Consider the following 48,799-nt stretch of genomic DNA (forward strand, 5'->3'; position numbering starts at 1 on the left):
GCCAGGAGCACGGTCTCGTTGCCGCCGGCCGCGGGGCCTTCAACAGCCTCCGCCTGGAGAAGGGTTATCGGTCGTTCGGCACCGACATGACCTTCGAGCACGACCCGTACGAGGCCGGTCTGGGCTTCGCCGTGAAACTCGACAAGGGTGACTTCATCGGCCGGGACGCGCTGCTCCGTCGCCAGGAGAACCGGACCAGAACCCTTGCCTGCTTGACGATCGACGACCCGGTCGCCGTTGTCATGGGCAAGGAGCCGGTTTTCGTCGACGGTCGCCCGGCCGGGTACGTCACCAGCGCCGCCTACGGCTACACGATCGGCAAGGGCATCGCCTACGCGTGGCTGCCGGCCGACGCCGCCGATCCCGGGACTCCGGTCGAGATCGGCTACTTCGATCGCCGGGTCCGGGCCGTCGTCGCGGCCGAGCCGCTGTTCGACCCGAAGATGACCCGCCTCCGCGGCTGACCGCACCCCGATCCACCGTCTGATTCTTCGCGCAAGGAGCTGTACATGACCGTCACCGAGAACAAGACCCTCCCGGAGAGTTTCCTGCCGACCCTGCCGGGATCCGCCTACTCGGATCCTGAGCTCTTCGCGCGCGAGCAGGAACTCATCTTCGAGCAGCTGTGGTTCTGCGCGGTCCGCTCGGGTGACATCGCGAAGCCGGGGGCCTTCCGGACCGTCCAGATCGGCCGCGAGAGCATCCTGATCACCCGCTCACGCCGGGGCGAGGCGCGCGCGTTCTTCAACATCTGCCGGCACCGCGGCGCCAAGCTCTGCACCGAGGACGCCGGAGAGACCCAGCGCGCCTTCCAATGCCCTTACCACGCGTGGACCTACGACCTCGACGGCAAGCTGGTGGCCGCCCCGAACCTGACCAAGATGCCGGATATCGACCGCGTCGAGTACGGCCTGCGCAAGGTCCACGTCCGCGAATGGCTGGGCTACGTCTGGGTCTGCCTGGCAGACGAAGCGCCGTCGTTCGACGAAACCGTCGTCGGCGCGGTGCGGACCCGCCTCGGCGACGTCGAGTCGCTCGAGCACTACGGCGTGGAGAGTCTCGAACTGGGCCGGCGCATCACGTACGACGTGAAGGCCAACTGGAAGCTCATCATCGAGAACTTCATGGAGTGCTACCACTGCGCCACCATTCACCCGGAGCTCACCGAGGTCCTGCCGGAGTTCGCCGACGGGTTCGCCGCACAGTACTTCGTCGGCCACGGTGCATTGTTCGGCGAGGACGTCAAGGGCTTCACCGTCGACGGCTCGAAGGGTCTCGACCGGATCCCGGGAGTCTCCGAGGACCAGGACCGCCGCTACTACGCCGTCACGATCCGCCCGCAGGTCTTCGTGAACCTGGTGCCGGACCATGTGATCATCCACCGGATGTTCCCGCTCGCCCCCGGCCACACGATCGTCGAGTGCGACTGGCTGTACCTCCCGGACGTCGTTGCTGAGGGCAAAGACCTGACCAAGTCCGTCGAGCTCTTCCACCGGGTCAACCAGCAGGACTTCGACGCCTGCGAGCGTTGCCAGGCCGCCACCGACTCGCGCATCTACGCCGACGGCGGGGTGCTGGTGCCCAGCGAGCACCACATCGCCGAGTTCCACAACTGGGTCCTCGACTCGCTCAAGCCGCGCGCCTGAAGGAGAACCTGATGACGATCAACACAACCGCATCGCCCGAGGCGGTCCTCGACCGTAGCCTGGCGGACTTCGACCCGGAGATCGCCGCCGCCGTCGAGCGCGAACTGCTCCGCCAGCAGACCACGCTGGAGATGATCGCCTCGGAGAACTTCGCGCCACGCGCGGTCATGCAAGCTCAGGGTTCCGTGCTCACCAACAAGTACGCCGAGGGTTACCCGGGCCGCCGGTACTACGGTGGCTGCGAGCACGTGGATGTGGTCGAGCAGCTCGCCATCGACCGGATCAAGGCACTGTTCGGCGCCGAGGCGGCGAACGTCCAGCCGCACTCGGGCGCCCAGGCGAACGCGGCCGCGATGTTCGCGCTGCTCGACCCGGGCGACACCATCCTCGGCCTCGACCTGGCTCACGGCGGGCACCTCACGCATGGCATGCGGATCAACTTCTCCGGCAAGCTCTACAAGGTCGTCCCGTATCAGGTCTCGGCCGACGACTTCCGGATCGACATGACCGAGGTCGAACGGTTGGCCCTCGAGCACCGTCCGAAGCTGATCGTGGCCGGCTGGTCGGCGTACCCGCGGCAGCTCGACTTCGCCGAGTTCCGCCGCATCGCGGACCTGGTAGGCGCGTACCTGATGGTCGACATGGCCCACTTCGCCGGTCTGGTCGCCGTCGGATTGCACCCGAGCCCGGTGCCGTACGCCGATGTCGTCACGACCACCACGCACAAGACGCTCGGCGGCCCGCGCGGCGGCGTCATCCTGAGCACGGCCGAACTGGCGAAGAAGATCAACTCCGCGGTCTTCCCGGGCCAGCAGGGCGGCCCGCTCGAGCACGTGATCGCGGCCAAGGCGGTGGCCTTCAAGATGGCGGCGTCGGCGGAGTTCCGCGATCGCCAGGAGCGCACGCTCGAGGGTGCGCAGCTGATCGCGCGCCGGCTGCTCGATCCCGACGTCACCGACGCCGGCATCTCGGTTCTCACCGGCGGCACCGACGTCCACCTGGTCCTCGTCGACCTGCGCGACTCGGCGCTCGACGGGCAGCAGGCCGAGGACCGCCTGCATGCCATCGGCATCACCGTCAACCGCAACGCGGTACCGTTCGACCCGCGCCCACCGATGGTCTCGTCGGGCCTTCGGATCGGTACGCCGGCGCTGGCGACCCGCGGCTTCGACGGCGCTGCCTTCGAAGAGGTCGCGGACATCATCGCGACCGCGCTGGCCGGCTCCGGCGAGGCGGACCAGCTCGCCCAACTCCGCACCCGGGTCGAGACCCTCGCATCCAAGTTCCCGCTGTACCCGCCACAGGAGGGCTGAATGGCCAAGCTGCTTCCGGAGCATCCCGCCTGGCTGTGGCGGGACCCGAATCCCAAGTCGTCGTACGACGCCGTCGTCGTCGGAGGTGGCGGTCATGGCCTCGCCACGGCGTACTACCTGGCCACCAACCACGGTCTGACCAATATCGCCGTACTGGAGAAGGGGTGGCTCGCGGGCGGCAACATGGCCCGTAACACCACGATCATCCGGTCCAACTACCTGTGGGACGAGAGTGCGGCGATCTACGAGTTCGCGCTCAAGTTGTGGGAGCAGCTGCCGGCCGAGCTGGACTACGACTTCCTGTTCAGCCAGCGCGGTGTGCTGAACCTCGCGCACACGCTCCAAGACGTTCGCGACTCGGTACGGCGGGTGGAGGCGAACCGGCTCAACCGGGTGGACGCCGAGTGGCTGGAGCCCGACGAGGTCGCGAAGGTCTGCTCGATCATCAACGTCTCGCCGGACATGCGCTACCCGGTGCTCGGTGCGACGTTCCAGCCGCGGGCCGGGATCGCCAAGCACGACCACGTTGCCTGGGCCTTCGCCCGGGCCTGCGACTCGATGGGCGTAGACATCATCCAGAACTGCGAGGTCACTGACTTCGTCAAGGACGGCAACCGCGTCGTCGGGGTCGACACCACGCGTGGCCGGATCAACGCCGGCAAAGTCGGCCTGGTGGCGGCGGGACACAGCAGCGTGCTCGCCGAGAAGGCGGGCTTCCGGTTGCCGGTCCAGTCGCACCCGCTACAGGCCTTGGTCTCCGAGCTGTACGAGCCCGTCCATCCGACGGTCGTCATGTCCAACTACGTTCACGTGTACGTGTCCCAGGCGCACAAGGGCGAGCTCGTCATGGGCGCGGGCGTGGATACCTACAACGGGTACGGCCAGCGCGGCTCGTTCCACGTCATCGAACGCCAGATGGCGGCCGCCCTGGAGCTGTTCCCGATCTTCGGCCGGGCGCACTTGTTGCGGACCTGGGGCGGAATCGTGGACGTCTCCCCGGACGCCTCGCCGATCATCGGCCCCACGCCGGTGGACAACCTGTACGTCAACTGCGGCTGGGGCACCGGAGGCTTCAAGGCGACGCCGTCCGCCGGCTGGGTGATGGCCCACACGATGGCCACCGGTGAGCCGCACGAGCTGAACCGGCCGTTCGGCCTCGAGCGGTTCACCACCGGTGCCCTCATCGACGAACACGGCGCGGCCGGCGTCGCCCACTGACCCGAGAAGGAGCACTGCGATGCTGCAGCTGAAGTGCCCGTGGTGCGGACCGCGGGACGAGACCGAGTACCACTACGGCGGCCAGGCACATGTCCCCTATCCCGAGGACCCGAGTGCGCTGACCGACCAGGAGTGGGCGCAGTACCTGTTCTTCCGAGACAACCCGAAGGGCCCGTTCGCCGAGAGGTGGTCGCACACCATCGGCTGCCGGCGGTGGTTCAACGTCATCCGCGACACCCGGACCTACGAGGTCCTGGCCGTCTACACCGCTACCGACCCGCGACCCGATGTCGCATCAGGAGGTCAGGCATGAGCGGCCAGTCCCACCGGCTTCCCAGCGGCGGCAGGATCGATCGAAGCACCGTGCTGACCTTCACGGTCGACGGGGTCGACTACACCGGCCACCCCGGTGACACCGTGGCATCCGCACTGCTCGCCAACGGGCGCATCCGCGTCGGTGACTCGATCTACCGCGGCCGTCCGCGGGGCATCGTCGCGGCCGGTCCCGAGGAGCCGAACGCACTGCTCCAGGTCGGTGGGGAGCAGTCCGAGCCGATGGTGCCGGCGACGATTCGCCGGCTTGTCGAGGGATTCAACGCATCGACGTTGTCCGGGCTCGGCGTACTCGATCCCGATCCCGATCTGGCGACGTACGACAAGAAGTTCGTGCACACCGACGTACTGGTCGTCGGCGGCGGTCCGTCGGGCCTTGCGGCGGCGCTGTCGGCGGCACGCTCCGGAGCGCGGGTCATCCTCCTCGACGAGCAGCCGGAACTCGGCGGTTCGTTGCTCTCGGCAAGCGTTGAGCTGGTGGACGGCAAGCCCGCTGTCGAGTGGGTTGCCGAGGCGGGCACCGTACTCGAGGCCGAGCCGGAGGTGACCGTCCTGACGCGGACACTGGCCTTCGGCTCCTACGACGACAACTACGTCCTCGCGGTCGAAGACCGGTCCGGACCGGCTCCGCAGGGTCCCGGTGTGTCGCGGCAGCGGGTGTGGCACATCCGGGCCGGCCAGGTCGTGCTGGCGACCGGCGCGCACGAGCGGCCGCTGGTCTTCGCGGGCAACGACACCCCGGGAGTGCTCCTGGCGGGCGCGGTCCGGACGTACCTCAACCGGTACGCCGTCGCGCCCGGACGTCGGGTGGTCGTCGCGACGACGAACGACAGCGCCTACGACACGGTCGAGGACCTCGTCTCGGCCGGCGTGGAAGTCGTCGCGGTGCTGGACGCCCGGGTGGGAGACTCCGTGCGGGCGGCCGAGGTCGCGGCGTGCGGAGTGCGAGTCGTTCCGGGCAGCACAGTGGAGCGGGCGGAGGGCGACCCTGTCACCGGTCTCCTCGTGAAGGTCGACGTCGGCAAGCTCGGCGAGGACGACGAGGTCGCGTACTCGGAGACGCTGGACGTCGACGTGCTGGCTGTCTCCGGCGGCTGGAGCCCGGTGGTGCACCTGCACAGCCAGCGTCAGGGCACGCTGCGCTGGGACGACGCGCTGGCAGCCTTCGTACCCGACAGCGCGGTGAAGAACCAACGCGTGGTGGGCTCCGCGCGCGGCACCTTCACGCTCGACGAAGGGCTGCGTGAGGGCGCGGCGGCCGGCGCCGAAGCCGCGACGGCCGCCGGGTTCGCGGTCGCGGCGCTCGACATCGGCGGCGTGGGCCGCCAGGTCACGGCGGGTGAGACCCGGAAGCTCTGGCTGATCGCCGGCATCGACGGTGAACCCGGTGAGTGGGACGAGCACTTCGTCGATCTCCAGCGCGACCAGACGGTCGCGGACGTCTGGCGAGCGACCGGCGCAGGTATGCGCAGCGTCGAGCACGTCAAGCGCTACACCTCGATCGGTACCGGTCAGGACCAGGGCAAGACGTCCGGGATCACCGCGATCGGCGTCATCGCGGAGGCTCTCGGCGCCGTGGAGATCGGCAGCATCGGCACCACGACCTACCGCGCGCCGTACGCTCCGGTCTCGTTCACCGCCCTCGCCGGACGGGAACGCGGAGAGCTGTTCGACCCACGGCGGATCACCCCGATCCACGACAGGCACGTGGCGGCAGGCGCGGAGTTCGAGGTAGTCGGCCAGTGGCTGCGTCCCTGGTACTACCCGCGGCCCGGCGAGGATCTCGACGCCGCGGTCGAGCGCGAATGCCGTGCCGCCCGGACCGGCGTCGGCATGATGGACGCCTCCACTCTCGGCAAGATCGAGATCGAGGGTCCGGATGCGGGCGAGTTCCTCAACCGCGTCTACACCAACGCCTTCAAGAAGCTGCCGGTCGGCTCCGCGCGGTACGGCGTCATGTGCAGAGCCGACGGGATGATCTTCGACGACGGGGTGACCCTGCGGCTCGCCGACGACCGGTACTTCATGACGACCACGACCGGTGGCGCGGCCGCCGTACTGGAGTGGCTCGAGGAGTGGCTGCAGACGGAGTGGCCCGAGCTGAAGGTGTACTGCACGTCGGTGACCGAGCAATGGTCGACCGTGGCCGTCGTGGGACCGAGGTCCCGCGAGGTCGTCGCGCGGGTCGCGCCCGGGCTGGACGTGTCGAACGAGGCGTTCCCCTTCATGACATACCGCGAGACCGTTCTCGCCTCGGGGATCCGCGCCCGCATCTGCCGGATCTCGTTCTCCGGGGAACTCGCCTTCGAGATCAACGTGGCCGGCTGGTACGGCGCGCAGGTGTGGGAGGAGGTCTACGCGGCGGGGCAGGATCTCGGCATCACGCCGTACGGCACGGAGACGATGCACGTCCTGCGCGCCGAGAAGGGGTATCCGATCGTCGGGCAGGACACCGACGGCACGGTGACGCCGCAGGACGCCGGGATGGAGTGGATCGTCTCGAAGCAGAAGCACTTCATCGGGCGGCGCTCGCACGCTCGGGCGGACAGCCAGCGCGCCGATCGCAAGCACCTGGTCGGCCTGCTGCCTGTCGACCGCACCACGCGGCTCCCGGAAGGCAGCCAGGTGGTGGCCGCGGCGGACGGCGTCCTTGACGGCCCGTCTCCCGTCCCGATGCTCGGCCACGTCACGTCCAGCTACCACAGCGCGGCGCTGGAACGTCCGTTCGCGCTCGCCCTGGTCAAGGGCGGACGGGATCGCATCGGAGACGTGCTGGTGTCGCCGGTGGGCGACCGGCTCGTCGAGGTCGAGGTGACCTCGCCTGTGCTCTACGACCCCGAAGGGACGAAGCGAGATGGCTGACCTGACCCTGCTGCGACGCAGCCCGCTGGAGACGCCGTTCGTCAGCATGGCGGGCCTTCGGGTCGATCCGGACTCCGACGGTGCACGAAGTATCGAGGGCGTCCTGGGTGCGGCGTTGCCGCGACAGTGCGGCGTGGTCACCCGAAACGGCGCGCACTCGGTGCTGTGGCTGGGGCCTGACGAATGGCTCTTCGTCTCCGAGGCCGAGACGAGATCGCTCGTCGCCGATCTCCGTGCCGCCACGGTCGACGCGCACGCAGCCGTGGTCGACCTGTCCGCGAACAGAGCGGTCTTCGAGCTCGCCGGGGTCAACGCACGGAAGGTCCTCGAGAAGGGCTGTCCCGTCGACCTGCATCCTCGCGTCCTTGCCGACGACACGGCCGTCTCGACCACGCTCGCCCGCGTTCCTGTTCTGCTCTGGAAGGTCGACGAGACGTTGTTCCGGATCCTGCCGCGGTCCTCGTTCGCGCCGTACGTGGAAAGCTGGCTGCGCGACGCCATGGAGGAATTCGCTCCATGGGACCAGAGCGGCTCCTGATGGCGCTCTCGGCGTTCGACCTCTACTCGATCGGTATCGGTCCTTCGTCGTCGCACACCGTCGGGCCGATGCGCGCCGCGAAGCGGTTCGCATCGACGCTCGCCGACTCCGGGCAGCTGGCCGGCGTCCGTCGTGTCCGGGCGGAGCTTTTCGGCTCCCTCGGCGCGACCGGACACGGTCACGGTTCGCCGAAGGCCGTCGTACTCGGCCTCGAAGGCGAAGACCCGGCGACCACGGACACCGATCGCGCCGACGGCCGGATCGGTGAGATCCGGGAGACCGGCCGATTGCTCCTGAACGGCACGCACCCGGTCGCGTTCGACGTCGACACCGACCTGGTCATGCACCGGCGCAGGAGTCTCCCGGCCCATCCGAACGGGATGACCTTCGCGGCGTTCGACCGCGCCGGCGTACAACTGGACTCCCGGACGTACTACTCGGTCGGCGGCGGCTTCGTCGTCGACGAGGAGGCCACCGGCGCGGACCGGGTCGTTCTGGACGAGACGCTGGTCAAGTTCCCGTTCGGAACGGGTGCGGAACTGCTCGAGATCTGCGCACGCGAACAGCTTTCGATCAGCGACGTCATGCTCGCCAACGAGCAGGCCTGGCGCACCGAGGACGAGATCCGGGCCGGCATGCTGCACCTGTGGTCCGTGATGACCGCGTGCGTCGAACGAGGCTTCCACCGGGACGGCGTCCTTCCCGGCGGCCTCAAGGTACGGCGACGCGCCCCGGGCCTGTACCGCGAGCTCTCGAGCAAGGGGTACGACGACCCGCTACACGTCGTCGACTGGGTGAACCTCTACGCGCTCGCTGTCAACGAGGAGAACGCGGCCGGCGGACGGATCGTCACCGCACCGACCAACGGCGCCGCGGGCATCATTCCGGCCGTTCTGCATTACTACGTGCATTTCGTGCCTGGCGCGGACGACGACGGCATCGTCCGGTTTCTCCTGACCGCGGCCGCAATCGGCATCCTGTTCAAGCTGAACGCGTCGATCTCGGGCGCCGAGGTGGGCTGCCAGGGTGAGGTCGGGTCGGCCTGCTCGATGGCCGCCGGTGGTCTGGCCGAAGTGCTCGGCGGTACGCCGGCCCAGGTCGAGAACGCGGCCGAGGTCGGCATCGAGCACAACCTGGGCCTGACCTGCGACCCGGTCGGCGGCCTGGTGCAGATTCCGTGCATCGAGCGGAACGCGATCGCGTCGATGAAGGCCATCAATGCCGCACGCCTGGGAGTGAACGGCGATGGCGACCACAAGGTGAGCCTGGACAAGGCGATCAAGACGATGCGCGACACCGGCCGGGACATGAAGGTCAAGTACAAGGAGACCGCCCGCGGCGGCCTCGCCGTCAACGTCATCGAGTGCTGAAGCAGGACAAGGTCCGGATCTGCAAGTCCGGCAGGAGACGTCAGGCCGTCGGCTGGAGCGCTATCTCCGGTACCAGCTGTCCCGCAAGCCCGCATTTGGTGGGTGGGCGTCCGAAAGTGTGGGTTGGCCACCGTCATCACGGTCACCAACCGAGCGTCTCGGACGTCCACCCCAATGCCGTTCAGTTAGGCCGGTGTGGGTGTTGTCAAGCGTGTACGTGGTCGACCGGACGGTACCGACGGACAGGACGTGTACGCCGACTGCCCGCGACGCGCCCGGCTGTCCCGCGTGCGGCAGACGGCGTTAGACGGCAGTGGGCGTACACGTCCTGTCGATCGGCACCATCTCGACCCGGCCCGGCGCTCACGCAGCACCGGCACGACGCCGGCGACCGGCACTGAGCGCGGTTCTTGACCTTGGTCTCTTTCCCGCAGACTGAACGCCAGGGGTGTACCCACCAGATGCGGGGTTCGCCCACCGGATCCCGGCCGCAAACCCTGCATCTCGTGGGCGGACCCACCAGATGCTGGGTAGGAAGTGGGCGCCCGGGGATGGCCCCGGGGGATGTGCGCCCCGTGAGGATGAGTGCCCCGGGCGCTCAGGCCCGCCACGCCGGCACGGCACGGTGCGGTGCCGGCGGACGGGACTGAGCTCGGTTCTTGACCTTGGTCTCGGCCCGCTAACTGAACGCATTGACGCCCAACCACCGAACGACTGATGGGCACCCGGCGCTGAGCTCGGGTTGTTGACACGGGTCCTTGGCCGCTGACCGAACGGCATTGGGGTTGACCCCGACGGCACTTCCTAGTGACCGCGGGCGATCCACGCCCCGAGGTCGGGGAGCTCGGCGCCGATCGACGTGTCGTCACCGTGTCCGGTGTGGACGACCGTTTCCTCCGGCAGGGTGAGCAGCTTGTCCCGGATCGAGTCGATGATCGTCGGGAAGTCACTGTACGAGCGCCCTGTCGCCCCCGGCCCGCCCTGGAAGAGGGTGTCGCCGGTGAAGACGACACCCAGCTCCGGGCTGTGGAAGGAGCAGGCGCCCGGCGAGTGACCCGGCGTGTGCAGCGCCCGCAGCGTGACTCCCGCGACCTCGAATTCATTGCCGTCGGCAATCTCCCTGTCCGGGGCGGACTCGTGGACCTGATCCCAGAGGACCCGGTCGGCCGGGTGCAGGTACGAGGGAGCGTCCGTCGCCGCGCACAGCTCGGGTGCCGCGTTGACGTGGTCGTTGTGCGCGTGGGTGAGCAGGACCGCTCGCACGGTGCGGCCGCCGACCGCCGCGACGATCGGCTCGGCCCAATGCGCGGCGTCGATGACGACGCACTCGTAGTCGTCGCCGACAACCCAGACGTTGTTCTTGACGTCCCAGACGCCACCGTCGAGGCTGAAGGAGCCCGCGGTCACCACCCGGGTGATTTCGGCCCCGCTCACAGCTCGACCACCGAACGCAGTACCTCGCCCTTGTGCATCTTCGCGAACGCGTCCTCGACCTCATCGAGAGCGATGGTCTCGGTGATGAACGCGGCCAGCGGGAACCGGCCTTGGTGCGCCAGGTCGACCAGCATCGGGAAGTCACGTGACGGCAGACAGTCCCCGTACCAGGAGGATTTCAGTGCGCCGCCGCGCCCGAAAACCTCCAGGAGCGGCAACTTGAGCTCGCTGTCCGGCGACGGTACGCCGACCAGGACGACGGTGCCGGCCAGGTCACGGGCGTAGAACGCCTGCTCGTAGGTCTCCGGGCGTCCGACCGCATCGACGACCACATCAGCACCGAAGCCGCCGGTCAGGGCGCGGATCGCGTCGACGGCGTTCTCGTCGCGGGAGTTGACCGTGTGGGTCGCTCCGAATTCCTTGGCCCAATCGAGCTTACGGTTGTCGACGTCGACCGCGATGATGGTGGCTGCCCCGGCGAGGGCGGCGCCGGCGATTGCTGCGTTGCCGACACCACCGCAGCCGATCACCGCGATCGAATCGCCCCGCCCGATGCCACCCGTGGTCACCGCGGCCCCGAAACCGGCCATCACGCCGCAGCCGAGCAGTCCGGCCGCGGAAGCTGTCGCGTTCGGGTCGACCTTTGTGCATTGGCCTGCTGCGACCAGTGTCTTCTCGATGAAGGCGCCGATGCCGAGTGCGGGTGACAGCGGCGTACCGTCGCTCAGCGTCATTGCCTGTTCGGCGTTGTGCGTGTTGAAGCAGTACTGCGGCTTTCCCCTGGCGCACGCGCGGCACTGGCCGCACACCGCACGCCAGTTGAGGATCACGAAGTCGCCCGGAGCGACCTCGGTGACACCCTCACCGACCGACTCCACGACGCCGGCGGCCTCGTGGCCGAGCAGGTAGGGAAACTCGTCGCCGATTCCGCCCTCGCGGTAGTGCAGGTCGGTGTGGCAGACGCCGCAGGCCTGGACCGTCACCACGGCCTCACCAGGGCCGGGATCTGGTACGACGATGTCGACGACTTCGACCGGCGCTCCCTTGCGGCGGGCGATGACTCCCTTGACGGTGACGGACATGAGTCTCCTTGGTTCTGGGGGTGGGTGACGGCCTGCTCAGCGGAAGACGACGGTGCGGTTGCGGTCGAGGAGCACTCGGTGCTCGCTGTGCCAGCGGATCGCCCGGGCGAGGACCTGAGCCTCGACGTCGCGGCCCGCGGCGGTCATGTCGGCAGGATCGAGCGAGTGGTCGACGCGGGCGACGTCCTGCTCGATGATCGGGCCTTCGTCGAGGTCCGAGGTCACGTAGTGCGCGGTGGCACCGATCAGCTTCACGCCGCGCGTGTGCGCCTGGTGGTAGGGCTTGGCGCCCTTGAAGCTCGGCAGGAACGAGTGGTGGATGTTGATCGCCCGCCCCTCCAGCTTCCCGCAAAGCTCGTTCGACAGCACCTGCATGTAGCGGGCCAGCACGACGAGATCGACGTCGAGTGAGTCCACCAGTTCGAGCAGGCGCGCCTCGGCCTCCGGCTTGGTCTCCGCAGTGACCGGGACATGGAAGAACGGGATGCCGCTGGCGTCGGCGACGGCCTCGAAGTCCCGGTGGTTCGAGACGATGCCGGGGATCTCGAGGTTGAGCGTGCCGGTGCCGGTGCGGAACAGCAGGTCGTTCAGGCAGTGGCCGAAGCGGGACACCATGATCAGCGTGCGTGTCGGCGTGTGCAGGTCGTGCAACTGCCAGGCCATCGCGAACTGGCTCGCGATCGCGCCGAAGTCCTGACGCAGCGACTCGGCGGTCACCCCTTCCGCGCGGAACTGGACACGCATGAAGAAGGTGTCGGTGAGCCGGTCGTCGAACTGCTGGCTGGCGCTGATGTTCCCGCCCTGGGTCATCACGAAGCGGCTGACCGCGAAGACGATGCCCGGCGCCTCGGGACAGGTCAGGGTGAGGACGTACTCGTGGCCGGCGGCGGGAAGAGGCGCCATGGAACTCTCCTTTGCGTATTACACAACTAGCTGAGCGATACGCAACAGCGTGCCTGGTTGGAACTATCAGGTCAAGAGGGTGCCGGGGTCGATTTCGGCGTCTTTGCGCCGTTCGAGGGTCGCGTCCGGACAACGCGGACAGGCCGGGAGAAGGGCCCTGGGCGGGCCCCTTCTCCCGGCCGGACGGCGGCCGTCAGACGCTCAGCCGACAGGTGTCGGCGAGGTCTCCGGAGTGGAGCCGTTGGCCGGCGCGGACAGCGCCTTGTCGTCCAGCTCCTCGACCGTGGTACTGATCGTGCGGCGACCTGGACGCGGAGCCGGGTCCGGCTCGTTCCGGAGCTCCTTCACCAGCGAGACGGCTGCCCCGATCATCACGAACATGAACGGGAAGGCGGCCAGGATGCACAGCGTCTGGAGAGCCGACAGGCCGCCGGCGAGCAGCAGGATGCCGGCCACAGCGCCGGTCATCACACCCCAGAAGATCGTCACCAGGTTGCGCGGCTCACGACAGCCACGGCACGACAGCATGGCCATCACGAGCGAGGCGGCATCCGCGCCGGAGACGAAGAAGAACGCCACCAGGAGAATGACGACCGATGCCGTGAGCGCGAACCACGGGTACTGACGCAGGAGTTCGAACAGGGCCGTCTCCTGTCCCTGCTCCAGCGCCCCGGCCAGATTGACGCCGCCGAGCTGCAGGTTGATCGAAATGCCGCCCAGGATGGAGAACCAGACGAAGGTGACCAGGCTCGGAGCGAGGACGACGCCGAAGACGAACTCGCGGATCGTACGGCCCCGGGAGATCCGGGCGATGAAGGCGCCGACGAACGGCGTCCACGACATCCACCATGCCCAGTAGAAGATGGTCCAACCGCCGAGCCAGTCCTGCCCGCCGAAGGCGCCGGCCCGGAAGCTCATCGGGACGATCTGGGCGAAGTAGTCACCGACCGACTCCGTGAACGTGCTGAGGACGAAGACCGTCGGTCCCACCACGAAGAGGAAGAACAGCAGGGCGACGGCGAGCACCATGTTCAGATTGGACAGGTACTGGACGCCGCGGTGCACACCGCTGACCGCCGAGACGATGAACGCCAGCGTGAGCAGCGCGATGATGGCGATGGCGATCGGGGTGGACTTCGGCACGTCGTACAGCTGGTTGAGGCCCGAGTTGATCTGCAGCGCGCCGAGGCCGAGGGATGTCGCCGATCCGAACAGGGTCGCGAGGATCGCGAAGGAGTCGATGGCCCGCCCCGCGTTGCCCTCCGAGCGCTTGCCCAGCAGGGGGAAGAACGTCGAGCTGATCAGGTTCGCGCGGCCATGGCGGAACGAGAAGTAGGCCAGCGCCAGGCCGATGACGGCGTACATCGCCCACGGGTGGAAGGCCCAGTGGAAGAACGAGTACTGCATGGCGAGTTCGGCGCCCTTCTGGCTGTTGGGTTCGGCCAGGCCCATCGGTGGCTCACTCAGGTGAGACAGCGGCTCGGCGACGCCGTAGAACATCAGGCCGATGCCCATGCCTGCGCTGAACATCATCGTGATCCAGCTGACCGTCTTGAACTCGGGGCGCTCGTCGTCGCGGCCGAGCCGGATGCGGCCGTAGCGGCTGCAGGCCAGCACGAGCGCGAGGACGACGAAGCCTGCGCTCGCCAGGACGAAGAGCCATCCGAAGCTCTTGATCACCCAGGCCAGCGCATCGCCGGCGACGCCGGCCAGCCCTTTGTTGTCGACGATGCCCCACAGGATGAAGCCCAGGGCCAGGGCGGCCGACGTGGCCAGCACCGGTCTGTCCGCGGGCAGGCGGAGGAAGCGTTCCGCGCGATCCGGCGTGGACTGATTCTCAGGGGTGGTTGACATTGCGAAGAGTCCCTTCAGTGGGGTTCCACGTGCCCGGGTTTTCCCGACTGTAGGACTGGGTTGTGTGATTCGCAACAGTTCGCGCCAAATGAAACTTAGGCGTCACGGCACGACAGATCGGCGCAACAAAGTGACGTCGGCGTGAGCTGCAGTCGAGCGGCCCGGTGCATGAGCACCGTGGAGAAGCGATGAGGTGAGCGGCGGCGACCGGGCGGCCTGGCCGGCGGGGGTGTCTAGCCGAGCCAGCCCATGCGGTGGCTGATGCGGCTGCCGGCCAGCCTGAGGTCGGCTTCGGTGTCCTTGATCCGCGCCCTGTCGTAGCGGAAGGTCGGGCCGGAGGCGCTCATCGCTGCGACGACCGCTCCGGTGTGGTCGCGGATCGGGACGGCTGCGGCGTTCAGGCCGACCTCGAGCTCCTCGAAGGCGGTCGCGAAGCCGTTCTCGCGGATTTCGGCCAACTGGTCGAGCAGTTCCTGTCGTGAGGTCACGGTGTTCTCCGTGAGCCGCGGCTGGCCCGCCCGGTCGAGGATGGAATTGCGCTGCTCGTCGGACATGAATGCGAGCAGGAGCTTCCCGCTGGACGTCGCATGCAAGGGGGTCAGCTGACCGACCCAGTTCTGGCTCGCCACGGCGGCCGAGCCGCGCGCCTGCTGCACGTTCACCGCGTAGTGCTCGCGCACCACCGCGAGGTTGATCGTTTCGTCGAACTGCAGCGCGAGCGCGTCCATGATCGGCTGCGCCTGGTGTACCAGGTCGATGCGGGTCGGGATCGCGCTGGCCAGCCGGAGGATGCCGAAGGCGAGCTGGTACTTCCCGCGCTCGGTGTTCTGTTCGACGAGGTCGCGCTCTTCGAGTGCCGCGAGCAGCCGGAACGCCGTCGACTTGTGTACGCCGATCTCCGCGGCGACCTCGCTGACACCCGCATGACCCTCGCGCGCGAGGATCTCGAGCACGGTGATGGCCCGGTCGACAGACTGCACGCCTCCTTGGCTGTCGCCGCGAGCGCTCCCTCGTCCGGTCGAATTCTGCTCCCCGTTGCTCATAGCGCAACCCTACAGGGGTGAGGGGTCTCAACCCCAGGAGGGCCTGCCTCGATTTCAGGCCGGACCTCGCGCGGCCTCTTGACAGCGGCCGCTGGCGGTTCTCAAACTGTTGCGCATTGCGCGCCTCGTTGTGCTATTCGCATCAAAGGTGGAGAAAATGATCCGAGTCTGTCCCCTCTCCGCACTTCCGCCCGGAGAGGCTCTGCGCGTCGACGCCGAGCCGCCCATCGCCGTGTTCCACACCGACGACGGCGAGGTCTTCGCCGTCGACGACACCTGCACCCACCAGGACGCGTCACTGGCCGACGGCTGGCTCGAGGGCTGCGAGATCGAGTGCCCGCTGCACGCCTCGAAGTTCGATCTGCGGACAGGCGCGGTCGACGCACCGCCGGCCAAGCTGCCGATCCGCACGCACACGGTGCACATCGAGGACGATCACATCTGCGTCGAGTTGTCCGACGCCCAGCCCAACCTGCCGCCGGGCGTCACGTTCGGATCGAAGTCATGAGGGCCGTCACGATCGTCGGCGCGTCGCTCGCCGGTCTGTACACGGCGCAGGCTCTGCGGACGCAGGGGTACGACGGCGAGGTCGTGGTCATCGGCGACGAACGGGCGCGGCCCTACGACCGGCCGCCGCTGTCCAAGGAGTTCCTGGCCGGCAAGATCGAGGCCGACGTACTGACGCTCGAGTCGGCCGACGACGATCTCGACGCGCGCTGGCTGCTCGGATCACCCGCGGTGTCGCTGAACCCGGCGACGCGCGAGGTGGTCCTCGCCGACGGCACCCGAATCGGCAGCGACGCGGTGGTCATTGCGACCGGCGCACGCGCCAGGGCGTTGCCTGGGACCCGGCAGCTGGCCGGCGTGCATTCGCTGCGGACGATCGAGGACGCCGCTGCATTGCGTTCGGAGTTGCTGCCGGGTGCGCGTCTGGTCGTCATCGGTGCCGGCTTCATCGGCGGTGAGGTGGCCGCGACCGCAAAGGCGCTCGGCCTCGACGTGACAGTGGTCGAGGCGATGGCTTCGCCGCTCGCCGGACCACTGGGTACGCAGATGGGTGCCGTGGTGAGCGGGCTGCACGAAGCGAACGGAGTGGCGTTGCGCTGCGGCGTCGGTGTGGAGCGCATCGTCGGCACCGGTCGCGTCGAGGCTGTTCAGCTCGTCGACGGCACGCTGCTACCGGCCGACGTCGTCGTCGTCGGCATCGGCGCGATTCCCAACGTCGAATGGCTGATCCGATCCGGCGTTGCCCTCGGCAACGGGATCGAGTGTGATCACCAGGGTCGCACCGGCATCCCCGGCGTGCTGGCGGTCGGCGACTGCGCAGCGTGGTACGACCAGCGGCTCGGCCGCACGCACCGGGTCGAGCACTGGACCGGCGCCATGGAACGTCCGGCCATCGCCGTCGCGGCCCTGCTCGGCGGGGACGGCTCGAGCACGGACCGCCTGGCCGGCATCCCCTACTTCTGGTCCGACCAGTACGACGTCCGGATCCAGTTCGCCGGGCATGTCATCGAAGCCGACTCGGTCACCGTCGAGGAAGGGGCGGCGGACAGTCACAACCTGCTGGCCGTATACCGCCGCGGCGACGTCCCCGTCGGGGTCCTGGGCATGAACCAGGCACGTCTGTTCGGTCGCTGGCGCCGGCAGCTCAACGCTGCCGTCCCGGTCTGATCGCCTGTCCCACGAGAATCGGAAGGGCGTGCGGTGGCCATCGCAACAAGGATTGACGGACGCAAGGTCGCGGGCGATCTGAAGACACAGCTCGCGGCGCGCATCGCTCTGCTGCGTACGCAGGGGATCCGGCCAGGACTCGGCACGATCCTGGTCGGTGACGACCCGGGGAGCCATGCCTACGTCGCGGGCAAGCACCGCGACTGTGCCGATGTCGGCATCACCTCGATCCGGGTGGAACTTGCGGCGTCGGCGACGCAGGACGAGATCGAGGCCGCGGTCCGGTGGCTCAACGAGGACCCGGCCTGTACCGGGTTCATCGTCCAGCTGCCGTTGCCGCCGCACGTCGACACGCACCGGGTCCTGCAGCTGATCGACCCTGCGAAGGACGCCGACGGCCTGCATCCCACAAACCTCGGCAAGCTGGTGCTCGGGATCCCCGGCCCGCTGCCGTGCACACCGCGGGGAATCATCGAGCTGCTCCGCCGGCACGACGTCGAGATCACCGGGAAGCGGTTCTGTGTGATCGGCTGCGGTCTGACCGTCGGCCGGCCGCTGGGCCTGATGCTCACCCGCCGCAGCGAGCATGCCACGGTCACCCTGTGCCACGAGGCAACCGTCGACATCGCCGCCCATGCGCGTGCTTCGGAGGTGGTCGTCGCGGCGGCCGGCGTGGCACATCTCGTCAGGCCCGACTGGATCAGTCCCGGGGCCACCGTCCTTTCGGTCGGTGTCACCCGAACGGTCGAGGGCATCCTCGGAGACGTCCACCCCGAGGTCGACGCGGTGGCCGGCAAGGTCAGCCCGGCGACGGGCGGCGTCGGCCCGATGACACGCGCCATGCTGTTGATGAACATCGTCGAGATCGCCGAGCGCAACCAGCTCCCCGCCGGCCGCGACCGCCGTACCGAGGTGGTGGCATGAGAGGGCTGCAGGTCGCCGACGCGGCGACGGCTCAGCACACGCACGCGTCGCGGTGCCAGGTCCTCGGCGTCCTGAACGTCACTCCGGACTCGTTCTCCGACGGCGGGCAGCACGACGGTTCGGACGCGGCGATCGCCCGCGGCCTGAAGCTGGTCGAGCAGGGCGCGGATTTCGTCGACGTCGGAGGTGAGTCCACGCGGCCCGGCGCCGTGCGGGTGGACGAGGCCGAGGAACTGCGACGGGTGATCCCCGTGATCGACGCGTTGAGCGGTGCAGGTGTCAGAGTGTCAGTGGACACGATGCGCGCGAGCGTTGCCGAGAGAGCGCTCGAAGCCGGCGCCGAACTGGTCAACGACGTGTCCGGTGGGCTGGCCGATCCCGCAATGCTGCCCCTACTCGCTGATTCCGGAGCTCCCTGCATCTTGATGCACTGGCGCGCGCCTTCGGCGGTCATGGACGCGTTCGCCAGCTACGACTCCGTGGTCGACGACGTCAGTGACGAACTGACGAGGCGAGTGGACGCGGCATCGGCCGCGGGCGTCCGGGGCGAGAACATCGTGCTCGACCCGGGGTTGGGGTTCGCCAAGACCGCCGAGCACAACTGGGCATTGCTTGCCGCTGTACCGGCGCTGTGCGCGCTCGGCTTCCCGATTCTCATCGGCGCCTCCCGCAAGCGGTTCCTGGCTGACTGCGTGAATTACGGCGGACTCGCCCCGGACCGGGCGCTGGATCGCGACGACGCCTCGAGCGCGGTTGCGGCGGTAGCGGCTTCGGCTGGAGCCTGGGGCGTCCGCGTCCATGCGGTCGCCCCGGCGGCCGCGGCTGTCCGGGTTGCAGGGCGCATCGCGACAGCCGGGCACCGATGATGGCTCGACCTACGCGTGCCGACGTACTCCGAGCACTGTTGAGCCGGGTGCGGTACGAGGTTCTCCCGACCGCGGGTGTCGTGGACGAGGTGTGTGCCGGTCTGCCGAGCGGAGCGACGGTCACGGTCACGGCATCGCCGTCGAAGGGGCTGGACGCGACGCTCCAGGTCGCCGAGCGTTTGGCGGAACTGCGGTACGACGTCGTGCCGCATCTTGCCGCGCGGATGATCGACGGACCGGGGCGACTGGCGGAGATCACCAGCAGGTTGCACAGTGCCGGCATCACGAAGGTGTTCGTGCCCGGCGGAGACGCCGACCCGGCCGGCGCCTACGACTGCGCATTGCAGGTGCTGGCGGAGTTGACGCGAACGGGGCATCCGTTCACCGAGATCGGGATCGCCGGATACCCGGAGTCGCACCCGGCCATCAACGACGACCTGACGATCCAGGCCATGTGGGACAAGCGAAGCCATGCCACTCTGCTGGTCAGCAACCTGACGTTCGATCCACACTTGCTGGCGTCCTGGGTACGTCGCGTTCGTACGCGCGGCGTCCAGCTGCCGATTCTCGTCGGCCTGCCCGGGCCGGTCGAACGTGCCCGATTACTGCGCATGGCACCGAAGATCGGGGTCGGCGAGTCCGCCCGGTTCCTGGCGAAGAACGGCGGGCTCTTCGCCAGGATTGCCGCACCCGGTGGATATGACCCGCTCCGACTCCTCGGTCGTGCGGCGCCGACGCTCGGTCGCGAGGACATGCACATCGCCGGTCTGCACCTGTTCACCTTCAACCAGATCGCCGAGACGGAGACGTGGCGCGTGGCTCAGCTGGAGCGCCTGGACGGAGGTCGCGGTCACCTGGTGGCCCGTCCCGTGACCCGAGCGCAGGAATGGGGAGTTCGATGACAACCAGGCCGTCGATGCGCGAAATCGAGACGCGGCTGCTGGCGCGGTGGCCGGAGACGCAGCTCGATCCGTCCCTCGATCGGATCGTCAACGTGATGCGCATGCTGGGCGATCCGCAGCGCAGGTTCCGCAGCGTCCACATCACGGGGACCAACGGCAAGACAAGCACGGCCCGGATGATCGAGGCACTGCTCGCCGCGTCCGGCGAACACACGGGACGGCTCACCAGTCCACACCTGACGAGCATCCGGGAACGCATCGGCATCGCCGAAGAGGTCATCGCTGTGCCTGCGTTCCGGTCGGCCTACAGTGCCGTTGGGAAACAGGCCGAGCTCGTCGACGCGACCATGCCCCATCCGTTGTCGTTCTTCGAGATGACGGTGGCCATGGCCTACCGTGCGTTCGCCGATGCGGCGGTTGACGTCGCCGTGGTCGAGGTCGGCATGGGTGGGCGATGGGACGCGACGAACGTCATCGACGCCGAGGTCGCCGTGGTTCTCCCGGTGGACCTCGATCACACCGACTATCTCGGCCCGACTGCGGCCGCGATCGCCGGCGAGAAGGCCGGCATCATCAAGCCGGGGTCCGTCGCCGTCAGCGCTCGTCAGCCTGCGGAGGTCGCGGAGGTGCTTCGGGCACGTGCTCGCGAAGTGGCTGCGCGACTCGTCGTCGAGGGCGAGGACTTCTGTCTGCTGCGAAGGACGGTCGTCGAGGGCGGCCAGGTCGTTTCGGTACGAGGACTCCACAGCACGTACAGCAACGTGTTCCTGGCGTTGCACGGCCGCCATCAGGCAGAGAACGCTGCTTCCGCCGTCGTCGCGGCGGAAGCAGCGTTGGGGCGGCAACTGGACTTCGGTGTGGTGCAAGCCGTCCTGGGCCGCGTGACGTCGCCGGGTCGCTTCGACGTCCGCCCAGGTGACCCGCCGGTGATTCTGGACGCCGCGCACAATCCCCACGGAGCCCGTGCGCTGGCCGAATCCCTGACCGAACTCGCACCTCGCCGGACCTTTGCCGTCATCGCTGCGATGGCGGACAAGAACGTCGAGGACATCCTGCGCGAACTCGAGCCCGTCGTCGACGTGGCCGTCTGCACCCGGAATTCGAGTCCGCGAAGCCTTCCGCCGACGAGACTCGCCGCGATCGCCCGCCAGGTGTTCGGTGCACAGCGTGTCCATATCGCGTTCAACGTGCCGACGGCCCTCGACAAGGCTCGCGCGCTGGCGGCGTGGTTGCCGGCGCAGCCGTCCGACGCTCTCGTACTGGTCACCGGTTCCGTCGTGACGGTCGGCGATGCCGCGCGGGTGCTACCTGCCCCGGGCCGCACCGGGCTCGCAGAACCACCGGTGGGGAAACCCGTGCCCGGGTGAGCTGTCCCCATCGGTCCGGGGTCGGGTGCCGGAGGCCCCTTCCGGTACCCGACCCCGATCCTGCCTGTCGCACGAGAACGGAGACGAACTTCGGATGGATGCCGTCGACGATCCTCAGGAGAACCTGACAGCCGGTCCGCCGAAGCAGTACGCGGCCGGTCTGCCGGCTGTCGCGCATGCGATTCAGTACTCACTGGAGCAGACGACGGTTCGCCGTACGGCGCTCACCCTGCTCAACCTCAATCAGGCCGAGGGAATTGACTGCCCGGGATGCGCCTGGCCGGAACCGGAGCGCCGGCACCGGAACGAGTACTGCGAGAACGGCGCGAAACACATCAACGACGAGGCGACCACCCGCCGCGTCACCCGCGACTTCTTCGCGCGGCACTCGATCGACGAGCTGGACGGCAAGTCCGACTACTGGCTCAACCAGCAGGGCCGGCTGACCGAACCGATGGTGAAACGTCCCGGAGCCACGCACTACGAGCCGATCGACTGGGATGACGCGTTCAGGGGCATCGCGGACGAGCTCAACGGACTCGGATCGCCCGACGAGGCGCTGTTCTACGTCTCGGGACGGCTCAACAACGAGGCGGCCTTCCTGCTCCAGCTGTTCGCGCGGGCCTTCGGCACGAACAACCTGCCGGACTGCTCGAACATGTGCCACGAGTCCAGCGGTTCGGCGCTCAGCCAGACGCTCGGCATCGGTAAGGGCAGCGTGCAGCTTGAGGACATCTACAACGCCGACCTGGTCTTCGTCGTCGGGCAGAACCCCGGCACCAACCATCCGCGGATGCTCTCGGCGCTGGAACGGACGAAGCGCACCGGTGGCCGGGTGATCGCGGTGAACACGCTGCCCGAGGCAGGCCTGATGCGGTTCAGGAATCCGCAGAAACCGAGCGGCATCGTGGGTCGCGGTACGGCGATCGCCGACCGGTTCCTGCAGATCCGTCCCGGCGGCGACCTGGCGCTGTTCCAGATGCTCAACCGTCGGCTGCTGGACGACGACGCACTCGACCGGGACTACATCGCGAACCACACCACCGGCTTCGAGGCGTACGCCGACCACGCTCGCACGATCACCTGGGAGCACGCCCTCGAAGCCACCGGCCTGACCCGGGGCCAGATCGAGGACGTGCACCGCGACGTCCTCGCCAGCCGGTCCGTAATCGTCTGCTGGGCGATGGGGCTGACCCAGCACAAGCACGGTGTGCCGACCGTCCGCGAGGTGGTCAACTTCCTGATGCTGCGCGGCAACATCGGTAAACCAGGTGCCGGCGTCTGCCCGGTCCGGGGTCACTCGAACGTCCAGGGCGACCGGACGATGGGAATCTGGGAACGGATGCCCGACTGGTTCCTGGACGCACTCGGCGACGAGTTCGGGTTCGACCCACCGCGAGCGCACGGCCTGGACTCGGTCGATGCCATCCGGGCGATGCGGGACGGGAAGGCGCGGGTTTTCGTCGGTGTCGCCGGGAACTTCGTCCGGGCGACACCGGACAGCGAGATCACCGAGGAGGCCTTGCGCAGGTGTGCCCTCACCGTGCAGGTCTCCACAAAGCTCAACCGCTCCCACACTGTCACCGGTGAAACCGCCTTCATCCTGCCGACGCTGGGCCGCAGTGACCGCGACATCCAGGCGACCGGCGAGCAGTACGTCACCGTCGAGGACTCGATGAGCGCAGTCCACAGATCCCGCGGCAAGTTGCCGCCGGCGTCACCACACCTGCTCAGCGAGGTCGCAATCGTCGCCCGGCTCGCGCAGCGCACACTCGGCGACCTGCCGGCGATTCCCTGGGCGGCGTTCGAGGACGACTACGACCTGATCCGGGACCGGATCTCCCGCGTGGTGCCCGGCTTCGAGGACTTCAACGAGCGGATCAAGCAGCCAGGTGGCTTCACGCTGCCGAACCCGGTGAACTCCGGCGTGTATCCGACGCCGAGCGGGCGGGCGGTGTTCACGTGCAACGAGCTGGAGTGGCTGCAGACCCCACCCGGCCACCTGATCCTGCAGTCGCTGCGCTCTCACGACCAGTGGAACACCATCCCGTACTCGATGAACGATCGCTACCGGGGCATCCACAACGCCCGCCGGATCGTCATGGTCAATCCCGAGGACATCGCCGGGCTCGGGTTCGCCGACGGTGACTTGGTCGATCTCGTCAGCGTATGGCGGGATGGCACCGAGCGCCGGGCTGCAGGGTTCCGGCTCGTCGGCTACCCGGCCGCCCGAGGGTCCGCGGCGGCGTACTACCCGGAGACGAACGTGCTCGTCCCGCTCGACAGCGTCGCCGACATCAGCAATACCCCGACGTCGAAGGGCGTCCTGATCCGGCTCGAAGTACCCACTCCGCCTGCCTGATCCACAGATGGTGAATCAGTCGCTCGTACGGCGGACACGCGGCATCTCCGTCGCCGCTGATCGCTGACGGGACTCAAGAGCCGTGGTGAGCTCCCACAGCCGAGCTGCCCGGTTACCGGGTCGGGGCGCCCCCCGGGGTGTAGGTGGCCAGCTCCACCTGATACCCGTCGGGGTCCTCGAGGGTGAGGGCCCGCGCGGGCGCGGTCGCGGTGTGCGTGAATGGGTGGACCCGTGGACGGTGTGCAGCTGCTCGGCGCGTTCGTACAGTTCGTGGATCGAGGCGTCGGCGATCTCAGGCACACGCTCACGGATCCACGGGGCCCGGTGTGCCCGGCCGGAGCCGGATCGCCTGCCCGCCGACGAGGAACGACACCTCGCCCTCGTGATCCCGGGTCGCGCGGGTGCCGGTCAGGTTCGACCACCATCTGCTGCTCGAGCCTGGTCGGTCTGATCGGCCGGCCGCGGCAGGTCCTGCTCGTCGAACCAGACAGCCACTGCCACGTACTGCTGCGACGCGGTGAATTCGTTACGAATCTGATCCCGCAGAAGCCGTTCCTACGCGCCCATTTCGCCAATCTGGACCCGTAGGTGCGCCCTCGGTACCGTCTGCGGGCCTGCGATGACTTGGGAACGCGAGGACCGCGTGGGGGACGGCCAGGCCGACGAGGTCGTCCGGCTGCGGGACGCGGTGGCCAGGAACGCGGGCGACGAGACGACTGGTGCTGTTGGACAGACTGAGGCGGACGATCGCGTCCGGTCCGTGGTAGGCGACGGAGACGACTCGTGCGGTCAGGGCGGTCGATGGTTCCTCGAGGACCAGTTGTTCGGGCCGGATCATGACCAGGACGTCGCCGGTTGCGGGTTCGGCGAGGGTGAGGGTGCCGAGTTCGCAGTCGACGATCGGTCCGGCGCCTTGGCCGGGCAGCAGCATGGTGTCGCCGAGGAAGCTGCCGACCTGAGGCGTGGCAGGGCTGCCGTACACGTCGGCAGGGCTGCCGATCTGGACGAACTTGCCGTCGAACATGACCGCTACCTGGTCGGCGAACGAGAGTGCCTCGGCTTGGTCGTGGGTCACGAGGATCGTCGTGGCCCCACGTTCGGCGAGGGCGGTGAGGGTTGCTTCGCGGGTGGCGGCGCGGAGGGCGGTATCGAGGGAGGAGAACGGTTCGTCGAGCAGCACGACGGCAGGCTCGCGTGCCAGCGCCCGGGCGAGGGCGACGCGCTGTTGCTGTCCGCCGGACAGCTGGTCAGGGCGGCGGCGTGCGAGGTCGGGGGAGAGACCAACGAGTTCGAGGAGGGGTGCGACTTGGGTCGCTCGGCGGCGTTCGGCACGGGGGAGTCCGAACAGAACGTTGCCGGTGACATCGAGATGCGGAAACAGCGCGCCGTCCTGGCGGACATATCCGATTCCGCGCCGCTCAGGGGCGATCATCGTCTGTCCGCTGGTGAGGACCTTGCCGTCGACCTCGATCCGGCCGCCTGTCGGCCGGACGAATCCGGCGAGTGCCCGGAGCAGGGTGGTCTTGCCGCTGCCGGAGGGTCCGAGCACGGCGGTGGTTCCACCAGGTCGCACGCGCAGGCCGACCTGGTCGAGTACGGGCGGACCGCCGTACCCGACTGTCAGTTCGCTGATGACGATGCCCGCGCTGGTCATCGCTGGTCCAGGATCTGCCGGCGCAGCAACACGGTGAGTGGAACGGAGAGTGCGATCATCCCCGCTGCGTACGGCGCACTGGCGACATAGTCCAGCTCGTCGCTGGCCGACCAGAACGCGGTGGCGAGGGTCTCGGTGCCGGTCGGGGCGAGCAGGAGGGTTGCGGTGAGTTCGGTGACGGTGGCCAGGAACGTGAGGACGAATCCGGTGAGCGCCGACGGCAGGACGAGCGGGAGAACGACGCGGGCGAAGGTGGCCGAGCCGGACACTCCGAGCGAACGTGAAGCCTCGATCAGCTCGGTCGGTGCCGCTGCGAGGCCGGATCGCCAGGACACCATGGCGCGCGGCAGGAACAGGATGCTGTACGCCGCCACGGCGAGCGCCGCGGTCTGGTAAACGGGCCGGGCCCACTGCACCGCCAGGGTCACCAACGCGAGGCCGATCACCACACCTGGTAGCGCGCTGGAAATGTACGTCACGCGTTCGAGGACAACTGCCGCTCGGGACGGGTACCGGTGCAGCAGCCAGGCTCCGGGCAGCGCGGCGACGGTCGTGACCAGTCCGGCCAGCACCGCGAGCCCCACACTCGAGCCAGTTGCTGCCAGCAACGGCCCGACATCGACAGCTTGGGTGGCGACGGCCCGTGCCAGCCACCGCGCGACGATCGCGGCGGGAACCATCACTGCCAGCGCGACGAGGACGGCGAGTCCGAGGATCGCGGGTACGGTCCAGGCCCCGAGCCGATGCGCGACGGGCCGGCGACGGGTTCCCGGGCCGAGGCGAGCGATCCTGGACTTTCCGCGGAACAGGATCTCGACGGCCAGAAATCCGAGACACAGCACGGCGAGCACCGCCGCGAGGAGGCTGCCGGCGGCGTTGCTGAAGCCGACGGCGAACTGTTGCAGGATCGACGTGGTGAAGGTCGGATAGCGCATCATCTGCAGTACGCCGAACTCGGCAAGCAGGTGCAGCGCCACCAGCAGCGCGCCGCCGGCGATCGCGGGCCGCAGCTGTGGCAGTACGACGCGACGTACGGTGTCCCAGCCTGACGAGCCGAGGGACCGCGCGGAGTCGAGCTGGTCCTGGTCGAGCGCGCGCAGCAGGGCGGCGACCGGCAGGAAGACGAACGGGTAGTAGGCCAGCGCGGTGATGAAGACTGCGCCCCCGAGGCCCTGAACCGACGGTAGGACCGACGTCCAGGCGTAGCTGCTCACGAAGGCCGGGATCGCGAGTGGCATCAGGAGTAAGCCCCGCCAGATGCCCACGTACGGAATCGAGGTCCGTTCGACAAGCCACGCCGCGCCGCACCCAAGCAGCACAGTCACCGGAACGGTGATCGCCACCAGCAGCAGGGTGTTGCGTAGCAGCTCAACCGTTCTGGGCCGGAGGAGCAACCTCGACGCCTCGGCGGTTCCCGCTGACATGGCCTGGCCGAAGACGACGATCAGCGGGGCAACCAGCACGGCGGCGACCACAACGGCCGCGATCACGACGAGTCGAGGTGTCCGCGCGGTTCGCCGTCCGGCGATTGCCGGCGCGTCAGCGAGTGGCTCGTCGTACCTGACGGGCACGTTAGAGAATGCCGGCATCGGTCATCAAAGTAGCGACTTGGTCGGAGTTGAGAGTGAACGGGTCGACCGGCGGTGCCTGCAGCGTGGCGAGTGGCGGTAGTTCGGGTGCGGACGGTACGCCGACGCCGACGGCGTACTCCATCGACTGGGAGTCGACGAGGACCTTCTGGCCGGCCTTGCTGGTGATGTACTGGAGGAACTTGCGAGCCTCGGCGGGCTTCTTCGCGCCGGCGAGTACGGCGCCACCGGACAGCGAGACGAAGGCGCCGGGGTCTCGGTTGCGGAAGTAGTGCAGCTTGGTGTTGCCGCTGCCTTCCTTGGTGCCGACCTGGTCGCGGTACCAGTAGTAGTGGTAGATCACGCCGCACGGGATCTCGCCTGCGTTGACCGACTTCATCGTGGCGATGTTGTTCTGTAGAGCGCGCGCGTTCGACTTGAGGCCTTTCAGCCAGTCCTTCGTCTTCTGCTCGCCTTGCCCAGCGAGCATGCCGGCCACGATCGCCTGGAAGTCCGCGCCGCCGGGTGCGCAGCCCCAGCGGTCCTTCCAGTCGGGGCCGGCCAGGTTCATGAGCGACTTCGGGAGGTCGGTTGCCGGCAGCTTCGCCGGGTTGTAGACCAGCACGGTGGACCGCGCGGCGATCGCGGTCCAGGCCTTCGACGACGGGGTCAGATGAGCGGGCACCTGGTTGCGGGTGGCGTCCTCGAGCGGTGCGAGCAGCTGGTTCCGTTCGACCAGGGTCATCGCCGGACTGTTCTCGGTGAGGAAGACGTCGGCGGGTGATTCTGCCCCTTCGGCGACGATCTGGTGACCCATCGAGGAGTCGCCGCCCTTGCGGATCTGGACCTTGATGCCGGTTTCTTTGGTGAACGCCTCGGCCCACGCCTTGGTCAGGTTCTCGTGCTGGGAGGAGTAGACCTGCAGCGCGCCGGGGTCGGCGACGTACTTGTCCTCGGACTTCGAACCGCATCCCACGAGGGTCGCGGTGCCGAGTGCTCCGAGGCCGGTCAAAAACGTACGTCGACGCATGGTCGATCCTTTCTGAGGAGGCGTGTCGCGGTGATGCGAGGCCTGATCGGGGTGCCGACGGTCGGAGCGGGCAGCGGCAGCCGGCGTACGACCGCGGTACTGACGGCACAGAACGCGAGGCCAAGGGCGAGCGAAGCGGCGAACTCGGTGATCGGGCCGTCGAACAACGCGAACACCTGGAACTGCACCAGATACACATGCAACGACGCGGCGGCCAGGATGCCGAGCGGGCGGACGAGCAGGACCGGTACGGGCACGGTCGGGAGAACCGCGAGGAGCACGAGTCCGCCCATGATGATCAGGTTGCGCTCCCACGCGGGGAAGAACCCGATCGCCGCCGCGGCCGCGACCAGGCCAGTGGCGAGGGCGCGCCGCCGGGTGTCCGCGACCGCCATCGCGATCCCGGCGACGTACAGCCAGGCGACGGTGCCCGGCAGCCCTCGGACCGGCCCGTCGACCAGCGCGGGCACGAGGTAGCGCGGCGCCAGCGACAGCGCCAGAGTCGCCATGGTTGTTCGCCACGGGTCGGCGGCGTACGCAACCCTGAACCGTGGGATCGCGAGCAGGGCGGTCGCCACGATCGAGAACATCAGCAGTGCTTCGACGAACCAGAAGATGTTGATGTCCTGTGGCCGGACCAACCAGTGCACCAGCGCCAGGTTCGACCAGTGGATCGAGCCGAATCCGAACACCATGACGGCGGCGACGATCATCGCCGGCACCGCTACGGCGATCACGATCCTGGCGGTACGTCGGACGCGGTCCGCCGTTGCTTGCGCAGCGAGGACGTAGCGCGCGAACAGGAACCCGCCGACCGCGAGCAGGATGTGAGCTCCGCCGGCCAGCCGGAACAGACCAACGTGGCTGCCGCAGATCGTCACGACGGCCAGGCCGCGCAGGATCACCGACATCTCCACGGGCTGGATGAGCGCGCGGCGTCGCGGGCGGTGGCGCACTGCCAGGGCGACGAGTTCGCGGACGGGTCGGTGGTGCCAATCGGCAGGCAAGGTGCCGGCCAGCCGGGTGAGACCGAGGGAGGCCTTGACGTGGTTGAACGAGTCACCGCCGAGCTCGGCGAACGACCGGTCCAGATCGATGTCACGGCGGCCGACCAGGGGCGCGAGCAGTTGGGTGACCGCAGCCAGCGAGTCGGCGAGCTGGTCAGTCCGGCCGGACTTGTCGGCGCCGTGGAGGGCAGCGCAGCCTCGCCGGTCGACCTTGCCGTTGGGCAGCAGCGGCAGGGCGGCGATCTCGCGAACGGAGACGACGGAGACGCCCAGACCGGCCGCGGCCGCCGCTTGCCGCTGCACCGCGTGAGGGTCCGAAGCCCGGCGTACGAAGGTGATCTGCAGCTGTTCGTCGGTGCCGGTGACGCAGCAAGGTATACCGTTGTCGCGCATCGTTCGCTCGACCTGCCCGAGGTCGATCCGGATACCCATGATCTTCACGTGGTCGGAGCGGCGTCCGACGATCCGGACGAGGCCGTCGTCGTCGATGCGGGCCAGGTCGCCGGTGCGAAGCTCGGTGTGCATCCGGCCCAGCGCGAGGTCGTCGGGGTGTTCGGCGTACCCGAGCATCACTCCGGGACCGGTGAAGACGAGCTCGCCGACCGGTTCGGCATCGGCGGGTTGATCGATCGCTGCGGTGTCGAGCCGGAAGGCTGAGCCGGCGATCGGCCAGCCGACCGCGTCGGGGTAGTGAATGGCGAGTTCCGGCGGCAGCACGGCCATACGGGCGGTGGCTTCGGTCTGTCCGTACATCACCGCCAGGCCCCAGCCGTCCCGCTCGCCACGCTCGGCCAGCTCCCGCACACGGGAGGGCGGTAGCGCACCGCCGGCCTGGGCGAGCAGCCGCAGTGACGGCAGATCGTCCAGATGTCCCTGCACATCGAGAAGATCCGCAACATGCGGGGTAGCCGGCAAGAGCGTGACCTGCTGGGTCCGCAGCTCCGCGCCGAACGCCGGCTCGGTGATCGAACCGTGCCATAGCACCGTGGTCGCTCCGGCGCGCAGCTGGGCGTGCAGGACCGACAGGCCGAAGCAGTAGTGCAGCGGGAGCGAGGTGACTGCTCGGTCGATCGGCGTAATCGAGAGGGCCGCTGCGATCGCGTCCGCGTTGCTGATCACATTGGTGTGGCTGAGGCGGACGAGCTTCGGCGATCCGGTGCTGCCCGAGGTGCTGAGCAGCAGCGCGAGATCCGGGTGCAGGAGATGCCGCGCCTCGCTGTCTCCATCGAATGTGCCGTCGCCGCGCAGCCACAGGTCCGGCGGGTAGGCATCGGTGATCGACAGCTGGTCGGCCGGGGCGACCAGGGCGACATGTCCGGCCCGCAGGACGGCGAGGTAGCCGAGCACGAGCCGACGTTCGGCGGTGAGCGGAACATGTACCAGGCGACGTCCGGTCTGGACCGGTGGCAGTGCGGCGGCGAGAGCGTCGATCTGTTCGGAAAGCGCTTGGTAGCTGAGCGCCCCGGCATCGTCGACGAGGGCAGCGCGCTGGGCGTCGGCCGATGCGGACACGAGGACCGTGGCTGAAGCCCGCTTCAAGTCCAGCGGGAGCACGATGGTTAGGCTAACCTAAGATTTCATGTCGGTCCACTCACAGCCGCATCACGGCATCGTTGCGCACGTGGCTCACCTGACGTGCGCGGACGTGGGGCTGCTCGAGCTTCTCGACGAGCGGGAGCTTCGACGCGTCAGTCGTTGTGCCGGCGAGGCGGACCGTGCCCGGATGCTGCTCGGTGCGGCGCTGCTCCGCTGCGCCGTGGGGGCGCAGCTCGGTGTTTCGCCGGTGGACTTGACGGTCGACCGTACCTGTGATGCCTGTGGCGGGTGGCACGGTCGCCCGACTGTTCCTGGTGCAGACGTGGACGTTTCGGTGTCGCACAGCGGCGCGGTGGTCGTTGTCGCGGTCCTGGCTGGTGTCGGCCGGGTCGGGGTGGACGTCGAGCGGATCCAGGGCCGGTCGATGGAAGAGGTTGTGGCATGGACCAGCCAGGAGGCGAGGTTCAAGGCCGGCGGTGGAGCCGGTCTCCACCTGTACGAGCTTCAGCCCCCGGCGCCAGGCCACGTTCTGACTCTCGCAACCGACCAGCGCGATGCCGCGGTCACGCTGCTCAGCGGCGCCGCGTTGCTGGTGTCCTGAACTGCCACGCGGCTCAGTCGAGCAGGGCCAGCAGCGTTCGCTGCTCCCGCTGGCTGAGGCCACCTGGGCGAGCGACAGATTCCCCTCGCCGCATCCGAACAGCTCGGTGCGCTGCTCACTGCATCTCTCGAAATCCGCTCCCGCCTCGGCACGCGCATGCTGTCCGAAGCTGGACGACGTCACATCAAACGCCGTGCCGACGTTCCTGGCGCGTTCGGCGCAGACAGCGGGGACTGACAGTAGCGGCGGTTTGGAGCAATAGCTCCTTGCGCGCCAATACAAGCTCGTGGTCGATCCGCCGCGCATGTACCGCCGAGATCCTCGACATCTTCGAAGGCACCCAGCAGATCCAGCAACTGATCGTCGCCCGCCGCCCTCCTGGGGAAACCTCCGCCGAACTGAAATAGCCATGTCTACAACGACTTCTGCTGACTACGAACTCCCGGGCGAACGGCCTGCCGAGCATGCTCGCACGACGATGAAAACGGCTCACCTCGCAACTGCCGGAGCAAGGGGAATCCTCGAATGTTGCGACCGTCGCCAGGGCCGCCGTCGCGCCACGGGTCCGGTAGCGGCGCCATTCGTCATGGAGCAGTGGCGCCGCGGCATCCACCACGATCGCGTCTCGATAGAGGTCGAGAGCCGAGGCACCGGCCGTCGGCGCGGTGGCCGCAGCCTGTGGCGTTCATCGCTTCCCCACGTCCGGCAGCCACGGCCAGTACATAAAGGCCGGCGACCTGTTGACGGCGCCGCCTAGGCGCTTGTTGAGGTAGAGCAGCTGGTACGGAGAGGCAAACGGGATCCACGGCCGATCCTTCATGATGAGCCCCTGCGCCTTCACCGTGAGTTCGGCGCGCTGGGCGTCATCCGCGGTGGCGCGGGCCTGCTCGAGGAGCTGCGTCACCTCGGCATTGCGGTAGCCGCTGTAGTTGATCGACCCACCGCCCGTACCGAGCTGGGTGTAGAGCTCCGTGGGATCAGGGATAGACGCGAAGTAGTCGGTGTAGAAGAGATCGACCTTGGCGCGGGCGGACTTGTCACCGAACAGCGCCAGGAAGTCGGCCTTCTGCAGCAGCTGGAGCTTGACGGTCAGGCCGGCCTTCCGGGCATCGCTTTGGAAGGTCTCGCCGAAGGTTCGGTACTCCGGCAACCAGCCGGGGACCGCCAGAGTCAGCGCGGGGTTGGTAACCCCGGATTCCAGGATGAGCCGTCGCGCGCCGTCGAGGTCCTGCTCGGGCTGGCGGAGTGCGTCGTAGGCCGGCCGGTAGACGGCCTGCTGAGTACCCCATGAGCCGGGAGGGGCGATCGCCCGAAGAGGTTCGGCGGCACTTTGGAACGCGGTTCGGACAATGCCCTTGTAGTCGATGATCTCGGCGACGGCTTGTCGCAACTTCGGATCTGCGAGGATGCCGCCGGAGTGTGCCACGACGAGGGAGTGGAGGAGGCTAGACGGCCCGAAGTACACGGTGCCGTCGGTGGACTGCTTCAGCCGCGGGATGGCGGTCGCGGCGGGAAAGAAGGTGCCGTCGACGTCACCGTTCAGGAGCGCCGAGGTCAGTGTCGAACCGTCGCTCAGGAACACGAACTTGGCTTGCTGGGTGAGCTGTGGGCGGTTCGCGCGGTTCCACCAGTCCGGATTGGGCTCCAGGGTGATGGAGTCGCCCTTGCGCCAGTCCTCGACGCGGTATGCGCCGGTGCACATCACGCCTCCGGTCGCAGTGCCGTAGGCGGTTCCGCGGGACTGCGTGTAGGACTTCTGCAGTATGTGTCCGAGGGGGGTGGACAGCATCTGGTAAAAGATCGCATCCGGCTTGGACAGCTTGATCGTGATCTGATCGGCTCCGGTCTTTTCGATGCTGCTGACGCGATCGGTGTAGCCGGCGAAGAACGATCCTGTCTCGGGGTTGCGAGAGCGGTTCAGGCTGAACACGACGTCTTCGGCGGTGACCAGCTTGCCGTCAAAGAACCGGACTCCATGGCGAAGCGTGAAGACGTACGTCCGGTCGTCGGGACGGCTCACCGATTCGGCCAGCGCCGGCACGGTTCGGCCGTCGGGCTGCTGGTAAACGAGCGACTCGCAGACGTTGGCGAGAACACTCCAACTGTCTCCGCCTACCGCCCGACCGGAGTCCAGGGTGGTCGGTTCGCTGCGGAGCGCCCAAGTCACGCGGTCGATCGCCGCGGTCGCCTTGGCCGGTTGGGTGTATTGAGTCGCCTGGCCACCTGGAGTGGCGCTGGCTCCATCGCGCGACTTCCCAGCGCAGGAGGCCAGGGCAATTGTCGTGGCGAGGATAAGGCAGAGTCTGCCTCGGCGGAGAAATGTGGTTCGCATCGTCGGTCCTTAGCTGTTGGCCGGGCGCGCGGGACGCCGGCCTGGGCGCGGCACGCTGTCGCGCAGCAGTCGGGTGTAGGGATGTGTGGGCTGATCCAGTACCTCGCTGGTCGGTCCGTGCTCGACCACGCGCCCGTGCCGCAGGACGAGGCTTCGATCGCTCAGTTGGCGGACCACGGCGAGGTCGTGACTGATCAGGATGTAGCCGACGCCGGTCGCGGCACGGATATCGGCCAGCAGATTGAGGATCTGCGCCTGGACGGACACGTCGAGAGCCGAGACCGATTCGTCGAGCAACATGACCGCTGGTTCTGCCGCGAGCGCTCTCGCGATGGCGACTCGCTGACGCTGACCTCCCGAGAGCTCCCTGGGCAACGCGGACTGTTGCCGGCCATCGAGACCGGTCAGGCTTGCAAGCTCTGCCACCCGGGCAGCTCGCGCTGCGCGGTCCATCGCCGGGTGGTGCAGGCGGAGGACCTCGTCGAGACACGTGCTGAGGGATTGCCGGGGGTCGAGGCTGGAATACGGATCCTGGAAGACGATCTGCAACTGCCGCGCACGATCGCGCCGTTCGGAGGCTCGGCGCGCAGGGCGGGAGCGATCGTCGCCGCAGACGGCGATCCGGCCGGCAGTCGGGGTTTCCAGGCCAGCCAGCATCCTGGCAATGGTGGTCTTCCCGGAACCGGACTCACCGACGATCGCCAGGGTCGTTCCAGCCTCGAGAGTGAATGAGACATCGGTGACGGCGAGGCGGTCACCGAATGACTTGCTGAGCCTGTCGACTTCAACCAGTCTCACGACACCTTTCCTTTCGCGAGCCCGGGAGAATGAGTCTGCAGAGCCTCGGCGCGATGACACCGCACGAGCGCAGTGGATAGTTGCTCGAGGCGCGGGTGATCTGCCCGGCAAGCCGCGACGCAGTGAGCACATCGGTCGGCGAAGGCGCACCCGGGAGGTGCCTCGAATGCGGCAAGTGGCTGTCCCGGGATTGCACGCAGGCGCGGCAGCGCCTGTTCGATGTCCGGCCGGGCTCCGAGCAGACCGATCGTGTAGGGATGGCGCGGTGCGCGGTGGAGCTCGGTGCTTGCTTGCAGCTCGACGATCTCGCCGGCATACATGACCGCCGTACGATCACAGATCGAAGCGGCGAGATCGAGGTCGTGGCTGATGAACAGCAAGGCCAGGCCGCGGGTGCGCCGTAGCCGATCGAGTATGGCGACGATCTCGGCCTGCGTCGAAACGTCCAGTGCGGTCGTCGGCTCGTCCGCAAGAAGCAGTCGAGGTTCCCCGGCAAGTGCCGCCGCGATCACGACGCGCTGCAGCAAGCCTCCGGAGAGCTGGTGGGGGTACTGCCTCAGCCGCCGCTCACCGTCATCGATCCCGACCTCGGCAAGCAGGTCGACCGCACGCCGCCTGGCCATGGCCGTCGGCATGCCCATCGTCAGGCGCAGCCCCTCACAGAGGAAATCGCCGATCGTTCTCACCGGGTTCAGCGCCGCCCTGGGATCCTGGAAAACCGTGGCCACATCGTGGGCTCGGTACGTGCGCAGCTCCTTCCGGCCGAGGCCCAGTACGTCGCAGCCGTCGAACTCGATCCTGCCGTCGACACGAGCGCCCGGTGGGAGCATCCGGCTGATCGCCCGCGCTGTCATCGACTTGCTCGATCCCGATTCACCAACCAGTCCGACGCTCTCTCCCTCGGCGATGTCGAGATCGACGCCACGCAGGACCTGCCGATCGCTTCCACCGACGGGCAGGACCACGCGTAGTGCCTTGAGACTCAACAGCGTCATCGGGCGCGCGCCCCCTCGCAACGTCGCAGCAGTCGCTGGCCGAGCAGGTTGAACGCACCAGCAGCAACCACCAAGCAGACCCCAGCGACCACCGACTCCGCGGGATATCCCTGCAGTACGCCGCTCTGCCCGGCAGCGACCATCACGCCCCAGTCCGGCTGCGGTGGCTGCACCCCGAGGCCGAGATACGACAATGCGGCCAGGTCGACGGTCGCCCACGCCAAGGTGAGCGCAGCCTGGCCGATGACGATCGGCCAGATGTTCGGCAGCACATGTCGCACCGCGATGCGAACCGCCGGAAGCCCTTGCACGCGGAGCGCATCCACGTAGTCCCGGCCGACCTCGCGCAGCGCGGCGGAGCGAACCAACCGGGCCATGTGTGGGACGTACGCGACGCCAAGCGCGAGCGTCGCGGCCGGCAGTCCCGGCCCAACGATCGCAACCGTCAGTACCGCCAGCAGAAGCCCTGGGAACGCCAGGGCCACATCCAGCACCGCGACGACCGCAGAGTCCAGCCAGCGCCCGTACCAGGCGGCCGCGACCGCGATCGAGGAACCAAGCAGCGTGGCAAAACCGACGATCACCAGGGGCCCGAGGAAGCTCGTTCGGGCGCCCGCCAGCAGCCGCGACAGCAGATCGCGCCCCGCGGCATCGTATCCAAGAAGATGCCCCGCATCGGGTCCCCAGAACGATGCTTTCAGATCAACGGCTTGCGGGTCGTGAGGCGCGACCCACGGGCCGATCAAGGCCACCACGGTGAAGATGATCACGACCGCGGCCGACAGGCGGCCAGCCAGTCCGAACGCGCTCGCACGCCCCGCCTTGTGCGTTGGCCGAACCCCGGGCAGAACCATCGCCGTCATGCCGCACTTCCCAGACGAACCCGTGGATCCAGCACCGTGTACAGAACATCGACGGCCGTATTCACCAGTGCGAAAGCGACGACGAGAAGGAGGACGACCGCCTGGACGACCGGGAAGTCGCGACCGGAGACTGCGGAGATCAGTAGCCCGCCGACCCCGTCGAGCTGGAAGGCGGTCTCGACGATTGCGGTACCCGCGATCAGCCCCGCAAGGGTGAGGCCGCCGGAGGTGCTGATCGGGATCAGCGCGTTGCGCAGGACATGCCGGCGGAACACCTGGCCTGACGAGAGCCCGCGGGCGAGGGCGGTCTCGACGTGCTCCTTGCCGAGTTCGGAACGGATGGATGCTCGTGTCGTCTGGGCGATCAGTGCCCACCAGCCGATCGCCAGCGATACGGCCGGCAGTGCGAGGTGATGCAGTCGGCCCACGACCGAGCCGCTGCCGCTGCCGAAGACCGGGAACCACCCTGTGCCGACGGCGAACAGTGAGATGAGGAGCACCGCTGACACGAAAGCCGGCGTCGCAATCGATGCACTCACTGCGACGCTCACCGCGTCGTCGAGCAGGCGACGTGGCCAACGCCCGGCCGCCACGCCGACACACACTCCCACTGCAACCGCCACGATGAAGGCCAGCGCGACCAGCCAGGCGGTCGTCGCAAGGCGAGCCGATATCAGCCCGGACACACTCTGGCGCTGCAGCAGGGACTCGCCGAACTGCCCCTGGACCGCAGAACCGAGCCACCGCCAGTAGCGCTCGAGGAACGGATCGTCCAACCGGTACTGCGATCGCAACGCTGCCCGCAACTCCGGTGTCGATCCACGATTGCCGATCAGGAACGACACCGGATCCCCGGGCGCCAGATACATCGCACCGAACACCCCGAAGCTGGACACCAGCAGGGCGACGGCCGAACCCGTCAGACGACGGGCCAAGAAGCGCAGCATCGTGGTCACCTGACCTTCGGCGCTGACGGCGTGACGTGGCGGAGCGGCTCACCAGACACGATGTGCAGGTCAGACCGCGATGCCACCACGGGCACGTCTTTGCGACCGCCGGCCTCCCGGCTGGTTCGGCTCGTGTCGCGTGCGAGCAACCGCAGAGCGGCGTGAACCCGTGTCGGCCGTCCGTCGCCACCCTTGTCGAGAAAGGCCACGGTCGTCCGGAGCTCTCCGAAATCAGCCCAGAACACGTCGTCGGCTAGATGGCTCAACGCCACGGATCTGCCTGTCAGCGGGTTGGCGATTTCCAATCCGCCGTCGATCCGCCGTACCGGCAGGTCGAATGCGGGGCACCGGTAGTCACCCACATATCGATCGAGTCGCGACTCGGACCCGAGAGGAGCTCCGTTCAGAGCTGGCGGCTTCGGTCCACCGAACAGGCCGCCAGCCAACTCTCGGCCCAACAGTTCTCCTCCTGCGGTATTGGTCAGGACTGCGACGACCATTGCGGTCGCCGGATCCGCATGTACCAAAGCCGACGTACCTCCTCTGTGTCCCACCAGTCGATGAGCCGAGGCGGAGCGCGGATCCCCAGCCTCGATCGCCCAGCCGAGGCCCCAACCGGACTCGAACAATCCGAGTCCCGGCACGGTGGCGTACTCGGTCTGAAGCTCCATCGCGAGTTCGGCGGGAAGCAACCGCCGGGCCTGCGGCCAGTCCGTCCCGGTCAGACAGACGCGAGCCAGCCTTGCCAGATCGGCGGCCGAGCCGCACAACGTGCTGCCCGCCGCCGCGAAGCCGCTACCGACGCGCGGCCACGAATCACAGATGACTGTGCCGCCGTGCTGGTCGAGGCGATGTTCAGCCGCAAGACCACTCGCTTGGGCTACGGGCGTTCTCACGACTGAAAGTCCCGACGGAACGAGCAGCCTGCGTGCAAGGTTGCTCTCCCAGGTCATCCCGGTCGTCACTTCGATGAGGTGCCCTAGCAGCACGTAGCCGACGTTGGAGTAGGAGAACCGCTCACCGGGCGCCGCTACCGGCTCGGCCTGGGCGACCATCGTCGCCAACTCCTCCTGCCCCGCAAGCGGCCGGAAATCGTCTGCAAGACCAGAGGTGTGAGAGAGCAACTGGCGGATCGTCATGTCGCCAGCGGTAGGACCAGCCTTCGCGAACCAGGGCACCTGATCGGACAATCGGTCGTCAAGCGCGATGAGTCCTTCTGCCACCAGCTGGGCAACCATGAACGCGGTGAGCAGCTTCGCCGTCGAACCCCATGCAAAACAGGTGCGCTCCGATACCTGCTCCTGGTCATCCAGCCGCGCAAAACCGCTAGTGGCTGTCACGGCGCCTTGATCTGTCAACACACAGGCCGAGGCGCCTACGACCCTGTGCCGGGTCATCACATCGTCGAGTAGGTCCTGAACGCCGCCCATGGGCTTCTCCTCGCACCTGCGTAAGCATAATCCGATTACGGAATTCGATTACGGTAGTAAGTCAGTTATGCTCTTGTCTAGAGGTTGGAGAAATTGGCCGACGAGTGGGGGTAGCCGATGGGCAAGCGTGCGGAGTCGCGCGAACGGAATCGGGTCGCGCTCATCGAGGCCGCGCGTGAACTGATCCTCCGGGACGGGGCTCGCTGCCACCTGGACGCGATCGTGACCCACGCCGGTCTGACGACCGGTGCCGTCTACTCGATCTTCGGCAGCAAACAGGCTTTGCTGGTCGCCGTCTTCGACGAGATCGTCGCCGATGTGCAGGACAGCCTTCAGCACGTCGAGGACCCGGCTCTCGAACTCGATGACGTTCTCCGGGGCTGCGCGCGGGCCTTCTACTCCATGGCCACACATCCCGCGGCACCGCAGAGGTTCAACTACGAACTGGTGCTGTTCGAACTCGCGCAGAGCGACGCCGACATCCACAGCCGACTACTGGCGGCACGCCGCTCGGTTGGCGATCACCTCGCCAAGCTTCTCACCGACAGAGTCCGAGGTGACGAAGGCACCAGACCGACGTCGGTAGAGGAAGCCGGCCGACTAGCCATAGCACTCCAGGCGCTCCTGCACGGTCTGACGCAAACCGCCATCCTCGCCCCCGATGCCGTCGGTCTCGATCTCTTCGAGGCGGCTGCCGCAGCATTGGGAACTCTCCAAGCGGCCCCAGCCAGTCAGCCGTAGCGCCCAGGCTCTCCCGGATGATGAGCCCCCTTCCTCAGCAACCTGGCAAACCTAGAAGGCCTTGCGCCCGGCCGACGAGGCGGTGTGTCGCCCGGGGCTGTGCAGAGAGGATCCTCACGTTGACCTGCAGGTTCAGGCGTTCGCGGCACAACGAGCCATCTGAGGGCGACGAGTCATCGGGGCCGCCCTACCTCGTCGCCGCGCTGTGCGCTGGAGGCACTCGAGCCGGCCACCTCGTGCGTCTCAATCGGCTGAACGTCTTCCGCTCCGAGAAGCTGAATTCCGCCCAGGGCGACGCAAGGATGTAGCGCCGGGCAACTACATCGGGTCGGGGTGTTGCGGTTCGACGTTAGGAATCGCGGACGGAAACTGGCCGTTCGCCGACGCGCAGACCCGTGGCATCACGTCCGCCATCACTGGCCCGCGGACCCGCTGCTCGCTCTGACACCTCGACGCTGTGGGGTCTCGGAGAGCCGGGCCCGACACTGTCTGGAGCAGCCCGGTCCGAAGCTGACCGTCCTGCGCGTCTCGATTGCTGACGAGCTAGCCCGAGTGCGCGGGGCCTGCCGGTGGCCGCGTCGCCCGGGGCCTGTGTGCGCTCTGACTTCCGGTGACGTTCGTATCGGCTTCACTCGGCCGTGGCTCGTCGTGGTTAGACCAGGGGTGTCCTTTCGTCTGCCTCGGGAGTGTTCATGTCCGATCCGCGGGATTCCGGCCCTTCTGCTTCTGCGTCGTCTGCTGTCCGCCGGCCGGGCCGTCGTACTGTGCTGCTGGGCGGAGCGGCCGCCGGTGCCGCGCTGCTTCTGCCGTCCCCGCTGGCATCCGGAGCCCCGTCCTTGGTGCGGTCGGGGCGGCCGGCGATCACCCACGGGATCCAGTCAGGTGACGTGTCCGCCTCGAAGGCTGTCGTCTGGGCGCGGGCCGACCGGCCTGCGCGGATGGTGGTCGAGGTCAGTCCGACCGAGACGTTCCGACAGGTACGGCGGGTGGCCGGTCCGGTCCTGGATGCGAGCACCGACTTCACCGGCAAGACGTTGCTTCGCGGGCTGCCCGCCGGTCAGGACGTGTTCTACCGCGTCGTCGTCGCGGATCTCGGCGACGACCGGCTGACCGGCGCGCCGGAGTACGGCCGGCTGCGGACGGCCCCGACCGGATCGGCCGACATCCGGTTCCTGTGGTCGGCCGACCTGGCCGGCCAGGGATGGGGCATCGACCCGGCCCGCGGGGGTTACCGGATCTTCGACGCCATGCGCCGGCTGGCGCCGGACTTCTTCATCTGCTCCGGTGACCTGATCTACGCCGACGGCGTGCTGCCCGCGGAGAAGCCGCTGTCCGACGGCACGGTCTGGCGCAACCTCGTGACGCCGGAGAAGTCGAAGGTCGCCGAGACGCTCGCCGAGTACCGCGGCAACTATCGCTACAACCTGCTCGACGACAACCTCCGCCGGTTCAACGCCGAGGTCCCGCAGATCAACTCCTGGGACGACCACGAGGTCACCAACAACTGGTACCCGGGAGAGATCCTGGACGACAGCCGGTACACCGAGAAGCGGGTCGACGTACTGGCCGCACGGGCACGACGCGCGTTCCACGAGTACCTGCCCACCAGCACGCGCAGCGACGACGAGGGCCGGGTGTACCGGGTGATCAGGTACGGCGAAGTCCTGGACGTGTTCGTGGTCGACATGCGTTCGTTCAAGGACGCCAACACCACCGGCCTCGAGACCGTCAGTGATGGCGGCGTGTTCGGCCGGCAGCAGCTCGAGTGGCTCAAGCGTGAACTGAAGGCCTCGCGGGCTACCTGGAAGGTCCTCGCGGCCGACCTGCCGATCAGCCTCGTCGTCCCGGACGGCGCCGCCGTCGAGGCCATCGCCCAGGGCGACCCTGGTACGCCGCTGGGCCGCGAACTCGAGATCGCCGAGCTGCTCGCCCACGCCAAGCGCAACCGCATCACCGGGATGGTGTGGGTCACCGGCGACGTGCACTACACCGCGGCCCACCATTACGACCCGTCACGAGCCAAGTTCACCGACTTCGACCCGTTCTGGGAATTCGTCTCCGGGCCGCTCAACGCGGCAGTCGGAATCGGACCGCGGCCGAACCTGGTGGACCCGACCTTCGGACCCGAGGTCGTCTTCGCCCAAGGAGCACCCTCCACCGACGTCAACAATCCGGCCTTCGGCTACCAGTACTTCGGTGAGGTGGCCGTCGACGGGGACACGCGACACCTGACGGTCCGCCTCCGGGACATCGAAGGCACCATCCTCCACACCGTCGGCCTCACACCTCCTGAACGACACCGCTGAGGCACCTGTTCAACCGCCGCCGGAGCTGACGACGGCACCACCGCCATGTAGCCGTGAAAGGGCGGCGCAGGCCCACTGAGTCCGTTCGCGACTGATTCCGTCTTGCGTGTGGTCGGCGAGAGTTCGGTGGACGAAGGCAGCCAGGTGAGTTCGGTCGCGCAGGTCGAGCTGGCCGAGATGCTGGAGATGTGGGTCTCCACCGTGCCTTCGGGAAACGATCGGTTGGTGCGCGATCTCGCGGTTGCTGAGCCGGGCGATCTCGGCCGGTACGGTGCCGGGCGACGGCGGTCCGCGCCGGGTATTCGGCGTACGGGGCCAGCAGACATGTCGCTCGTCGGACTGATGCAGGCCGTGGCCCTCGACTATGACCCGCAGGGAATCCGCGTCAACGCCGTACTGCCAGGCCTGATAGCCACTGAGATGGTCCGCAGGTTGTCGGGAACAGTGGGAGTGCCGGACGCCCTCCACAACGCAGGCCTTGCAGCCACAGCTCGGTTCCGCGCACTTGCTGGTCGGCCGGATCGGCCTGGAAGAGATCGCCGCACTCGTCCTCGACGTCGCTTGCGACCGCTATCCCTTGACCGGCTCCGCACAGTGATCGACGGCGGGGCGTCAGCGCACTCGACCCCGTCGCGGGAAAGGCCGGGTGGTGGGAACCAGGTTCTACTTCGCCGCCTTCCGGCGTGGACTGGTGGACCTTGTCTTGGTGGTCTTCGTGGGCCGGAGCGTACGGGCGGTGACGTCTTCCTGGGCCAGTCGTCGGAGGGCACTGAGCATCGCGTCGCCCAGGACTCCGGTCACGACGACGGCTCCGGCTCGGTTGTCGAGGCCTTCCCTGGCCAGCATGAGGTCCACCTCGGCCTCGGCGAGTTCGTGCGCGGCCGCTGCGTACCGGTCGAGCAGCCCGAGCAGGTCGTCGTATCCGAGTCGGTCGAGGGTCTCGACCGTTGTGGCGAGGACCGATCGGGCGGGGTTGTGGTCGTTCACTCGCCAGCCGAGTTGGTCGAGCAGGTCCCGTACCCGCGTGACGGCGTCTGAGTCATCGGATGGGGACAGCTCGCGCGTCAGTGAGTACTGCACCAGCCCCAGGGTGACGAACTCGTCGCCGCCCTTCGTCTCCAGGTGACGGAAGAGTTTGCCGACGGCCGCGATCGACATCTCGCCCACTTCGACCATCGCGCGGATCAGCGCGAGGCGACGGACGTGCGAGTCGTCGTACGTCGCCTGGTTCGGGCTGGTGAACTGGCCCGACGGCAGCAAGCCTTCCCGGATGTAGTAGCGGATCGTCGGGATCGGCACCCCGGAACGCTGACTGAGTTCCGTCATCCGCATACCGGAGGCCTCGCTTCTCTTATCGACCAGTGCTGAGTGTGACTATACGTAACGCTCAGCCTCGCTTCACTGTCATCGAACGAACGGGCTGCCCGAGCAGCGCGCCGAGATACCACCGTTCATTGTGCGGTACGACATTCGTTGCCGCAGGGTCGAGGCCGGTGTGCAGGTGTTGCGGGCGGCCGGTGGAGTCGAGCACGAGTATGCTCCCGGTGAGCGGATCGTCCTCGTTCACGAAGAGCGAGTTCGGCAACCGGATCATCAGTTGGCGCCCGAGCGCCGTGGGCAGCACGAGCGAGTCGAGGGCGCCGGACCGGTCGTACAGCGCGACAAGCATCGAGCCGTCGGTGCCGGAGTTCAGGCCGTCCGGGACACCAGGCAGGTCCTCGACGATCACAGTGGTCAAACCGTCGGCGAGCGTGTGCCGCAGGATGCGATAGCGGGTGGACTCGGCGATCCACACTGCGTCTTCGTCATCCGTGAGAGCGACGCCGTTCGGAAAGTAGAGCCCGTCGAGAACCTGCGTGATCTCGCCGTTGGCGAGGTCGTAGCGCAGCAGTCGGCCGGACGCGCGCCCGTCGACGAGATCGGGCATCAGGTACGACGGAACGTCGCCGAGAACCGTGGTGTTGTACCGCGAGCTCGAGTCGGTGAACCACACGACCCCGTCCGAACCGATGACCAGGTCGTTGGCGAAGCGGATCGGCTCGCCGGCGGCCCGGTCTGCCAGCAGGGTCACGGTGCCGTCGGGGGCGACCGATTGCAGACCCTCGCCGTGGTTCGCCACGATCAGGTTCTGCCGCGCGTCGAACGCCAGTCCGAGTGGACGCCCACCCACCACCGCGAAGCGCTCGGTCGATCCGTCCGGACGAACCCTGCGGATGATCCCGTTCCGATCGCCCGTGTACACCACACCGGCATCGTCCACGGCGATGTCCTCCGGACCGTACGGCGATTCGGTCGTGATCGGCACGACCTGAGCGGGGGATCGCAGCTCGTTCGCGATCTGGAGGCCAGGTTCTGGACTCCAGGTCCGCGGCTGGAAGTCGTCGACGGGTGGCGACACCGCGGTGAGGAGAATGCCGAGGGCAAGCGATGGTAGGACGAGAAGGACGGTGGCAATGATCAGCACCAGCCTGCGCACCCGGCGACGCCGAGCAGCTTCGCCAGCTGACGGGTTCACGGTGTGCCTTCCGCGTTCACTGCCGAGCTCCGAACAGTGGAGCGTGAACCCGCGACCGAGCTCGCAATGATCGCGGTCAGGAGGGCGATGCAGGCCAGGTCGAAGCTTTGGATCAAGGTGCTGGCCTGTGCTTGTGCTTCCGGACGCGAGAACGTCAGCGCCAGCGCGACACTCTTCGACACGATCACACCCGCCGCGATCGGAAGCCGTACATCGCGCCGGAATGCGGCCCACACCAGCGCAGCACCCGCCAGCAGCTGGAGACGCCGCGATGCTGCAGCAGAGTGAGTACCATCGGCTCGGGATCGACGATCCCGTAACTTTCCAGTTGCTCCGGCTGGAACAGCGCCAGCACCGGCACCGCGGTGAACGCACCCATGACGACCAGCGCGACTCGCGTCGCGACTCCTCCGACTCGACTTCGCATGCCTGCCTCCCTGTCTCGAAATGAAGAGTGTCACTTCACACTACAGATAGCGAGGCTTGCGGCGCTAGATGTGGGGAGTGGTGGTCGCGAGTTCCGATCATCTGCCGGTGAACCTGTTCCGGGCAGTGCTGGACCTGTTCGGGCACAACTTCGGCCGTGCGTCGAATGACGGCATCCGCCGTACCCTGCACGCCCCGTCATAGGAGCCATCGGTGGTGGAGTGCTGCGCGATGTCATGCCGAGCCTGCCGTTCTCCCTCCTGCACGTGGGCACCTCTACGCCGTCGCAGCGGGACCGGAACCGGAGTCCTCATCCTGCTCGCCGAATTCGGCACGCTGTCCCGATCGCTGACGTCGTCTGCGTCGTGGTGCCACACTTGTCCGCCTCGTCGCCGTCCAGTTCGACTGGACCTTCCCGGAACAGTTCGTCCACACCCTCGACGACCCCACGCACCTCCGCGAACCGACGACGGGAGCCGCGGCACGCCAGTCGAAGGATGACCGACGTGCCGCAGAGCCCCGATCCACCACTCGATCCGCTGCCGCGTCGATCCGCAACAAGTCTCAACGCGGGCGGCAAGGGAGTGAGCCGGACGACGGCCGGTCAGGTGGACTCGATGTCCCGTCGCCGGAATCCGGTACCCCCGGCGAGGGCGAGGATTGTTGCCAGGACGGCGAGTACGACGAGTGGCGCGACCGGAAGGTCCGCGAGTGGCAACGCGGTGGTGTGGGCGAACGGGGACAGGTCGGTGACCCAGCCGGGCAACTCCAGAAGCGCGCCGAACATGCCGAAGAACACGGCGTATGCGACGACGATCCAGGCCAGGGTGGACAGGGCTGGGCGCACTCCGAACAGTGCCGCGGTGAAACCTGCTACCACCAGGACGGCCGGCAGGTAGGCCAGCGTCCCGATCGTCACCTCGGCGATGGTGCCGGGACCGGCGTTGCCGGTGGCGGCTCCGATGCCGACGCCGAGTCCGCTGATGAGCAGGAGGCCGGCGGAGGCGAGGGCGGTGAATCCGAGCCAGGAGAAGTACCAGCGTGGCCGGCTGACGGAGGTCGCGAGTGCGGCCTCGGTGTGGCCGGTGCGTTCCTCGGAGCGGAGCCGCAGGACCGAGGTGACGGCGAAGGCGCCGACGAGCAGGGCGAGGAACAGGGCCATGGTGGCGTAGAACGCGTCGACCGGGTCCTGTCCGTTGGCGGTGAAGATCTCGCCCATCCGTGGGTTGTTCGCGACGGCTTCGGTGACCGAGTCGCTGAGCGATCCACTCGGTACGGCGAAGACGAACAGGCCGGCGGCCCAGCCGGCCAGCGCGGGACGTTGCTGGCGCGCCGCGAGTCCGAGCGGGCTCGACAACGACGGTGCCGCGTCGGCGCGGCCGAGCTTCGGCGGGACCAGGCCGGCGCCGACGTCACGCCGTACGGACAGGAAGTAGCCGAGGGCAACGGTTACGGCCAGGACTCCGATGCACAGCAGCAGTGGCCACCAGCGCAGGTCGACGAACGGCCGAGCCTGCTGGACCCAGGCCAGCGGTGAGAGCCATGACAGGACGTTTCCTCCTGGTTGGGAGACGTCGCCGATGGCGCGGAGGAGGAAGGCCGCGCCGACGACCGCCATGGCGAGGCTCGAGGCCGCGCGAGAGTGTTCGGTGAGCTGGGCGGTGACGGTGGCGACACCGGCGAACGCGAGTCCGGTGAGGCCGATGCCGACGCCGACGGCGAACGAGTCCGCTGCCGACAGGTCACCGGTGAGCATGGCGAGCGCGGTCAGCAGCGCGACGCCGGCGTTGGCGATCACGGCGACCAGGAGCGCGGCCGTGGTGGCGGCGTGCCGCCCGACGACGGTCGAGCGGATCAGCTCGGCGCGCCCGGTCTCCTCCTCGGCCCGGGTGTGGCGGGTGATCAAGAAGATGCTCATCATCGCCGCGGGGATGGCCAGGTACAGGACCATCTCGTTGGTGATCATGGCGCCGAGGGTGTAGTTGTCGAGGCCGTAGCCGGGGCCGGACATCATGGTCGCGGCGGGGGAGTCCATCAGTTCGGCGCGGACCTGGCGTTCGGCCGGGGTGGAGTAGACGGTAGGGAGGGCGCTGACGGCGTAGAGCATGCCGAGGCCGATGGCAACGATCCAGATCGGCAGCTTGACCCGGTCGCGGCGGAGTGCGAACCGGACCAGGGTGCCGGTGGCGGTGAGGCTTTCGCGGTCGCTCATGACTCGGCGCCGACCAGCTCGTCGCCGTATTGGCGCAGGAAGAGCTGCTCCAGCGACGGGGGAGCACTGTGCAGGGTGCGTACGCCGAGGTGCCCGAGCGACTGGATCACTGCAGGCAGCTGGTCGGCGTCGACGTCGAACGTGACCGCGCCGTCGGCGGACCGCAGTTCGTGCACGCCGACCAGGTTCGCGAGCCCGGCCGGGTCGCGGTCGACGGTCGCGGTGATCGTCGTCCGGGTCAGGTGCCGCAGCTCGGCCAGGGTGCCGGACTGGACCGTGCGACCGTTGCGGATGATCGTGACGGTGTCGCAGAGTTTCTCGACCTCGGCGAGGATGTGGCTGGACAGGAGCACCGAGCGCCCGGCCCGCTTCGCCTCGGCGATGCAGTCCTGGAAGACGGTCTCCATCAGCGGGTCGAGGCCGGAGGTCGGCTCGTCGAGCACGAGCAGCTCGACGTCGGCGGCGAGGGCTGCCACCAGGGCGACCTTCTGCCGGTTGCCCTTGCTGTAGGTGCGACCCTTCTTGGTGGGGTCGAGCTCGAACCGCTCGAGCAGCTCGGCCCTGCGGGTCCTGTCGGCGCCACCGCGAAGGCGGTTGAGGAGGTCGATCGCCTCGCCGCCGGTCAGGTTGGGCCACAGGCTCACGTCGCCGGGGACGTAGGCGAGCCGGCGGTGCAGTTCGACCGCGTTGATCCAGGGGTGCCGGCCGAGGACGGAGACGTCCCCGGCGTCGGCGCGGAGCAGGCCGAGCAGGATCCGGATGGTGGTGGACTTGCCGGCACCGTTCGGGCCGAGGAAGCCGGCCACCTGGCCGGACGGGACGGACAGGTCGAGCCCGTCGAGGGCCTTCACCTGTCCGAAGGACTTGTGGAGCTGTGAGATCTCCAGGGCAGCGGTCATCGCTGAACCTTTCAGAGTGATCCGGGACGGAGCCCGGCGTGATGTGTCGTCCGGGGGCGTCGGTCGACGACGCCGTGTCGGGGCGTACTACGGCTGGGCGGGACCGGCCGGCGGATCGCAGACGTACATCAGGTAGTCGTCCAGCAGGGAACGGTCGACGAACAGCCCGTCGGTGAAGAGTTCGAGCGCGGGCAACGTGATCTCGTCCGACAGCCGGCGCAGCTCGGTCCGGAAGTCCTCGACCTCCACCGACCCGTTCCGCAGGGACATCCACAGCAGCAACGCACCCATGCCCTGGTACGTGAGGTAGCGAGCGCGGCCGGCCGGGTCACGACTCGGCTTGATCTTCCCGGCCTCGACGCCCGCCGCCAGGTACTGCTCGGCGTCGCGGCACATCTGCTCCACGAACGCGGTCGCGAGCTCACCACCGGACTGCATGCTGCGCATCGCGTACAGGGCGAGCGGCGCGTACTCCTCGACCTCCGCGAGCTGGGCGATCATCCCGGACGCACTTCCGGTGACCGCCTTCATCTTCTCCGAGCGGATCACCTCCAGCACGTACGCGTCGCACGCCCGCCGAAGACCGTCCTTCGACCCGAAGTGGTGAACCACCAGCCCGGCGGTCACCCGCGCATCCGCGGCCACCGCGCGCAGACCGGCCGAGAACCCGTCCCGGCCGAACCGCACGATCGCCGCGTCCCGGATCCGCTCGGCCGTCGCCGCGCCGCCGCCGGCAGCCGGGGATTCGCCGATCCGCATTGAACGCACGTTCAAAGACTAAACCGCTGTTCAATCGGCGCGCAAGTCGCCGGCTCCCGGGGTTCGGTTGCTCGTGACGTGGTGGATAGGAGAGGGTGAAGCCTGGAGCGCCGGGAAGTCTGGTCGGCACGCCTGTACTCGTCCGGAGTGCAGGCGGTCTGGTGACGACCCGGGAGGTCTCGTGCCCGTCAGTGGTGCATGCCGTCAGCGCGTGTTCGGGCCCCGGCGGGGCGTACGGTGGTGGTGTGCACGGAGAGCAGATGGCCGAGGAGTACCCGGTGGTCGGGCTGGGCGACGATGCGTTGACGGCGGTGGAGTTGTTGGCGTCGAGGCGGTTGCCGGGGCTGATCGTGACGGGCGACGACGGGGCGCCGTATGCGGTGTTGCCGGCGTCGCAGGTGGTGAAGTTTCTGGTGCCGAGTTATGTGCAGGACGATCCGGCGCTGGCGCGGGTGATCGAGGAGTCGTTGGCGGATCAGGTTGCGGACA

40 protein-coding genes and 2 pseudogenes (1 of these 42 cut by a window edge) are annotated in these 48,799 nt (G+C 68.1%); 20 read left to right on the forward strand and 22 right to left on the reverse strand.

Features of this window, described 5'->3' with window-relative positions; genetic code table 11:
• The 8 genes in view from E1218_RS01320 to E1218_RS01355 are tightly spaced (at most 45 nt apart) and all read left to right on the forward strand, a layout consistent with a single transcriptional unit that may run on beyond the window.
• Positions 1-464: the final stretch of a GcvT family protein gene (locus tag E1218_RS01320; RefSeq protein ID WP_132315319.1), read on the forward strand. Its footprint begins 1,975 nt before the window's first position; 464 of the gene's 2,439 nt are visible here — the last part of the coding sequence; its start codon lies beyond the left edge, outside the window; the stop codon is at positions 462-464.
• Between the two features lie 45 nt (positions 465-509).
• Positions 510-1,646, forward strand: a complete 1,137-nt coding sequence (locus tag E1218_RS01325; RefSeq protein WP_132315321.1) for an aromatic ring-hydroxylating oxygenase subunit alpha — start codon at positions 510-512, stop codon at positions 1,644-1,646.
• Between the two features lie 11 nt (positions 1,647-1,657).
• Positions 1,658-2,959, forward strand: coding sequence for a serine hydroxymethyltransferase (gene glyA, locus E1218_RS01330; protein WP_165949076.1), 1,302 nt, complete (start codon positions 1,658-1,660; stop codon positions 2,957-2,959).
• Positions 2,960-4,177, forward strand: a complete 1,218-nt coding sequence (locus E1218_RS01335; protein ID WP_132315323.1) for a sarcosine oxidase subunit beta family protein — start codon at positions 2,960-2,962, stop codon at positions 4,175-4,177.
• A gap of 19 nt (positions 4,178-4,196) precedes the next feature.
• On the forward strand, positions 4,197-4,490 hold the full coding sequence (locus tag E1218_RS01340) for a sarcosine oxidase subunit delta (protein ID WP_132315325.1): 294 nt from the start codon (positions 4,197-4,199) through the stop codon (positions 4,488-4,490).
• Positions 4,487-7,372 carry a 2Fe-2S iron-sulfur cluster-binding protein gene (locus tag E1218_RS37695; protein WP_132315327.1) on the forward strand — a complete coding sequence of 962 codons (2,886 nt, stop codon included), beginning with the start codon at positions 4,487-4,489 and terminating at the stop codon, positions 7,370-7,372. Before E1218_RS01340 ends, E1218_RS37695 begins: the two co-directional genes overlap by 4 nt.
• Entirely contained in the window at positions 7,365-7,910 is a 546-nt protein-coding gene (locus E1218_RS01350; RefSeq protein WP_132315329.1) for a sarcosine oxidase subunit gamma, read from the forward strand. Before E1218_RS37695 ends, E1218_RS01350 begins: the two co-directional genes overlap by 8 nt.
• The gene (locus tag E1218_RS01355; RefSeq protein WP_132315399.1) at positions 7,910-9,280 is read left to right on the forward strand and encodes an L-serine ammonia-lyase; all 1,371 of its coding nucleotides are present in this window, start codon (positions 7,910-7,912) and stop codon (positions 9,278-9,280) included. Before E1218_RS01350 ends, E1218_RS01355 begins: the two co-directional genes overlap by 1 nt.
• Before the next feature lie 804 nt (positions 9,281-10,084).
• Here the strand turns inward: E1218_RS01355 and E1218_RS01360 are convergent.
• The 5 genes from E1218_RS01360 to E1218_RS01380 form a co-directional block, all read right to left on the reverse strand.
• Entirely contained in the window at positions 10,085-10,714 is a 630-nt protein-coding gene (locus tag E1218_RS01360; protein ID WP_202865699.1) for an MBL fold metallo-hydrolase, read from the reverse strand.
• Positions 10,711-11,796: an S-(hydroxymethyl)mycothiol dehydrogenase gene (locus E1218_RS01365; RefSeq protein ID WP_132315331.1), complete on the reverse strand. Its 1,086-nt coding sequence runs from the start codon at positions 11,794-11,796 to the stop codon at positions 10,711-10,713. Before E1218_RS01365 ends, E1218_RS01360 begins: the two co-directional genes overlap by 4 nt.
• Before the next feature lie 36 nt (positions 11,797-11,832).
• Positions 11,833-12,699 carry a formyltetrahydrofolate deformylase gene (purU, locus tag E1218_RS01370; RefSeq protein WP_132315333.1) on the reverse strand — a complete coding sequence of 289 codons (867 nt, stop codon included), beginning with the start codon at positions 12,697-12,699 and terminating at the stop codon, positions 11,833-11,835.
• Between the two features lie 201 nt (positions 12,700-12,900).
• Positions 12,901-14,553, reverse strand: a complete 1,653-nt coding sequence (locus E1218_RS01375) for a BCCT family transporter (RefSeq protein WP_132315335.1) — start codon at positions 14,551-14,553, stop codon at positions 12,901-12,903.
• Positions 14,554-14,786: 233 nt separating this feature from the next.
• A complete protein-coding gene (locus E1218_RS01380) occupies positions 14,787-15,533 on the reverse strand; it encodes an IclR family transcriptional regulator (protein WP_202865700.1) in 747 nt (248 codons plus the stop codon).
• A 220-nt stretch (positions 15,534-15,753) separates the two neighbouring features.
• On the opposite strand from E1218_RS01380, the gene E1218_RS01385 reads away from it, so the two are divergent.
• From E1218_RS01385 to E1218_RS01415, 7 genes are all read left to right on the forward strand, one after another.
• Complete coding sequence (locus E1218_RS01385) at positions 15,754-16,104, forward strand: bifunctional 3-phenylpropionate/cinnamic acid dioxygenase ferredoxin subunit (RefSeq protein ID WP_132315339.1); 351 nt, start codon at positions 15,754-15,756, stop codon at positions 16,102-16,104.
• A complete protein-coding gene (locus tag E1218_RS01390) occupies positions 16,101-17,270 on the forward strand; it encodes an NAD(P)/FAD-dependent oxidoreductase (RefSeq protein ID WP_132315341.1) in 1,170 nt (389 codons plus the stop codon). Before E1218_RS01385 ends, E1218_RS01390 begins: the two co-directional genes overlap by 4 nt.
• A 33-nt stretch (positions 17,271-17,303) precedes the next feature.
• Complete coding sequence (locus E1218_RS01395) at positions 17,304-18,194, forward strand: bifunctional methylenetetrahydrofolate dehydrogenase/methenyltetrahydrofolate cyclohydrolase (protein WP_132315343.1); 891 nt, start codon at positions 17,304-17,306, stop codon at positions 18,192-18,194.
• Positions 18,191-19,060: a dihydropteroate synthase gene (gene folP / locus E1218_RS01400; RefSeq protein ID WP_132315345.1), complete on the forward strand. Its 870-nt coding sequence runs from the start codon at positions 18,191-18,193 to the stop codon at positions 19,058-19,060. Before E1218_RS01395 ends, folP begins: the two co-directional genes overlap by 4 nt.
• A 47-nt stretch (positions 19,061-19,107) precedes the next feature.
• Complete coding sequence (locus tag E1218_RS01405) at positions 19,108-19,962, forward strand: methylenetetrahydrofolate reductase (protein WP_202865701.1); 855 nt, start codon at positions 19,108-19,110, stop codon at positions 19,960-19,962.
• Positions 19,959-21,329, forward strand: coding sequence for a bifunctional folylpolyglutamate synthase/dihydrofolate synthase (locus E1218_RS01410; protein ID WP_202865702.1), 1,371 nt, complete (start codon positions 19,959-19,961; stop codon positions 21,327-21,329). The genes E1218_RS01405 and E1218_RS01410 overlap by 4 nt, the downstream gene beginning before the upstream one ends.
• A gap of 94 nt (positions 21,330-21,423) precedes the next feature.
• Entirely contained in the window at positions 21,424-23,691 is a 2,268-nt protein-coding gene (locus E1218_RS01415) for an FdhF/YdeP family oxidoreductase (protein WP_132315351.1), read from the forward strand.
• A 526-nt stretch (positions 23,692-24,217) separates the two neighbouring features.
• Here the strand turns inward: E1218_RS01415 and E1218_RS01425 are convergent.
• Genes E1218_RS01425 through E1218_RS01440 form a run of 4 tightly spaced genes read right to left on the reverse strand, consistent with a single transcriptional unit; the run spans position 24,218 to position 30,504 of the window.
• The gene (locus E1218_RS01425) at positions 24,218-25,345 is read right to left on the reverse strand and encodes an ABC transporter ATP-binding protein (RefSeq protein ID WP_132315353.1); all 1,128 of its coding nucleotides are present in this window, start codon (positions 25,343-25,345) and stop codon (positions 24,218-24,220) included.
• A complete protein-coding gene (locus E1218_RS01430) occupies positions 25,342-26,934 on the reverse strand; it encodes an ABC transporter permease (protein WP_132315355.1) in 1,593 nt (530 codons plus the stop codon). The genes E1218_RS01425 and E1218_RS01430 overlap by 4 nt, the downstream gene beginning before the upstream one ends.
• Complete coding sequence (locus tag E1218_RS01435) at positions 26,918-27,943, reverse strand: iron ABC transporter substrate-binding protein (RefSeq protein WP_132315357.1); 1,026 nt, start codon at positions 27,941-27,943, stop codon at positions 26,918-26,920. The genes E1218_RS01430 and E1218_RS01435 overlap by 17 nt, the downstream gene beginning before the upstream one ends.
• Complete coding sequence (locus tag E1218_RS01440) at positions 27,922-30,504, reverse strand: AMP-binding protein (RefSeq protein ID WP_132315359.1); 2,583 nt, start codon at positions 30,502-30,504, stop codon at positions 27,922-27,924. Before E1218_RS01440 ends, E1218_RS01435 begins: the two co-directional genes overlap by 22 nt.
• A 67-nt stretch (positions 30,505-30,571) precedes the next feature.
• On the opposite strand from E1218_RS01440, the gene E1218_RS01445 reads away from it, so the two are divergent.
• Positions 30,572-31,087: a 4'-phosphopantetheinyl transferase family protein gene (locus tag E1218_RS01445; RefSeq protein WP_132315361.1), complete on the forward strand. Its 516-nt coding sequence runs from the start codon at positions 30,572-30,574 to the stop codon at positions 31,085-31,087.
• A gap of 685 nt (positions 31,088-31,772) precedes the next feature.
• On the opposite strand, the gene E1218_RS01450 is transcribed toward E1218_RS01445, so the two are convergent.
• Genes E1218_RS01450 through E1218_RS01475 form a run of 6 tightly spaced genes read right to left on the reverse strand, consistent with a single transcriptional unit; the run spans position 31,773 to position 38,452 of the window.
• Positions 31,773-33,419 (reverse strand): ABC transporter substrate-binding protein, encoded by a 1,647-nt coding sequence (locus E1218_RS01450; RefSeq protein WP_132315363.1) that lies wholly within the window; start codon positions 33,417-33,419, stop codon positions 31,773-31,775.
• Positions 33,420-33,428: 9 nt separating this feature from the next.
• On the reverse strand, positions 33,429-34,277 hold the full coding sequence (locus E1218_RS01455) for an ABC transporter ATP-binding protein (RefSeq protein ID WP_233711924.1): 849 nt from the start codon (positions 34,275-34,277) through the stop codon (positions 33,429-33,431).
• A complete protein-coding gene (locus E1218_RS01460) occupies positions 34,214-35,212 on the reverse strand; it encodes an ABC transporter ATP-binding protein (RefSeq protein ID WP_132315367.1) in 999 nt (332 codons plus the stop codon). The genes E1218_RS01455 and E1218_RS01460 overlap by 64 nt, the downstream gene beginning before the upstream one ends.
• A complete protein-coding gene (locus E1218_RS01465) occupies positions 35,209-36,075 on the reverse strand; it encodes an ABC transporter permease (RefSeq protein ID WP_202865703.1) in 867 nt (288 codons plus the stop codon). The genes E1218_RS01460 and E1218_RS01465 overlap by 4 nt, the downstream gene beginning before the upstream one ends.
• Complete coding sequence (locus E1218_RS01470; RefSeq protein ID WP_132315369.1) at positions 36,072-37,022, reverse strand: ABC transporter permease; 951 nt, start codon at positions 37,020-37,022, stop codon at positions 36,072-36,074. Before E1218_RS01470 ends, E1218_RS01465 begins: the two co-directional genes overlap by 4 nt.
• 5 nt (positions 37,023-37,027) lie before the next feature.
• Positions 37,028-38,452: a serine hydrolase gene (locus tag E1218_RS01475; protein WP_132315371.1), complete on the reverse strand. Its 1,425-nt coding sequence runs from the start codon at positions 38,450-38,452 to the stop codon at positions 37,028-37,030.
• A gap of 117 nt (positions 38,453-38,569) precedes the next feature.
• Here E1218_RS01475 and E1218_RS01480 point away from each other — a divergent pair, with 117 nt between their 5' ends.
• From E1218_RS01480 to E1218_RS36920, 3 genes and pseudogenes are all read left to right on the forward strand, one after another.
• Positions 38,570-39,193 (forward strand): TetR/AcrR family transcriptional regulator, encoded by a 624-nt coding sequence (locus E1218_RS01480; protein ID WP_132315373.1) that lies wholly within the window; start codon positions 38,570-38,572, stop codon positions 39,191-39,193.
• Positions 39,194-39,885: 692 nt separating this feature from the next.
• Positions 39,886-41,499: an alkaline phosphatase D family protein gene (locus E1218_RS01485; RefSeq protein ID WP_132315375.1), complete on the forward strand. Its 1,614-nt coding sequence runs from the start codon at positions 39,886-39,888 to the stop codon at positions 41,497-41,499.
• A 342-nt stretch (positions 41,500-41,841) separates the two neighbouring features.
• A pseudogene (locus E1218_RS36920) lies at positions 41,842-41,901 on the forward strand (hypothetical protein); the annotation flags it as partial.
• A gap of 261 nt (positions 41,902-42,162) precedes the next feature.
• Here E1218_RS36920 and E1218_RS36925 read toward each other — a convergent pair.
• The 7 genes from E1218_RS36925 to E1218_RS01520 form a co-directional block, all read right to left on the reverse strand.
• Positions 42,163-42,825 carry a MerR family transcriptional regulator gene (locus tag E1218_RS36925; RefSeq protein WP_233711925.1) on the reverse strand — a complete coding sequence of 221 codons (663 nt, stop codon included), beginning with the start codon at positions 42,823-42,825 and terminating at the stop codon, positions 42,163-42,165.
• Positions 42,826-42,886: 61 nt separating this feature from the next.
• On the reverse strand, positions 42,887-43,975 hold the full coding sequence (locus E1218_RS01500; RefSeq protein ID WP_165949077.1) for an SMP-30/gluconolactonase/LRE family protein: 1,089 nt from the start codon (positions 43,973-43,975) through the stop codon (positions 42,887-42,889).
• 35 nt (positions 43,976-44,010) lie between these two features.
• A complete protein-coding gene (locus E1218_RS35860; RefSeq protein WP_165949078.1) occupies positions 44,011-44,196 on the reverse strand; it encodes a hypothetical protein in 186 nt (61 codons plus the stop codon).
• Between the two features lie 2 nt (positions 44,197-44,198).
• Positions 44,199-44,441: a hypothetical protein gene (locus tag E1218_RS01505; RefSeq protein ID WP_132315381.1), complete on the reverse strand. Its 243-nt coding sequence runs from the start codon at positions 44,439-44,441 to the stop codon at positions 44,199-44,201.
• Between the two features lie 603 nt (positions 44,442-45,044).
• Positions 45,045-46,652, reverse strand: coding sequence for an ABC transporter permease (locus E1218_RS01510; protein WP_132315383.1), 1,608 nt, complete (start codon positions 46,650-46,652; stop codon positions 45,045-45,047).
• Positions 46,649-47,551, reverse strand: a complete 903-nt coding sequence (locus tag E1218_RS01515; protein ID WP_132315385.1) for an ABC transporter ATP-binding protein — start codon at positions 47,549-47,551, stop codon at positions 46,649-46,651. The genes E1218_RS01510 and E1218_RS01515 overlap by 4 nt, the downstream gene beginning before the upstream one ends.
• Before the next feature lie 87 nt (positions 47,552-47,638).
• Entirely contained in the window at positions 47,639-48,310 is a 672-nt protein-coding gene (locus E1218_RS01520) for a TetR/AcrR family transcriptional regulator (RefSeq protein ID WP_132315407.1), read from the reverse strand.
• 260 nt (positions 48,311-48,570) lie between these two features.
• On the opposite strand from E1218_RS01520, the pseudogene E1218_RS01525 reads away from it, so the two are divergent.
• Positions 48,571-48,799 (forward strand): annotated as a pseudogene (locus E1218_RS01525) (CBS domain-containing protein); the annotation flags it as partial.

Source organism: Kribbella turkmenica (assembly GCF_004348725.1).
In the GTDB taxonomy this organism is placed as follows: Bacteria; Actinomycetota; Actinomycetes; order Propionibacteriales; family Kribbellaceae; genus Kribbella; species Kribbella turkmenica.

Bases quoted from the DNA above. Each gene is read 5' to 3' on its own strand.
- E1218_RS01515 (WP_132315385.1), bottom strand. From the start codon at position 47,551: ATGACCGCTGCCCTGGAGATCTCACAGCTCCACAAGTCCTTCGGACAG.
- E1218_RS01485 (WP_132315375.1), top strand. From the start codon at position 39,886: ATGTCCGATCCGCGGGATTCCGGCCCTTCTGCTTCTGCGTCGTCTGCT.
- E1218_RS01510 (WP_132315383.1), bottom strand. From the start codon at position 46,652: ATGAGCGACCGCGAAAGCCTCACCGCCACCGGCACCCTGGTCCGGTTC.
- E1218_RS01355 (WP_132315399.1), top strand. From the start codon at position 7,910: ATGGCGCTCTCGGCGTTCGACCTCTACTCGATCGGTATCGGTCCTTCG.
- E1218_RS01375 (WP_132315335.1), bottom strand. From the start codon at position 14,553: ATGTCAACCACCCCTGAGAATCAGTCCACGCCGGATCGCGCGGAACGC.
- E1218_RS01385 (WP_132315339.1), top strand. From the start codon at position 15,754: ATGATCCGAGTCTGTCCCCTCTCCGCACTTCCGCCCGGAGAGGCTCTG.
- E1218_RS01425 (WP_132315353.1), bottom strand. From the start codon at position 25,345: ATGACCAGCGCGGGCATCGTCATCAGCGAACTGACAGTCGGGTACGGC.
- E1218_RS01335 (WP_132315323.1), top strand. From the start codon at position 2,960: ATGGCCAAGCTGCTTCCGGAGCATCCCGCCTGGCTGTGGCGGGACCCG.
- E1218_RS01325 (WP_132315321.1), top strand. From the start codon at position 510: ATGACCGTCACCGAGAACAAGACCCTCCCGGAGAGTTTCCTGCCGACC.
- E1218_RS01410 (WP_202865702.1), top strand. From the start codon at position 19,959: ATGACAACCAGGCCGTCGATGCGCGAAATCGAGACGCGGCTGCTGGCG.
- E1218_RS01350 (WP_132315329.1), top strand. From the start codon at position 7,365: ATGGCTGACCTGACCCTGCTGCGACGCAGCCCGCTGGAGACGCCGTTC.
- E1218_RS01520 (WP_132315407.1), bottom strand. From the start codon at position 48,310: ATGCGGATCGGCGAATCCCCGGCTGCCGGCGGCGGCGCGGCGACGGCC.
- E1218_RS01415 (WP_132315351.1), top strand. From the start codon at position 21,424: ATGGATGCCGTCGACGATCCTCAGGAGAACCTGACAGCCGGTCCGCCG.
- E1218_RS01430 (WP_132315355.1), bottom strand. From the start codon at position 26,934: ATGCCGGCATTCTCTAACGTGCCCGTCAGGTACGACGAGCCACTCGCT.
- E1218_RS01470 (WP_132315369.1), bottom strand. From the start codon at position 37,022: ATGCTGCGCTTCTTGGCCCGTCGTCTGACGGGTTCGGCCGTCGCCCTG.
- E1218_RS01465 (WP_202865703.1), bottom strand. From the start codon at position 36,075: ATGACGGCGATGGTTCTGCCCGGGGTTCGGCCAACGCACAAGGCGGGG.
- E1218_RS36925 (WP_233711925.1), bottom strand. From the start codon at position 42,825: ATGACGGAACTCAGTCAGCGTTCCGGGGTGCCGATCCCGACGATCCGC.
- purU (WP_132315333.1), bottom strand. From the start codon at position 12,699: ATGGCGCCTCTTCCCGCCGCCGGCCACGAGTACGTCCTCACCCTGACC.
- E1218_RS01390 (WP_132315341.1), top strand. From the start codon at position 16,101: ATGAGGGCCGTCACGATCGTCGGCGCGTCGCTCGCCGGTCTGTACACG.
- E1218_RS01480 (WP_132315373.1), top strand. From the start codon at position 38,570: ATGGGCAAGCGTGCGGAGTCGCGCGAACGGAATCGGGTCGCGCTCATC.
- E1218_RS01450 (WP_132315363.1), bottom strand. From the start codon at position 33,419: ATGCGAACCACATTTCTCCGCCGAGGCAGACTCTGCCTTATCCTCGCC.
- E1218_RS01435 (WP_132315357.1), bottom strand. From the start codon at position 27,943: ATGCGTCGACGTACGTTTTTGACCGGCCTCGGAGCACTCGGCACCGCG.
- E1218_RS01340 (WP_132315325.1), top strand. From the start codon at position 4,197: ATGCTGCAGCTGAAGTGCCCGTGGTGCGGACCGCGGGACGAGACCGAG.
- E1218_RS01505 (WP_132315381.1), bottom strand. From the start codon at position 44,441: ATGCGAAGTCGAGTCGGAGGAGTCGCGACGCGAGTCGCGCTGGTCGTC.
- glyA (WP_165949076.1), top strand. From the start codon at position 1,658: ATGACGATCAACACAACCGCATCGCCCGAGGCGGTCCTCGACCGTAGC.
- E1218_RS01365 (WP_132315331.1), bottom strand. From the start codon at position 11,796: ATGTCCGTCACCGTCAAGGGAGTCATCGCCCGCCGCAAGGGAGCGCCG.
- E1218_RS01475 (WP_132315371.1), bottom strand. From the start codon at position 38,452: ATGGGCGGCGTTCAGGACCTACTCGACGATGTGATGACCCGGCACAGG.
- E1218_RS37695 (WP_132315327.1), top strand. From the start codon at position 4,487: ATGAGCGGCCAGTCCCACCGGCTTCCCAGCGGCGGCAGGATCGATCGA.
- E1218_RS01460 (WP_132315367.1), bottom strand. From the start codon at position 35,212: ATGACGCTGTTGAGTCTCAAGGCACTACGCGTGGTCCTGCCCGTCGGT.
- folP (WP_132315345.1), top strand. From the start codon at position 18,191: ATGAGAGGGCTGCAGGTCGCCGACGCGGCGACGGCTCAGCACACGCAC.